53 protein-coding genes, 1 tRNA gene, 1 pseudogene and 1 riboswitch (1 of these 56 only partly in view) are annotated in these 56,043 nt (G+C 73.8%); of the genes and pseudogenes, 25 read left to right on the top strand and 30 right to left on the bottom strand.

Features of this window, described 5'->3' with window-relative positions; genetic code table 11:
• A protein-coding gene (locus tag Sfr03f_RS27845; RefSeq protein WP_108956968.1) for an alpha/beta fold hydrolase crosses the window boundary here: on the top strand, positions 1–929 show its 3' portion. It extends 25 nt beyond the left edge of the window; only the last 929 of its 954 coding nucleotides appear in the window; its start codon lies off the left edge, out of view; the stop codon is at positions 927–929.
• Between the two features lie 220 nt (positions 930–1,149).
• Positions 1,150–1,329 (top strand): hypothetical protein, encoded by a 180-nt coding sequence (locus Sfr03f_RS31415; protein ID WP_108956967.1) that lies wholly within the window; start codon positions 1,150–1,152, stop codon positions 1,327–1,329.
• A gap of 131 nt (positions 1,330–1,460) precedes the next feature.
• Here Sfr03f_RS31415 and Sfr03f_RS27835 read toward each other — a convergent pair whose 3' ends face one another.
• The 3 genes from Sfr03f_RS27835 to nth all read right to left on the bottom strand — a co-directional run bounded on the left by Sfr03f_RS27835 (position 1,461) and on the right by nth (position 4,423).
• Positions 1,461–2,660 (bottom strand): MarP family serine protease, encoded by a 1,200-nt coding sequence (locus Sfr03f_RS27835; RefSeq protein WP_108956966.1) that lies wholly within the window; start codon positions 2,658–2,660, stop codon positions 1,461–1,463.
• An 85-nt stretch (positions 2,661–2,745) separates the two neighbouring features.
• On the bottom strand, positions 2,746–3,462 hold the full coding sequence (locus Sfr03f_RS27830) for an NUDIX hydrolase (protein ID WP_108956965.1): 717 nt from the start codon (positions 3,460–3,462) through the stop codon (positions 2,746–2,748).
• Between the two features lie 91 nt (positions 3,463–3,553).
• Positions 3,554–4,423 carry an endonuclease III gene (gene nth / locus Sfr03f_RS27825; protein ID WP_245967801.1) on the bottom strand — a complete coding sequence of 290 codons (870 nt, stop codon included), beginning with the start codon at positions 4,421–4,423 and terminating at the stop codon, positions 3,554–3,556.
• Positions 4,424–4,751: 328 nt separating this feature from the next.
• Between nth and Sfr03f_RS27820 the strand changes: the two genes are divergently transcribed.
• Entirely contained in the window at positions 4,752–5,426 is a 675-nt protein-coding gene (locus Sfr03f_RS27820; RefSeq protein WP_108956964.1) for a Crp/Fnr family transcriptional regulator, read from the top strand.
• Between the two features lie 39 nt (positions 5,427–5,465).
• Here Sfr03f_RS27820 and Sfr03f_RS27815 read toward each other — a convergent pair whose 3' ends face one another.
• From Sfr03f_RS27815 to sp36, 4 genes are all read right to left on the bottom strand, one after another.
• On the bottom strand, positions 5,466–6,296 hold the full coding sequence (locus Sfr03f_RS27815; RefSeq protein WP_108956963.1) for an MBL fold metallo-hydrolase: 831 nt from the start codon (positions 6,294–6,296) through the stop codon (positions 5,466–5,468).
• Positions 6,293–7,171 (bottom strand): NUDIX hydrolase, encoded by an 879-nt coding sequence (locus tag Sfr03f_RS27810; RefSeq protein ID WP_108956962.1) that lies wholly within the window; start codon positions 7,169–7,171, stop codon positions 6,293–6,295. The genes Sfr03f_RS27815 and Sfr03f_RS27810 overlap by 4 nt, the downstream gene beginning before the upstream one ends.
• 342 nt (positions 7,172–7,513) lie before the next feature.
• Positions 7,514–7,978, bottom strand: coding sequence for a RidA family protein (locus tag Sfr03f_RS27805; protein ID WP_108956961.1), 465 nt, complete (start codon positions 7,976–7,978; stop codon positions 7,514–7,516).
• Positions 7,975–8,130 (bottom strand): Sp36 family protein, encoded by a 156-nt coding sequence (gene sp36 / locus Sfr03f_RS30430; RefSeq protein WP_159105749.1) that lies wholly within the window; start codon positions 8,128–8,130, stop codon positions 7,975–7,977. The genes Sfr03f_RS27805 and sp36 overlap by 4 nt, the downstream gene beginning before the upstream one ends.
• 113 nt (positions 8,131–8,243) lie before the next feature.
• Here sp36 and bagA point away from each other — a divergent pair, with 113 nt between their 5' ends.
• Both bagA and bagB read left to right on the top strand, forming a co-directional pair.
• Complete coding sequence (bagA, locus tag Sfr03f_RS27800) at positions 8,244–9,221, top strand: ATPase BagA (protein ID WP_108956960.1); 978 nt, start codon at positions 8,244–8,246, stop codon at positions 9,219–9,221.
• Positions 9,218–10,678 carry an ATPase BagB gene (gene bagB, locus Sfr03f_RS27795; RefSeq protein WP_108956959.1) on the top strand — a complete coding sequence of 487 codons (1,461 nt, stop codon included), beginning with the start codon at positions 9,218–9,220 and terminating at the stop codon, positions 10,676–10,678. Before bagA ends, bagB begins: the two co-directional genes overlap by 4 nt.
• A 238-nt stretch (positions 10,679–10,916) precedes the next feature.
• On the opposite strand, the gene Sfr03f_RS27790 is transcribed toward bagB, so the two are convergent.
• A complete protein-coding gene (locus tag Sfr03f_RS27790) occupies positions 10,917–11,258 on the bottom strand; it encodes a WhiB family transcriptional regulator (protein ID WP_174721671.1) in 342 nt (113 codons plus the stop codon).
• Positions 11,259–11,675: 417 nt separating this feature from the next.
• Between Sfr03f_RS27790 and Sfr03f_RS27780 the strand changes: the two genes are divergently transcribed.
• Positions 11,676–14,000, top strand: coding sequence for a transglycosylase domain-containing protein (locus tag Sfr03f_RS27780; RefSeq protein WP_108956957.1), 2,325 nt, complete (start codon positions 11,676–11,678; stop codon positions 13,998–14,000).
• Positions 14,001–14,181: 181 nt separating this feature from the next.
• Here the strand turns inward: Sfr03f_RS27780 and Sfr03f_RS27775 are convergent, their stop codons facing one another.
• Positions 14,182–14,646 (bottom strand): GatB/YqeY domain-containing protein, encoded by a 465-nt coding sequence (locus Sfr03f_RS27775; RefSeq protein ID WP_108956956.1) that lies wholly within the window; start codon positions 14,644–14,646, stop codon positions 14,182–14,184.
• A gap of 78 nt (positions 14,647–14,724) precedes the next feature.
• Here Sfr03f_RS27775 and Sfr03f_RS27770 point away from each other — a divergent pair, with 78 nt between their 5' ends.
• From Sfr03f_RS27770 to Sfr03f_RS27720, 10 genes and pseudogenes are all read left to right on the top strand, one after another.
• Positions 14,725–15,660 (top strand): metallophosphoesterase, encoded by a 936-nt coding sequence (locus Sfr03f_RS27770; protein ID WP_108957042.1) that lies wholly within the window; start codon positions 14,725–14,727, stop codon positions 15,658–15,660.
• A 206-nt stretch (positions 15,661–15,866) separates the two neighbouring features.
• Positions 15,867–16,640 (top strand): Pr6Pr family membrane protein, encoded by a 774-nt coding sequence (locus tag Sfr03f_RS27760; protein WP_108956955.1) that lies wholly within the window; start codon positions 15,867–15,869, stop codon positions 16,638–16,640.
• 35 nt (positions 16,641–16,675) lie between these two features.
• A tRNA-Pro gene (locus tag Sfr03f_RS27755) sits at positions 16,676–16,749 on the top strand.
• A 328-nt stretch (positions 16,750–17,077) separates the two neighbouring features.
• A complete protein-coding gene (locus Sfr03f_RS27750) occupies positions 17,078–18,415 on the top strand; it encodes a TrkH family potassium uptake protein (RefSeq protein ID WP_369693484.1) in 1,338 nt (445 codons plus the stop codon).
• Positions 18,408–19,106, top strand: coding sequence for a potassium channel family protein (locus Sfr03f_RS27745; RefSeq protein ID WP_245967799.1), 699 nt, complete (start codon positions 18,408–18,410; stop codon positions 19,104–19,106). Before Sfr03f_RS27750 ends, Sfr03f_RS27745 begins: the two co-directional genes overlap by 8 nt.
• A gap of 209 nt (positions 19,107–19,315) precedes the next feature.
• Positions 19,316–19,864 carry a GNAT family N-acetyltransferase gene (locus tag Sfr03f_RS27740; protein ID WP_108956953.1) on the top strand — a complete coding sequence of 183 codons (549 nt, stop codon included), beginning with the start codon at positions 19,316–19,318 and terminating at the stop codon, positions 19,862–19,864.
• A gap of 104 nt (positions 19,865–19,968) precedes the next feature.
• Positions 19,969–20,154: riboswitch (cobalamin riboswitch) on the top strand.
• Between the two features lie 30 nt (positions 20,155–20,184).
• Positions 20,185–20,874, top strand: a pseudogene (locus tag Sfr03f_RS27735) (energy-coupling factor ABC transporter permease); the annotation flags it as partial.
• Between the two features lie 143 nt (positions 20,875–21,017).
• The gene (locus Sfr03f_RS27730) at positions 21,018–21,467 is read left to right on the top strand and encodes an energy-coupling factor ABC transporter substrate-binding protein (protein ID WP_108956951.1); all 450 of its coding nucleotides are present in this window, start codon (positions 21,018–21,020) and stop codon (positions 21,465–21,467) included.
• A 5-nt stretch (positions 21,468–21,472) separates the two neighbouring features.
• The gene (gene cbiQ, locus Sfr03f_RS27725) at positions 21,473–22,225 is read left to right on the top strand and encodes a cobalt ECF transporter T component CbiQ (protein ID WP_108956950.1); all 753 of its coding nucleotides are present in this window, start codon (positions 21,473–21,475) and stop codon (positions 22,223–22,225) included.
• A gap of 80 nt (positions 22,226–22,305) precedes the next feature.
• A complete protein-coding gene (locus Sfr03f_RS27720) occupies positions 22,306–23,136 on the top strand; it encodes an energy-coupling factor ABC transporter ATP-binding protein (protein WP_170145173.1) in 831 nt (276 codons plus the stop codon).
• Between the two features lie 40 nt (positions 23,137–23,176).
• Here Sfr03f_RS27720 and Sfr03f_RS27715 read toward each other — a convergent pair whose 3' ends face one another.
• Together Sfr03f_RS27715 and Sfr03f_RS27710 are read right to left on the bottom strand one after the other, a co-directional pair.
• Positions 23,177–23,575 carry an ATP-binding protein gene (locus tag Sfr03f_RS27715; protein WP_245967798.1) on the bottom strand — a complete coding sequence of 133 codons (399 nt, stop codon included), beginning with the start codon at positions 23,573–23,575 and terminating at the stop codon, positions 23,177–23,179.
• 186 nt (positions 23,576–23,761) lie between these two features.
• Complete coding sequence (locus Sfr03f_RS27710) at positions 23,762–25,600, bottom strand: S9 family peptidase (protein WP_108956947.1); 1,839 nt, start codon at positions 25,598–25,600, stop codon at positions 23,762–23,764.
• A gap of 192 nt (positions 25,601–25,792) precedes the next feature.
• On the opposite strand from Sfr03f_RS27710, the gene Sfr03f_RS27705 reads away from it, so the two are divergent.
• Positions 25,793–26,704 (top strand): SURF1 family protein, encoded by a 912-nt coding sequence (locus tag Sfr03f_RS27705; RefSeq protein ID WP_108956946.1) that lies wholly within the window; start codon positions 25,793–25,795, stop codon positions 26,702–26,704.
• Positions 26,705–26,761: 57 nt separating this feature from the next.
• Here the strand turns inward: Sfr03f_RS27705 and Sfr03f_RS27700 are convergent, their stop codons facing one another.
• The 6 genes from Sfr03f_RS27700 to Sfr03f_RS27675 form a co-directional block, all read right to left on the bottom strand.
• Entirely contained in the window at positions 26,762–27,817 is a 1,056-nt protein-coding gene (locus Sfr03f_RS27700; protein WP_108956945.1) for a hypothetical protein, read from the bottom strand.
• A 188-nt stretch (positions 27,818–28,005) separates the two neighbouring features.
• On the bottom strand, positions 28,006–28,704 hold the full coding sequence (locus Sfr03f_RS27695) for a SigE family RNA polymerase sigma factor (protein ID WP_108956944.1): 699 nt from the start codon (positions 28,702–28,704) through the stop codon (positions 28,006–28,008).
• A 323-nt stretch (positions 28,705–29,027) separates the two neighbouring features.
• Positions 29,028–30,305, bottom strand: coding sequence for an aspartate kinase (locus Sfr03f_RS27690; RefSeq protein ID WP_108956943.1), 1,278 nt, complete (start codon positions 30,303–30,305; stop codon positions 29,028–29,030).
• Between the two features lie 327 nt (positions 30,306–30,632).
• Positions 30,633–31,292 carry a DUF5063 domain-containing protein gene (locus tag Sfr03f_RS27685; protein WP_108956942.1) on the bottom strand — a complete coding sequence of 220 codons (660 nt, stop codon included), beginning with the start codon at positions 31,290–31,292 and terminating at the stop codon, positions 30,633–30,635.
• A complete protein-coding gene (gene recR / locus Sfr03f_RS27680; RefSeq protein ID WP_108956941.1) occupies positions 31,285–31,884 on the bottom strand; it encodes a recombination mediator RecR in 600 nt (199 codons plus the stop codon). Before recR ends, Sfr03f_RS27685 begins: the two co-directional genes overlap by 8 nt.
• Positions 31,885–31,954: 70 nt before the next feature.
• A complete protein-coding gene (locus tag Sfr03f_RS27675; protein WP_108956940.1) occupies positions 31,955–32,299 on the bottom strand; it encodes a YbaB/EbfC family nucleoid-associated protein in 345 nt (114 codons plus the stop codon).
• 473 nt (positions 32,300–32,772) lie between these two features.
• On the opposite strand from Sfr03f_RS27675, the gene Sfr03f_RS27670 reads away from it, so the two are divergent.
• Complete coding sequence (locus tag Sfr03f_RS27670) at positions 32,773–33,648, top strand: SLATT domain-containing protein (protein ID WP_245967796.1); 876 nt, start codon at positions 32,773–32,775, stop codon at positions 33,646–33,648.
• Positions 33,649–33,739: 91 nt separating this feature from the next.
• On the opposite strand, the gene Sfr03f_RS27665 is transcribed toward Sfr03f_RS27670, so the two are convergent.
• Together Sfr03f_RS27665 and Sfr03f_RS27660 are read right to left on the bottom strand one after the other, a co-directional pair.
• Positions 33,740–34,390, bottom strand: coding sequence for a putative DNA-mimic protein (locus Sfr03f_RS27665; protein ID WP_108956938.1), 651 nt, complete (start codon positions 34,388–34,390; stop codon positions 33,740–33,742).
• A gap of 129 nt (positions 34,391–34,519) precedes the next feature.
• Positions 34,520–35,269: a GntR family transcriptional regulator gene (locus tag Sfr03f_RS27660; RefSeq protein ID WP_108956937.1), complete on the bottom strand. Its 750-nt coding sequence runs from the start codon at positions 35,267–35,269 to the stop codon at positions 34,520–34,522.
• A gap of 288 nt (positions 35,270–35,557) precedes the next feature.
• Here Sfr03f_RS27660 and Sfr03f_RS27655 point away from each other — a divergent pair, with 288 nt between their 5' ends.
• Positions 35,558–37,573 carry a serine/threonine-protein kinase gene (locus Sfr03f_RS27655; protein WP_108956936.1) on the top strand — a complete coding sequence of 672 codons (2,016 nt, stop codon included), beginning with the start codon at positions 35,558–35,560 and terminating at the stop codon, positions 37,571–37,573.
• A gap of 110 nt (positions 37,574–37,683) precedes the next feature.
• On the opposite strand, the gene kynU is transcribed toward Sfr03f_RS27655, so the two are convergent.
• Positions 37,684–38,886: a kynureninase gene (kynU, locus tag Sfr03f_RS27650; protein WP_108956935.1), complete on the bottom strand. Its 1,203-nt coding sequence runs from the start codon at positions 38,884–38,886 to the stop codon at positions 37,684–37,686.
• Positions 38,879–39,718 (bottom strand): tryptophan 2,3-dioxygenase family protein, encoded by an 840-nt coding sequence (locus Sfr03f_RS27645; protein ID WP_108956934.1) that lies wholly within the window; start codon positions 39,716–39,718, stop codon positions 38,879–38,881. The genes kynU and Sfr03f_RS27645 overlap by 8 nt, the downstream gene beginning before the upstream one ends.
• A gap of 192 nt (positions 39,719–39,910) precedes the next feature.
• Here Sfr03f_RS27645 and Sfr03f_RS27640 point away from each other — a divergent pair, with 192 nt between their 5' ends.
• Together Sfr03f_RS27640 and Sfr03f_RS27635 are read left to right on the top strand one after the other, a co-directional pair.
• Entirely contained in the window at positions 39,911–40,912 is a 1,002-nt protein-coding gene (locus Sfr03f_RS27640) for an alpha/beta hydrolase family protein (protein ID WP_108956933.1), read from the top strand.
• A gap of 4 nt (positions 40,913–40,916) precedes the next feature.
• The gene (locus Sfr03f_RS27635) at positions 40,917–42,140 is read left to right on the top strand and encodes a cytochrome P450 (protein ID WP_108956932.1); all 1,224 of its coding nucleotides are present in this window, start codon (positions 40,917–40,919) and stop codon (positions 42,138–42,140) included.
• Between the two features lie 72 nt (positions 42,141–42,212).
• On the opposite strand, the gene Sfr03f_RS27630 is transcribed toward Sfr03f_RS27635, so the two are convergent.
• From Sfr03f_RS27630 to Sfr03f_RS27615, 4 genes are all read right to left on the bottom strand, one after another.
• Positions 42,213–42,596, bottom strand: coding sequence for an STAS domain-containing protein (locus Sfr03f_RS27630; protein ID WP_245967795.1), 384 nt, complete (start codon positions 42,594–42,596; stop codon positions 42,213–42,215).
• 5 nt (positions 42,597–42,601) lie between these two features.
• Positions 42,602–44,038 (bottom strand): PP2C family protein-serine/threonine phosphatase, encoded by a 1,437-nt coding sequence (locus tag Sfr03f_RS27625; RefSeq protein ID WP_108956931.1) that lies wholly within the window; start codon positions 44,036–44,038, stop codon positions 42,602–42,604.
• A 144-nt stretch (positions 44,039–44,182) separates the two neighbouring features.
• The gene (locus tag Sfr03f_RS27620) at positions 44,183–45,853 is read right to left on the bottom strand and encodes an ABC transporter permease (protein ID WP_108956930.1); all 1,671 of its coding nucleotides are present in this window, start codon (positions 45,851–45,853) and stop codon (positions 44,183–44,185) included.
• Complete coding sequence (locus tag Sfr03f_RS27615; RefSeq protein ID WP_108956929.1) at positions 45,850–46,896, bottom strand: ABC transporter ATP-binding protein; 1,047 nt, start codon at positions 46,894–46,896, stop codon at positions 45,850–45,852. The genes Sfr03f_RS27620 and Sfr03f_RS27615 overlap by 4 nt, the downstream gene beginning before the upstream one ends.
• Positions 46,897–46,983: 87 nt before the next feature.
• Here Sfr03f_RS27615 and Sfr03f_RS27610 point away from each other — a divergent pair, with 87 nt between their 5' ends.
• Positions 46,984–47,487: a GbsR/MarR family transcriptional regulator gene (locus Sfr03f_RS27610; RefSeq protein ID WP_108956928.1), complete on the top strand. Its 504-nt coding sequence runs from the start codon at positions 46,984–46,986 to the stop codon at positions 47,485–47,487.
• Between the two features lie 15 nt (positions 47,488–47,502).
• Here the strand turns inward: Sfr03f_RS27610 and Sfr03f_RS27605 are convergent, their stop codons facing one another.
• The gene (locus tag Sfr03f_RS27605; RefSeq protein WP_159105748.1) at positions 47,503–49,320 is read right to left on the bottom strand and encodes a hypothetical protein; all 1,818 of its coding nucleotides are present in this window, start codon (positions 49,318–49,320) and stop codon (positions 47,503–47,505) included.
• A gap of 56 nt (positions 49,321–49,376) precedes the next feature.
• Entirely contained in the window at positions 49,377–50,216 is an 840-nt protein-coding gene (locus Sfr03f_RS27600) for a diacylglycerol kinase family protein (protein ID WP_108956926.1), read from the bottom strand.
• A 201-nt stretch (positions 50,217–50,417) separates the two neighbouring features.
• On the opposite strand from Sfr03f_RS27600, the gene Sfr03f_RS27595 reads away from it, so the two are divergent.
• A complete protein-coding gene (locus Sfr03f_RS27595; RefSeq protein ID WP_108956925.1) occupies positions 50,418–51,701 on the top strand; it encodes an adenylosuccinate synthase in 1,284 nt (427 codons plus the stop codon).
• An 89-nt stretch (positions 51,702–51,790) separates the two neighbouring features.
• Here Sfr03f_RS27595 and Sfr03f_RS27590 read toward each other — a convergent pair whose 3' ends face one another.
• The gene (locus Sfr03f_RS27590; protein ID WP_108956924.1) at positions 51,791–53,419 is read right to left on the bottom strand and encodes a sensor histidine kinase; all 1,629 of its coding nucleotides are present in this window, start codon (positions 53,417–53,419) and stop codon (positions 51,791–51,793) included.
• The gene (locus Sfr03f_RS27585; RefSeq protein ID WP_108956923.1) at positions 53,416–54,099 is read right to left on the bottom strand and encodes a response regulator transcription factor; all 684 of its coding nucleotides are present in this window, start codon (positions 54,097–54,099) and stop codon (positions 53,416–53,418) included. The genes Sfr03f_RS27590 and Sfr03f_RS27585 overlap by 4 nt, the downstream gene beginning before the upstream one ends.
• A gap of 123 nt (positions 54,100–54,222) precedes the next feature.
• Between Sfr03f_RS27585 and Sfr03f_RS27580 the strand changes: the two genes are divergently transcribed.
• Positions 54,223–54,930 carry a PepSY domain-containing protein gene (locus Sfr03f_RS27580; RefSeq protein WP_108956922.1) on the top strand — a complete coding sequence of 236 codons (708 nt, stop codon included), beginning with the start codon at positions 54,223–54,225 and terminating at the stop codon, positions 54,928–54,930.
• Positions 54,931–55,141: 211 nt separating this feature from the next.
• The gene (locus Sfr03f_RS27575) at positions 55,142–55,561 is read left to right on the top strand and encodes a DUF3151 domain-containing protein (RefSeq protein ID WP_108956921.1); all 420 of its coding nucleotides are present in this window, start codon (positions 55,142–55,144) and stop codon (positions 55,559–55,561) included.
• Positions 55,562–55,653: 92 nt separating this feature from the next.
• Here the strand turns inward: Sfr03f_RS27575 and Sfr03f_RS27570 are convergent, their stop codons facing one another.
• Positions 55,654–55,917 (bottom strand): TM2 domain-containing protein, encoded by a 264-nt coding sequence (locus tag Sfr03f_RS27570; protein WP_108956920.1) that lies wholly within the window; start codon positions 55,915–55,917, stop codon positions 55,654–55,656.
• Between the last annotated feature and the right edge of the window lie 126 nt (positions 55,918–56,043).

Raw genomic sequence — 56,043 nt, 5'->3', positions numbered from 1 at the left:
CGCAGCCCGCCTCGGCGGTGCGGATCGACCTGCCCGACGGCAGGAAGGTGATCCACCGCGACGTCGCCGCCAACGGCGCCCGCTTCCACATCGCCGAGCTGGGCGACGGCCCGCTGGTCCTGCTGCTGCACGGCTTCCCGCAGTTCTGGTGGACCTGGCGCCACCAGATGGGCGCCCTCGCCGACGCGGGCTTCCGCGCCGTGGCGATGGACCTGCGGGGCGTCGGCGGCAGTGACCGCACCCCCCGCGGCTACGACCCGGCCAACCTGGCGCTGGACATCACCGGCGTGGTCAGGTCGCTGGGCGAGCCCGACGCCGCCCTGGTCGGCCACGACCTGGGCGGCTACCTGGCGTGGACGGCGGCGGCGATGCGGCCCAAGCTGGTGCGCCGACTGGCGGTCTCCTCGATGGCCCACCCGCGCCGGTGGCGCTCGTCGATGCTCTCCGACCCCCGGCAGTCCTCGGCCGGCTCGCACATCTGGGGGTTCCAGCGGCCCTGGATCCCCGAGCGGCAGCTGACCGCCGACGGCGGGGAACTGGTCGGCCGTCTGATCCGCGAGTGGTCGGGGCCGGGCGGCGGGCCCGACGAGCAGGCGGTCGAGGTCTACCGGCGGGCGATGTGCATCCCGTCCACGGCCCACTGCTCGGTCGAGCCGTACCGGTGGATGGTGCGGTCCCTGCTGCGGCCCGACGGCCTCCAGTTCAACCGGCGCATGAAGCGTCCGGTGCGGGTGCCGACGCTGCACCTGCACGGCTCGCTGGACCCGGTGATGCGCACCCGGACGGCCGCGGGCTCCGGTGAGTACGTCGAGGCCCCCTACCGGTGGCGGCTCTTCGACGGACTGGGCCACTTCCCGCACGAGGAGGACCCGGTGGCGTTCTCCACCGAGCTGGTGAACTGGCTGAAGGACCCCGAGCCGGACCGCTGAGCGACCGCCGGCCGTCGGCGGCCTGCCGTCGGGGCGCACGGGCGCACACCGGCGCGCCAGGGGCGCACGCGCGCCCCCTGCTCCGGAGACGTCCGAGCAGGTGACCGACCGATATCCGGACGCGGCTCCCTGTCCTACGAACAGCCCATGCCTGCCGCATAGGCCGATTGAGGACCTCCGGCGTGGTTATCGACCTTGGGCCAGGGGCACACGTCGGGGTATGGGCTGGACGTACGACTTCAGTGACGCAGCACGTGACCGCCGCTCGCCCGACGGGCCGGGCGGCCGCCGCCGTGGGGCACCGCAGCCACCGGCGACCGATCTCGGCGTGGGCATCGGCGGCATACTGCGCCGGCGTGCCCGGTGGGTCTCCGTGCGCCTGCGCCAGCAGCGCGCCTGACCCGCCTCGGCACCGACTCCCCCGCACCGTTTCCCTTCGCACCGCCCACCGGCGCCGCCCGGCGCGCGGGGCGTCCCACACGGGAGCCCCCGCGCGCCGCGGACCGCCTCACCGGGGCGTCGCGGAGCACGTCACAGGGCGCACTGCTCGCTGTCCACCTGCCGGTCGGCGCGACGGCCCTGCTCGATGTCGTCCTGGATCTCCTCGACGGTGAGCGCGTAGCCGGTGTCCGGGTCGTCGAGCGACTTGGCGAACACGACTCCGGCGACCTCGCCGCGCGACGTCAGCAGCGGTCCGCCGGAATTGCCCTGCCGGACCGTCGCGTAGAGCGAGTAGACCTGGCGCTGGACGGTGGAGCGGCGGTAGATGTCGGGTCCGTTGGCGGGGATCTGCCCGCGCACGCGGGCCGCGCGGACGTCGTAGCCGCCGTTCTCCGGGAACCCGGCGACGATGGCGTCGTCGCCGCTCCGCGCCGGCTGGGAGGCGAAGCGCAGCGGCTTGGCCGTCAGCGCCGGGACGTCCAGGACGGCGATGTCGCGCCGCCAGTCGTAGAGCACCACCGTGGCGTCGTAGCGGCGGCCCTCGCCGCCGATCTGCACGGTCGGCTCGTCGACCCCGCCGACGACGTGCGCGTTGGTCATCACCCGCTGCCCGGCGAAGACGAAGCCGGTGCCCTCCAGCACCTTGCTGCAGCCGGGCGCGGTGCCCATGACCTTGACGATGGAGCGCTTGGCCCGCACCGCCACCTCGCTCTCGACGAGCGCGGCGTCGGGCGGGGCGACCTCGCGGATCGGCTCGTTGGCGAAGGGGCTGAAGACCTGCGGGAAGCCGTTCTGGGCGAGCACGGAGGAGAAGTCGGCGAACCAGGTGTCGGCCTGCTCGGGCAGCGTCTGCGAGACACCCTGGAGCACCTGGGAGGTGCGGACCTGCTTGCCGACGGTCGGCAGCGTCGTCCCGGCCAGCGCCGAGCCGATCAGCCAGGCCACCAGCAGCATGGCCACCACGTTGACCAGCGCGCCGCCGGTCGCGTCGAGCGCGCGGGCAGGAGACCAGGTGATGCGGCGGCGCAGCTTGCCGCCCCAGTGCGTGGTCAGGGCCTGCCCGACGGAGGCGCAGACGATCACGACGATCACCGCGACCACCGCCGCGACCGTGCTGACCTGCGACTTGTCGGTGAGCGCGTCCCAGACGACCGGGAGCAGGTAGACGGCGATCAGGCCGCCGCCCAGGAAGCCGATCACCGACAGGATGCCGACCACGAAGCCCTGGCGGTATCCGACGACCGCGAACCAGCCGGCGGCGATCAGCAAAAGAATGTCCAGCACGTTCACCGCTTCACGCCTCGCCTCGTCCTCTCCCGGCCGCCGCACCTCGTCCGCCGGGGCCCACCGTCGTCCATTCCCGTCGGGATCCCGGTCACGACCTGCGGTCGAGGGACACCTCGCGGTCGCGGTCCCAGGGCAGTTCCCAGCCCGCGAAATGCAGCAGACGATCGATGATCCCGGCGGTGAACCCCCAGACGAGGGCGGACCGCACCAGGAAGGCGGGACCACGGTAACCGCTCGGGTGCACCGCCATCGCCCGGTTTCCGGCGTCGGCGAGTTCGTCGACCGGGACGGTGAAGACGCGGGCCGTCTCGGCCGGGTCGACCACCCGCACCGCGCTGGGCTCCCGCCACCAGCCCAGCACCGGCGTGACGACGAAGCCGCTGACCGGGATGTAGAGCTTGGGGAGGGCGCCGAAGAGCTGCACACCGGCCGGGTCGAGGCCGGTCTCCTCCTCGGCCTCGCGCAGGGCGGCGCGCAGCGGACCGTCGGTGTGCGGATCGCCGTCCTCGGGGTCCAGGGACCCGCCGGGGAACGACGGCTGGCCGGCGTGCGAGCGCAGCGAGCCGGCCCGCTCGGTCAGCAGGATCTCGGGGCCGTCCTTCCCCTCCCCGAACAGGACGAGCACGGCGGACTGCCGCCCCCGGCCGTCCGCGGGCGGCAGGAAGCGGCTCAGCTGGCGCGGTTCGACCGTCTCCACGGCGTCGACCACCGGGTCGAGCCAGGAAGGCAGCCCCCGGGCGGACAGGCCGATGCCGCCGCCGGACACGGTCGTCGCACCGCGGTCCGCGTCGCCCGCACGTGTCATCGCCACCCCGGTTCCGTGTCGCACGCCTCGCCGTTCAACGTCTCGTGGTCCGCCCATGGTTCCCCACGCCGGGCGACGCCCGGTGGTTCCCTCATTCCTTGCCCAGCGGCGGGGCGGGGATGCCGCCGTGGTCCAGATAGGACTGCGGGGGCTTGAGCCGCTGGCCGGGGAAGCCGCCCTTCTCGTACTTCAGCAGCTTCTTCGCCTTCTCCGGGTCCGTCTCGCCCTCCCCGTAGGCGGGGCAGAGGTCGGCGATCGGGCAGGCGCCGCAGGCGGGCTTGCGGGCGTGGCAGATGCGGCGGCCGTGGAAGATCACGTAGTGGGACAGCATGGTCCAGTCCCGCTTGGGGAAGAGCGTGCTCATCTCGGCCTCGATCTTCTCCGGCTCGGAGGCCTCCGTCCACCTCCAGCGGCGCACCAGACGCATGAAGTGCGTGTCGACGGTGATGCCGGGCCGGCCGAACGCGTTGCCCAGCACCACAAAAGCGGTCTTGCGGCCCACGCCGGGCAGCTTGACGAGTTCCTCGAGCTTCCCGGGCACCTCGCCGCCGAACTGCTCCACCAGCGCCTTGGACAGGCCCATCACCGAGCGGGTCTTGGCGCGGAAGAACCCGGTGGGCCGCAGGATCTCCTCGACCTCCTCCGGGTTCGCCGTCGCGAGGTCCTCAGGGGTGGGGTACTTGGCGAACAGCGCCGGGGTGGTCTGGTTGACCCTCAGGTCGGTGGTCTGGGCGGAGAGCACGGTGGCCACGAGCAGCTGGTAGGGGTTCTCGAAGTCCAGCTCGGGGTGGGCGTAGGGGTACACCTCCGCCAGCTCCCGGTAGATCCGCCGCGCCCGGCGCACCAGGGCGACGCGTGACTCCGGCTTGGCGGCGCGCCGCGCCGCGGGCTTCCTTCCGGCGCCCTTCGCCCCCGTCTTGCCGGCGGTACCGGCCGGCTCGCGGGTCTCGTCGTCCGCCACGTTCGTCGCTCCATTCGTGGTCTGTTCGCCGACGGCGGAATCACCCTGTCCGATCACCCGGTCGGACCGCCTGGGCCGTGTAGTCGTCGGCGTTTCGGACACCCGGCCAGCCTAAGGCTCCGCATGGACATCCGCCGCGTACCCCGGGGATCACGGCTCAATTGGGCCCCTGGCGCGATGTCTGGCACACCAGTGCGGCATCCTTGTGACAGATCACACTGTTTGGACCGTCCGGCAAAATGGGGAACCAGGACCCCTGGACGACCGGTGGTACGGACGGTAACCGGGGGGACAGGATTCCCTGAGCAGGTCGAATAGGAGAGATCTCGTGGACGACGTTCTGCGGCGCGCCCCGCTCTTCGCGGCGCTCGATGACGAGCAGGCCGCGGAGCTCCGCGCGTCGATGAGTGAGGTGACCCTCGCACGCGGCGACGCGCTGTTCCACGAGGGCGACCCGGGTGACCGCCTGTACGTGGTCACCGAGGGCAAGGTGAAGCTCCACCGGACGTCTCCGGACGGCCGCGAGAACATGCTGGCGGTTCTCGGCCCCGGTGAGCTGATCGGTGAGCTGTCGCTCTTCGACCCGGGCCCGCGCACGGCGACCGCCACCGCGCTGACCGAGGTGAAGCTGCTGGGGCTCGGCCACAGCGACCTCCAGCCCTGGCTGAACGCCCGCCCGGAGGTGGCCGCCGCCCTGCTGCGCGCCGTCGCCCGTCGCCTGCGCAAGACCAACGACCAGATGTCCGACCTGGTGTTCTCGGACGTGCCGGGCCGCGTCGCGCGCGCCCTGCTCGACCTGTCGCGCCGCTTCGGCGTGCAGTCCGAGGAAGGCATCCACGTCGTCCACGACCTCACGCAGGAGGAGCTGGCCCAGCTGGTGGGCGCCTCCCGCGAGACGGTGAACAAGGCGCTGGCCGACTTCGCCGGGCGCGGCTGGCTGCGCCTGGAGGCCCGTGCGGTGATCCTGCTGGACGTCGAGCGGCTGGCGAAGCGCAGCCGCTGAGCCGAGCGGGCGAAGCAGCCCCGAGGGAGTACGGGCCGGTCAGACCAGCCCGTGCTCCCTCAGGTATTCCAGCTGGGCGCGGACCGACAGCTCGGCCGCCGGCCACAGGCTGCGGTCCACGTCCGCGTAGACCTGCGCGACGACGTCCTCGGCGGTCCGGCAGCCGCTCTCCACGGCCGTCTCCACCTGGGCCAGCCGGTGGGCCCGGTGCGCCAGGTAGTACTCGACCGCGCCCTGGGCGTCGTCCAGGACCGGGCCGTGGCCCGGGAGCACGGTGTGCACGCCGTCGTCGACGGTGAGGGAGCGCAGCCGCCGGAGCGAGTCCAGGTAGTCGCCGAGCCGCCCGTCGGGGTGGGCCACCATCGTGGTGCCGCGGCCCAGGACGGTGTCGCCCGTGAGCACCGCCCGGTCGGCGGGCAGGTGGAACGAGAGCGAGTCCGAGGTGTGGCCGGGAGTGGGCACCACGCGCAGCTCCAGCCCTTCCAGCTCCACCACGTCGCCCGCCGCGAGACCCTCGTCGCCGAGGCGCAGCGAGGGGTCCAGGGCGCGGACCTTGGTGCCGGTCAGTTCGGCGAAACGTTTCGCTCCCTCGGCGTGGTCCGCGTGGCCGTGCGTGAGCAAGGTCAGCGCGACCCGGCGTCCGGAGCGCTCCACGGTGTCGATGACGTGCGCCAGGTGGCCCTCGTCCAGCGGACCCGGGTCGACGACCACCGCCAGCCGGGAGTCCGGCTCGGCGAGCACCCAGGTGTTGGTGCCGTCGAGGGTCATCGGGGACGGGTTGGGCGCGAGCACGTTGACGGCGCGGGCGGTGGCGCGCCCGGAGGCGACGACGCCTCGGGGCTGTCCGGGCAGGGCGGCGGCGTCCGTCATGCGGCCGGTCCCTCCGCGGCGTCGGCGGTCACCCGCTTGGTGAACTCCTCGTGGCCCGGCCAGACCAGCTCGACCACGCCGTCCACCAGCCGTGCCTCGGCGAGCACGGGGGTCATGTCCCGCCCGGGGGCGGCGGCGAGCGCGTCGGCGGCCGCGGGGTAGGTCTCCAGGGTGCGGAGGGTGGAGATGGTGGGCGGCATCATCAGCAGCTCGCCCTTGTCGTACCCGGCGGCGGCGTCCGCGGGGCGGGTCCAGACCGTGCGGTCGGCCTCGGTGGAGACGTTGCGGGCGCGCTGGCCCTCGGGGAGCACGGCGACGAAGAAGAAGGTGTCGTAGCGGCGGGTCTCGAACTCCGGGGTGATCCAGCGGGCCCACGCCCCCAGGAGGTCCGAGCGCAGCACGAGGCCGCGGCGGTCGAGGAACTCGGCGAACGAGAGCTGGTGGCCGGCCAGGGCGGCGCGGTCCCGCTCCCAGTCCTCGCCGGTGGTGTCACCGACGACGGTGTCCTCCGTGGGGCCCGCCAGCAGGACGCCGGCCTCCTCGAAGGTCTCCCGCACGGCGGCGCAGACGATGGCCTGGGCGGCGGGCTCGTCCACGCCGAGGCGGTCGGCCCACGCGGCGAGGGAGGGACCGGCCCAGCGGACCTGGCGGTCGTCGTCACGGGGGTCCACGCCACCGCCGGGGTAGGCGTACGCGCCGCCGGCGAAGGCCATGGAGGCGCGGCGGCGGAGCATGTGCACCACGGGCCCCTGGTCGGTGTCGCGCAGCAGCATCACCGTCGCGGCACGGCGGGGGGTCACGGGGGTGAGGGTGCCGGCCGCGAGGGCGCGTATGCGCTCGGGCCACTCCGGGGGGTACCACTGACCATTCGCCATGCGGGGAGGCTATCCGCCGCGGGACGAATCTTCGAGGGGGACCTGCCGCGCGGGGGGCCAGGTCAGGGCGACGCCGCCAGGGGGCCACGTAGCCAGGGGAGACGGGGCCACGGGAGACGGGGCCACCGGGTCAGGGGCGACGGGGCCGCGGGCCCAGGGGCCGACAAGGCTGCGGGGCCACGGCCGGAGAAGGGCGGGCCCAGGAGGAGAGCGTCCGCCCCGGAGGAGTGGGCCGGCCCGCTCGGCCCGACGGGCGCGGCCCCGGCGGCGGGACGGCACGGGGGGCGTGCCGGTCCCGCCGGGCGGGTGCCCCCTCGCGCGGGGGCGGTGGCGGCGGTGGCGTCAGTCGGTGAGCTCGACCTGGATCTCGACCTCGACGGGGGCGTCGAGGGGGAGGACGGCCACACCGACGGCGCTGCGGGCGTGGACGCCCTTGTCACCGAAGACCTCACCGAGCAGCTCGCTGGCGCCGTTGACGACGGCGGGCTGCCCCGTGAAGTCGGGGGCGGAGGCGACGAATCCGACGACCTTGACGACGCGCGCGACGCGGTCCAGGTCACCGGCCACGGACCTGACCGCCGCCAGCGCGTTCAGCGCGCAGACCCGGGCCAGCTCCTTGGCCTCCTCCGGCGTGACCTCGGCGCCCACCTTGCCGGTGACCCCGAGCTTGCCCTCGACCATCGGAAGCTGCCCGCTGGTGTACACGTACGCACCCGAGCGGACCGCCGGCTGGTAGGAGGCAAGCGGCGCGGCCACCTCCGGCAGCGTCACACCGAGCTCGGCGAGACGCGCCTCGACGCTGCTCACGCCTTCTCCCGCTTCAGGTAGGCCACCAGCTGCTCGGGGTTCGGCCCGGGCACCACCTGGACGAGCTCCCAGCCGTCCTCACCCCAGGTGTCGAGGATCTGCTTCGTGGCGTGCACGAGGAGCGGGACGGTCGCGTATTCCCATTTCTTCATGGGGGCGACTTTACCGCCGGCCGCACCCGGCCCGGAGTTGTCCACAGGGCCCCGCAGCCGAGTTGTCCACAGGCCCCGGCGTGAGGTGACCGCCAATGGTTAGGCTCGACGACGTGAGCAGGCTCCAGGTAGTCAGCGGCAAGGGCGGGACCGGGAAGACCACGGTCGCCGCCGCTCTCTCGCTCGCCCTCGCCACCGGCGGAAAACGCACCCTGCTGGTGGAGGTGGAGGGGCGTCAGGGCATAGCGCAGCTCTTCGGCACACAGGCGCTGCCCTACGAGGAACGGAAGATCGCGGTCGCCCCCGGCGGCGGTGAGGTGCACGCCCTCGCCATCGACCCCGAACTGGCCCTGCTGGACTACCTCCAGATGTTCTACAAGCTGGGCAGCGCGGGGCGGGCCCTGAAGAAGCTCGGCGCGATCGACTTCGCCACGACCGTCGCCCCGGGCCTGCGGGACGTCCTGCTGACCGGCAAGGCCTGCGAAGCCGTGCGCCGCAAGGACAAGGCCGGCCGCTTCGTCTACGACCACGTGGTGATGGACGCCCCGCCGACCGGCCGGGTCACCCGCTTCCTGAACGTCAACGACGAGGTGGCCGGGCTGGCCCGGGTGGGCCCGATACATCACCAGGCGCAGGCGGTGATGGGCGTCCTGAAGTCCCCGCAGACGCAGGTCCACCTGGTGACGCTGCTGGAGGAGATGCCGGTCCAGGAGACGGCGGACGGCATCGCCGAACTCCGCGCGGCCGACCTGCCGGTGGGCCGGGTGGTCGTCAACATGGTCCGCCCCGTCCTCCTCGACGGCGACGGGCTGGAGCTCGCCGGATCGGTGTCCCACGCCGAGGTGGCCCGGTCGCTCGCCGCGGCCGGACTCGGCGGGGCCCGGCGGGGCGGTGCGGCTGAGCGCCTGGTGGAGCCGCTGCTGCGGCAGGCCGAGGAGTACGCGGAGCGGTACACCCTGGAGCGCCGCCAACGGGAGGTCCTGGCGGGGGTCGGGCTGCCGCTCGCGGAGCTGCCCCTGCTGACCGACGGAGTCGACCTGGCCGGCCTGTACGGGCTGGCCGCACTGCTGCGGAACCAAGGGGTGTCATGAGGCCGGATCCCGAGCGCGAACTCGCCCTCGACCCGCTGCTCGACGATCCGGGAACCCGCATCGTCGTCTGCTGCGGGTCCGGCGGCGTCGGCAAGACGACCACCGCCGCGGCCCTGGGGCTGCGGGCCGCGGAGCGCGGCCGCAAGGTGGTCGTCCTGACCATCGATCCCGCCCGTCGCCTCGCCCAGTCGATGGGCATCGACCGGCTCGACAACACGCCCCGCCGGGTGCCCGGCATCGACGGCTCCGCGGGTGGCGAGCTGCACGCGATGATGCTCGACATGAAGCGCACCTTCGACGAGATCGTCGAGGCGCACGCGGACCCCGAGCGTGCCGCGGCCATCCTGGCCAACCCCTTCTACCAGTCGCTCTCCGCGGGCTTCGCCGGCACGCAGGAGTACATGGCGATGGAGAAGCTGGGGCAGCTGCGGGCCCGGGACGAGTGGGACCTGATCGTGGTGGACACGCCGCCCTCCCGCTCCGCCCTGGACTTCCTGGACGCCCCGGAGCGCCTCGGCTCGTTCCTCGACGGCCGGCTGATCCGGCTGCTCACCGCCCCGGCCAAGCTGGGCGGCCGGGCCGGCATGAAGGTTCTCAACGTCGGCATGTCGGTGATGACCGGCACCCTGGGCAAACTGCTCGGCGGTTCGCTGCTGAAGGACGTGCAGACCTTCGTGGCCGCCATGGACACCACGCTGGGCGGCTTCCGGGGCCGTGCCGAGGCCACCTACAAGCTGCTGCAGGCCCCCGGCACCGCCTTCCTCGTGGTGGCCGCGCCCGAGCGTGACGCGCTGCGCGAGGCGGCCTACTTCGTGGAGCGGCTGGCTGCCGAACGGATGCCGCTGGCCGGGCTGGTCCTCAACCGGGTCCACGGCAGCGACGCCGCCCACCTCTCGGCCGATCGGGCGACGGCGGCGGCGGAAACCCTGGTCGCGGAAAATTCGTCGTCCGGCCGAATTGTTGATCACACGAGCGGGAAAGCTGCGGGTAACTCGCCCGATACACAGAGCAGTTCCACGCTTCCTGCTCCTGACGGACCACCGGATCCAGGCTCCCCCGCCTCACCCCGGTCCGAGGTGCAGACCCTCATCACACAGGCCCCCGAGGCACAGGCCCCCGAGGCACAGGACGCCGAAACTCAGGACCCGACCGAGGTCGACCGGCTGACCGCCGGCCTGCTGCGTCTGCACGCCGAGCGCATGCGGATGACAGCTCGCGAGCAGCGCACCCGGGACGGTTTCACGGCCCTCCACCCGGACGTGCCGGTGACCGAGGTGCCCGCGCTGGCCGGCGACGTGCACGACCTCGCGGGGCTGCGGGACATCGGCGCACGACTGGCCGCGTCCCGTGCGGACTCCCCGGGACAGGCCGATGCGCCCGAGCGCGAAGACGAGCAGGCAAAGACGACGACACGGGAGGAAGCCTCCGCGCAGCAGGACGCGCCCGCGCAGACCTGATCCTCCAGGAGGCGGTCACCGCGGCGGCGTCCACGCAGCCCGATCCGCCACCTGGACAACCCAGCGCGCAGTAACGACGAGATCGACGACGAGAACGGCGAAGCGGCGGCCCGGGGTCACTGTCCGACCCCGGCTCCCGCCCTCCACGGCTGCCCGCACGGCGGCTCACCGCGACGCGGTGGTCAGCTCAACCGCACCCTCGCGTCACCGCACCCTCGCGTCACCGCACCGTCCGCGGTCAGCCCACCGCCGCGTAGGCCGCGTAGGCCTCGTCCGCCTCTTCGAGCGGCAGGATTCCCGCCTCCCGCTCGTACTCCATGCGCGCCGTCTCCAGCAGGCGACGCCAAGAGGTCACGGTCGGCCGGCGGCGCAGCAGCGCGCGGCGCTCCCGCTCCGTCATGCCTCCCCACACGCCGAATTCGACGCGGTTGTCCAGCGCGTCGGCCAGGCACTCCGTCCGCACCGGACATCCGGTGCACACCGCCTTGGCCCTGTTCTGCGCTGCTCCTTGAACGAACAGTTCATCCGGATCGGTAGTGCGGCAGGCCGCCTGCGCACTCCAGTCGGTAACCCAGCCCATACCGGCGCCGTCCTCTCCCGAATCGAGGCTCCCCCACGGCGGCAGCGGCATATGCACCGCCGCCAGTTGAGGACGTTACGGAAGGCGGACACAGTGCAACACCCCCGACGGGCCCAATCTTGAATGGCCCGAACGGACTATGGGTAAGCGGCAGATCACCCGCAGGAGTGGCCTGACGACAAAAGCCTCCTATGCGGCATCCCAGGACAAACCACTCGTAGCGCAAGGGGCATCGAGTGACACCGGAGGATGATTCGGGCATCCCCGGGAAGGAGTTCACGCGGTTCCGGAACGATCCGGGGCCGTAGGACGTCCCGACATACGGATCTACTGCTCGCACCGCTGTCGTGACAGCCGGGAGCAGCTTAGGCCAAGGCATTTACCCCTGTCCGGCAAACGAGAACGTAGGCTGCCCTCATGCCAAACAAGCGCTCGGGTGGAGGCCTCTCGCCAGTCCAGCAGGCCGCGAAGTTCCTCGGGATCAGCGTCCTCGCCGGCGGCGTGCTGGCCGGCATCGCCCTGCCCGCCTTCGGGACACTGGGCCTGGCGGCGAAGGGATCGGTCGAGAGTTTCGACGAGATCCCGGCGAACCTGAAGAGGCCGCCGCTCAGCCAGCGCACCACCATCCTCGACGCCGACGGCGGCAAGATCGCGACCGTCTACTTCCGCGACCGCACCGTGGTGCCGCTGAAGAAGATGTCCCCGCTCCTGCAGAAGGCGATCGTCGCCATCGAGGACGCCCGCTTCTACGAGCACGGGGCGGTCGACCTGAAGGGCGTGCTGCGCGCGCTCAACAGCAACGCGCGCAGTGGCGAGGTCACCCAGGGCGCGTCCACGCTGACCCAGCAGTACGTGAAGAACGTCTTCGTGGAGGAGGCGGGCGACGACCCGGACAAGGTCGCGCAGGCCACCCAGCAGACCCTGGGCCGCAAGATCCAGGAGCTGAAGTACGCGATCCAGGTGGAGGAGGAGCTCGGGAAGAAGAAGATCCTCGAGAACTACCTCAACATCACGTACTTCGGTCAGTCCGCCTACGGGGTCGAGGCCGCCTCGCAGCGCTACTTCTCGAAGTCCGCCGAGGACCTGGAGCTCCAGGAGGCCGCCATGCTGGCCGGCCTGGTCCAGTCGCCGACCCGCTACGACCCGATCAACAACCCGAAGACGGCCGAGGAGCGGCGCAACGTCGTCATCGACCGGATGGCCCAGGTCGGGGAGATCTCCCGGGCGCAGGCCGACGCGGCGAAGAAGAAGCCGCTGGGGCTGAAGATCCGCGAGCCCCGCAACGGCTGCATCACCTCCGCCAAGGGGGCCGGCTTCTTCTGCGACTACGTGCGCCGCGTCTTCCTCGACGACCCCGCCTTCGGCAAGGACCGTGAGACCCGCGCCAAGCTGTGGGCGCAGGGCGGCATGACGATCCGCACCACGCTGGACCCGCAGGCGCAGGAGTCCGTGCAGGCGTCGCTGAAGAGCCACGTGTACAAGGACGACAAGGTGGCCGCCGCGGCCACCATGGTCGAGCCCGGCACCGGGAAGATCCTGGCCATGGGGCAGTCGCGGCCGTACGGTTCGGACGCCAAGCGACACCAGACGGTGATCAACTACTCGGTCGACCAGGCCATGGGCGACAGCGGGGGCTTCCCGACCGGATCCACCTTCAAGCCGTTCCTCGCCGCCGCGGCGATAGAGGGCGGCCTGCCGCTGAACAAGGTCTACTCGTCGCCGAACAAGATGGCGTACCCGAAGGTGCAGGGCTGCAAGAGCAGCTACAACCAGGGCGAGATGACGCAGAACGAGGTCGAGTCGGAAGTCGGCCCGTACTCGCTGCAGGAGGCGATGAAGCTCTCCATCAACACCTACTTCGTGCAGATGGTCGGTGACCTCGGCCTCTGCCCGACGCTGGAAATGGTGGAGAAGATGGGCGTGCGCACCGGCGCGGGCAAGAAGCTGCCCGACGCGCAGCCGTCCGTCATCCTGGGCACCCAGTCGATCTCCCCTCTGACCATGGCCTCCGCGTACGCCACCTTCGCCTCGCGGGGCATGTACTGCACGCCGATCGCCATCGAGTCGGTCACGCAGAAGGTCGGCGAGAAGAAGAAGACCCTCGAGGTGCCGAAGTCGACCTGCGAACGGGCCATGGAGGAGCGGACCGCGGACGCGGTCAACACGCTGCTCTCCGGGGTCACCGACTCCGGAACCGGCGCCCGCGCGGGTCTGTCCGACCGCGACAACGCCGGCAAGACCGGCACCACGGACGCCCGGAAGAACGCCTGGTTCGTGGGGTACACCCCGAACCTCTCCTCGGCGGTGTGGCTGGGCGACCCGATGCAGCAGGAGGAGATGACCACCATCACCATCGGTGGCACCTACTTCGACAAGGTCTCCGGTGGCGCGGGCCCCGGCCCGATATGGCGGCAGGCGATGACGGGCGCGCTGCAGGGCAAGGACGCGCCGTCCTTCAACAAGGTGCACATCCCCGCCGACAAGCCGAAGGACAAGGACAAGGGCGACGACAAGCCCCGTGACGGTCTCTTCGGCGGCATGTTCGGCGGCGGCAACGCCACCGGCGGCAACGGTGGGACCGACGGCGGGATGACGACGAACGGCGGGACGACGACGGACGGCGGGCTCACCCTCGGCGGCCTGACCGGCGGCGACCTCACCGGAGGCGCCACGGGCACCGACCCGACCACCACCGGCGGCTTCGTCCGGGGCAACGACAACGGCGGTGGCAACGGGCCCTGAGGCCTGCTCCCCGCCACTCCCCCGGCAAGGCACGGCCCCCGGGCCCGCCCTTCACGAGCGGCGTGACGGCACTCGGCCCCTCACCGCACGACGCGGTGAGGGGCCGAGTGCCGTAATGGCGCGGGGCGTGCCCGTACGCGGGCCGGGGAGCCCGGGTACGGGCACTCGCAGGCGCGGGAGGTCAGCCCAGGAGGCGGGACTTCACCGCGGCGGCCACCCGGCCGCCCTCGGCACGCCCGGCGACCTTCGGGTTCACGATCTTCATGACCTGGCCCATGGCCTTGGGGCCCTCGGCGCCGGCCGCCCGGGCCTCCTCGACCGCCTGGGACACGAGCTCGTTCAGCTCGTCGTCGCTCAGCTGCTGGGGCAGGTACTCGGCGAGGACCTCGCCCTCGGCCTTCTCCCGCTCGGCGCTCTCGGCGCGGCCGCCCTGCGCGAACGCCTCCGCGGCCTCGCGGCGCTTCTTCGCCTCACGGGTGATCACCTTGAGGATCTCGTCGTCGGAGAGCTCGCGCTTCTCCGTACCCGACACCTCCTCCTTGGTGATCGCGGTCAGGGTGAGGCGGAGCGTCGAGGAGCGCAGCTCGTCGCGCCCCTTGATCGCCGCGTTGAGGTCTTCCTGCAGCTTCGACTTGAGCGTGGTCATGGCTTGATTGTCGCAGGTGTGTCGCAGCGAACGCCCCTTGATTTACGGTCCTGCGGGCACCCTGAGACGATGGACGGCATGCGCGCGCTCTACAAGGTCCCCCTCGGCATCACCGCGGCGGCTGCCGCGGGTCTCGTCTACTCCGCCGGGTTCGAGGCCCGTGCGTTCCGGCTGCGACGGGTGACCGTTCCGGTCCTGCCCGCCGGGATGCGCCCGCTGCGCGTCCTGCAGATCTCCGACATCCACATGGTCAGCGGGCAGCGCAAGAAGCAGCGCTGGCTGCGGTCGCTGGCCGGGCTGCGGCCCGACTTCGTCATCAACACCGGCGACAACCTCTCCGACACCGAGGGCGTGCCGGAGGTGCTGGACGCGCTGGAGCCGCTGATGGAGTTCCCGGGGGCGTACGTCTTCGGCTCCAACGACTACTACGGCCCCAAGCTGCGCAACCCCGCCAAGTACCTGGTCGAGAAGGTCCAGGGCAAGCACGGCCTCAACGGTAACGAGCCCGCCACCGGCGCGATCCACAACCCCTGGGAGGGGCTGCGGGACGCGTTCGACGAGGCGGGCTGGCTGAACCTCACCAACACCCGCGGCACGCTGAAGGTCGACGGCGTCTCGGTCGAGCTGACCGGGCTGGACGACCCGCACATCAAGCGGGACCGGTACGACGAGGTCGCGGGCGGCCCGTCCGGCGCGGCGGACTTCGCGATGGGCGTCGTGCACGCGCCCTACCTGCGCTCGCTGGACGCGTTCACCGAGGACGGCTATCCGCTGGTCCTCGCCGGCCACACGCACGGCGGGCAGCTCTGCATCCCGTTCTACGGGGCCCTGGTCACCAACTGCGACCTCGACACCGACCGGGTGAAGGGCCTGTCCACCCACACCGCCGGCGGCAACACGTCCTTCCTCCACGTCTCGGCGGGCTGCGGGGCCAACCGGTACACCCCGTTCCGGTTCGCCTGCCCGCCGGAGGCGACGCTGCTGACGCTGGTCGCGGAGGACTGGGCGCGCTGACCCGCAGCACCGCAGCGCGCCGACCCGCAGACCGGCGACCCGCGACCGGCGACCGCCGACCGCCAACCGCCAACCGCCAACCGCCAACCGCCAACCGGCGACGCAGTACCGCACGACCGGGACGCCGCACCACTTCCGTGGTGCGGCGTCCCTCGTTCGGCCGCACGGAATCGCCCGATATGCCCAGTTACGCCTAGCGTGAGGGCATGACCGCTCCCATACCGAGGGACATACCGGGCCTCCCCGCCGTTCCGGGCTGGGCCAAGCTGATGCCGTCGTACGTCCCGCCCACAGCCGTCATACCTCCGGCCCGCCGACCCCTGACCGCCCTGTTCCGCCTGGGCACCGCCCTGGCCGCGGCGGGCGGCGCGACCGTCTGCGTGGTGCTGGGCCGCCCGCTGCAGGCGCTCAACCACTTCACCGTGCAGGCCAACATCCTGCTGGCCCTGGTGCTCGCCGTCTCCGCCCAGCGCGCCTGGAGCGCCGGCCGCCCCGTGCGCCCCGCCCTCACCGGCGCCGCGCTGCTCTACGTCCTGCTGGCCGCCCTGGTGCACGCCTTCGCCGTCCCGGGACGCCCCGTCTTCTCCGACCCCGGCCCCGGCGGCCGCTGGGGCCTCGCGGCGGCCCTGGTGCTCACCGTGGTCACGCCGCTCGCCGCCCTGCTGGACTGGCTGCTGCTGACCGCCCCCCGCACCCTGCGGCTCCGCCACGCCACCGCCTGGCTGCTCTACCCCCTCGTCTACCTGGGCCTCGCCCTCGGCGGGAGCGCCCTGCTGCCGGCCGACGCGCCCGGCCGCGCCCCCTTCCCCTTCCTCGACGCCGCGCGCAACGGCACCCTCGGCCTGGTCGGCAACGCCCTGCTGTTCGGCCTCGCCTGCTACGGCCTGGGCGTCCTGCTGGTCGCGGTCGACCACCTGTGCCCCGGCTTCGTCCGCTGCCGCCCGAAAACCGGATTTCGCCTCAGGCCGCCGGTGGGCTAAAGTAAACGTCGTCGCCGCGGGAACGCGGAGATGATCGGGGTGTAGCGCAGCTTGGCAGCGCGCTTCGTTCGGGACGAAGAGGTCGTGGGTTCAAATCCCGCCACCCCGACAGCCAAACAGAAGGTCGGGCTCTACTCGGTTGAGTAGAGCCCGACCTTTTGCGTTGACGCGGACCCGGCCGCCGGCCATCGACGTCGCTGCGGACGGCTCCCCCCCGGTCGGGGGAAAGGGCGCGGCAGACGGCAGGTTCCGGCGCGAGGGGGCCGGGGAGGTGTGCCTACCGTCGGCGGGTGAGACGAGTCGCGGTGCCGGCCCCGGCGGGCGGACCGGAGGAGCCGGGCCGGCCGGGTGAGGAGAAAGCCCGCCCGGGCCGCCCGGGTGGAGGGCCGGCAGGGCCACGGTGGTGGCGCGGGCCGGGGCGGCGGCGTGGGCCGCGGCTGAGGCCACGGCCGCGGCTGAGGCACCCCGCGCAGGTGGTCGTCGCCGGCTTCGCCGCCGCCGTCGCGGTCGGCACGGGACTGCTGATGCTGCCCGCCGCGACGGCCGGACCCGGCGGCGCCGGGCTGCTGGAGGCGCTGTTCACCGCCACGTCCACCGTGTGCGTGACCGGTCTCGTCGTGGTGGACACCGCCTCGTACTGGAGCGGCTTCGGGCACGTGGTGATCCTCGGGCTCGTCCAGGTCGGCGGCTTCGGGATCATGACGTCCGCCTCCGTGCTGGTCCTGCTGGTCTCCCACCGGATGGGGCTGCGGGCGCGGATGACCGCGGCGACCGAGACCAGGTCGCCGGGGCTCGGGGACATCCGCGCGGTGGTGACCGGCGTGGTGAAGGCCGCCCTGGCCGTCGAGGCGGTGACCGCGCTGGTGCTGACGCTGCGGTTCGCGGCCGGCTACCACGAGCCGTGGCCGCGGGCGGTGTGGCTGGGGGTGTTCCACGGCGTCTCGGCGTTCAACAACGCCGGTTTCGCCCTGTACTCCGACAGCCTGATGTCGTTCGTCACCGACCCGTGGATCTGCGTGCCGATCGCGTTGGCGATCATCGCCGGAGGGCTCGGCTTCCCCGTGCTGTTCGAGGTGCGACGCCGGTTCCGTGCGCCCCGCGCCTGGTCGGTGCACACCAGGATCGCGCTCTGCGGCACCGGCCTCTTCCTGGTCGGCGGCTGCGCCTTCGTCACCGCGGTGGAGTGGTCCAACCCCGCGACGCTGGGCCCGCTGGACGCCTCCGGGAAACTGCTGGCCGGGTTCTTCCAGGGGGCCACGCCCCGCACCGCGGGGTTCAGCAGCGTCGACCTGGCCGCGCTGCACCCGGTGAGCCTGCTCGGCATGGACGTGCTGATGTTCGTCGGCGGCTCCAGCGCGGGCACGGCCGGCGGCATCAAGGTCACCACGTTCGCGGTGCTGTTCTTCGCGTTGTACACGGAGATCCGCGGAGAGAGCTCGGTGAACGTCTTCGGCCGGCGCCTGTCCGCGCCGCTGCTGCGCCAGGCGCTGACCGTGGCGCTGCTGTCGGTGGCCGCCGTCGTCCTCTCCACCGTGGTCTTCATGCTCTTCTCCGAGCACGGTCTCGACCGGTCGCAGTTCGAGGTCGTCTCGGCCTTCTCCACCACCGGGATGTCCACCGGCATCACCGCGCGCCTGCCCGTCGGTCTGCAACTCCTGCTGGTGGCGCTGATGTTCGTCGGCCGGCTCGGACCGGTCACCGTCGCGTCCGCGCTCGCCCTGCGCCACCGCGTCCGCCTGTACGACCTTCCCGAGGAGCGTCCCGTCATTGGCTAGGAAGCTCGTGCCCAGCAGGCGGCGGAGGCGGCGCGCCGGTCACCGGGACGCCGTGGTGGTCATCGGCCTCGGACGGTTCGGCCGCGCCGTCGCCGAGGCACTGGTCGAGACGGACACCGAGGTCCTGGGCATCGACGCCGGCCCGGACGTGGTGCAGGCGCTGTCCGGGTCCCTGACCCACACCGTGCGGGCGGACTCCACCAAGGAGGACGCCCTGCGGCAACTGGGCGTGCAGGACTTCGACCGGGCCGTCGTCGCCATCGGCTCCAACCTGGAGGCCAGCATCCTCACGGCCTCGCTGCTGGTCTCCTTCGGCATCAAGCACGTCTGGGCCAAGGCGACCAGCGAGGAGCACGGCCGCATCCTCTCCCAGCTCGGCGTCCACCACGTCGTCCTGCCCGAACGCGACATGGGGCAACGGGTCGCCCACCTGGTGCGCGGCCGCATGCTCGACTACATCGAGTGGGAGGAGGGCTTCGCCATGATCAGGACCAACCCGCCGGCCGGCATCGTCGGCATCCCGCTGGGCGAGAGCGACATCCGCTCCCGCTACGGGCTGACCGTCGTCGCCGTCAGACGCCCCGGCGAGGGCTTCACCTACGCGACTCCCGCGACGGTCGTGGGGCCGGCGGACACGATCATCGTCGCCGGCGGCACGCGGGAGACGGAGCGGTTCAGCGAGCTGCGGTGAGGGACCCGGACGGCCGGGTGGCCGCCCGGGCACGGCCGGCTGTCAGAGGCGGCGGGGCGGCGGCGGGGTTCGTGATCCGAAAATCGGACTGACATCCGGTCGGGATGGAGGATTGGATGCACCCCGTGGGCTTCCCCGCCCGCGGCACTCGCGCACCCGGCACCGGTGCGCACCAGCGTCTTCCCGACCAGGCCAGGAGGTCACCCCGCATGAGCCACGACGCGTCGCCCTTTCCCGCACGGATGGAGCTGACCGGGGAGGGACTGGTCCTCCGCGACTGGACGGAGGACGACCTGGCCGCGATGCCGGCCCTGTTCGACCACCCGGACATCGCCTACTGGACGCCGATCGTCTCGCCCTTCGACGAGGCGGCCGCGCGCGCACGCCTGGTGCGCACCCGCGAGCTGCGGGCCGAGGGAACGACCATCCTGCTGGCCATCACGGTGGACGGCGGGGAGCCGCTCGGCGAAGTGATGCTGCGCCGCGCGCCGGAGGGCGTGGAGATCGGCTACGCGGTGGGTCCGGCGCACCGCGGGCAGGGGCTGGCGGCGCGGGCGGTGCGCATGATGGCGGCGTACGCCTTCGAGGAGCTGGGGGCGGAGCAGGTGATCCTCGAGCTGGAGGCGGAGAACGCGGCGAGCGTCGGCGTGGCCACCAGGGCCGGATTCCGGTTGCTGGACGTGCCGCTGATCGAGGGTGAGGAGAAGGGGCGGCCCTACGTCCTGCAGACCTGGGGGCTCGACCGCGGGCAGGCCTGAGCCCGCCCCTCGGCCCGTCCGGCGCCCGCGGGGCGGGACGCGTCGGGCGGTCGCGGCCACCGGTGGCCGGATCGGGCTCGCTTGTCAGTGGGTGTGATGCCGGATTACTGTCACAAGGTCTTGGTGAACGGGAAATCCGGTGTGATGCCGGTGCGGCCCTCGCCACTGTGATCGGGAAGTCCGGCTCCGGCCCTCGCGGGCAGCCACTGGGTCCTCACGGACCCGGGAAGGCGGAGCACGGGCGTGTGGTACCCGTCAGCCAGGAGACCGGCCAAGGCGCGTCGTCCATCCACGAGGTGCTGGAGAGGGTCTGCTGAGCCATGCACATAGCCGAGGGGTTTCTTCCTCCGGCGCACGCGATCGCCTGGGTTGCCGCGTCTGCGCCGTTCGTCGTCCACGGAGTTCGTCAACTCACCCGTGAGGTGAGGGAACATCCCGAGAGCACGCTGCTCCTGGGAGCTTCGGGCGCGTTCATGTTCGTCCTGTCGGCACTCAAGTTGCCGTCGGTCACCGGTAGTTGTTCGCACCCCACCGGGAGCGGGCTGGGGGCGGTGCTGTTCCGGCCCCCTGTGGTGGCGGTGCTCGGCACCGTCACGCTGTTGTTCCAGGCGCTGTTGCTCGCCCACGGCGGGCTCACCACGCTCGGCGCCAACGTCTTCTCGATGGCCGTGGTCGGCCCCTGGGCGGGGTACGGCGTGTACCGGCTGGCCCTGCGGTGCGGGGCGCGGCTCGCGGTGGCGGTGTTCTGCGCGGCGTTCGTCGCCGACCTCAGCACCTACTGCGTGACCAGCGTGCAGCTGGCGCTGGCCTTCCCCGACCCGGTGGGCGGATTCCTGGGCGCGCTGGGCAAGTTCGGGTCCATCTTCGCGGTCACGCAGATCCCGCTGGCGGTGAGCGAGGGGCTGCTCACGGTGCTGGTGGTGCGGCTGCTCGCACAGTCGAGTGCGGGTGAGCTGGCCCGGCTGGGCGTGCGGACCGGCGGGCTCCGCAAGGCCGGGACGGAGGCGGAGACGGAGAACGGGACGGACACCGGGGCGGAAGCCGGGACGGGAACCGGTCCGGACACCGGGGCGGAAGCCGGGACGGGAACCGGTCCGGAGACCGGGGCGGAAGCCGGTACGGAAACCGCTACGGGCACCGGGGCGGTGGCGCGATGAGCCGGAACCTGCGGATCAACCTGCTGCTGGTGCTGACCGTGGTCGCGGTGGCGGTCCTTCCGGTGCTCCTCGGCATGGGCGACCACAAGCCCGAGCCGTTCACCGGGGCGGACGCCGAGGCGGAGGTGGCGATCCAGGAGATCAACCCGGACTACCGCCCCTGGTTCTCGCCGGTGTACGAACCGCCGTCCGGGGAGATCGAGTCGGGGCTGTTCGCGCTGCAGGCGGCGGTCGGGGCGGGAGTCGTCGCCTACTGCCTGGGCCTGTGGCGCGGGCGGCGGCAGGGCGAGGCCCGGGCGGCGGCAGCCGCGCGCGCCCCGTCGGACCCCGCCGGGGACGGAACTCCGGCCACCCCCGTGGTCGTGGACGCGGACGCTCAGGCCCCGGCGGGGTCCGGGCTCGCCGCGCGCGGTGTTCCGGACGACGCCGACTCCGGGCGGGTCTGACGCCTGTGCTGTCGATCGACGCGGCGGCGCACAGCAGTCGCTGGCGCCGCCGTCATCCTGTGGACAAGGCGGTGCTCGGGTTCGGGCTCACGCTGCTCGCCGTCGCGCTGCCGCCGTGGCCCGGCGCCCTGCTGGTGCTGGTGACCGCGCTGGTGGTGCTGCTGGGGCCCGCGCGGGTGCCGGCCGGGCGGCTGTGGCGGGCCTACCGCGCACCGCTCGGGTTCTGCGTCACCGGCGCGGCGACCCTGCTGGTGCGGGTCGGCGGGCCGGACGGCGCGCTGCTGGGTCCGGCGCCCGACGGGGCGCTGCGGGCCGGTGAACTGCTGCTGCGGAGCTCGGCGGCCTCGCTGGGCGTGCTGGTGTTCGCGTTCACCACGCCGATGTCGGACCTCCTGCCCCGCCTGGTGCGGGCGGGGGTTCCGGCGGCGGTGGTGGACGTGGCGGTGGTGACGTACCGGATGGCGTTCCTGCTGCTCGACTCGGTGCGGCAGGTCAGGCAGGCGCAGGCGGCGCGGCTCGGGCACCGGACCAGGTCCGCGGCCTGGCGGTCGCTGGGCGGTCTGGGGGCGACCGCGTTCGTGCGGGCCTTCGACCGGGCGGGCCGCCTGCACACCGGGCTCGCCGGACGGGGGTACGACGGGACGCTGCGGGTCCTCGTCCCGCCCACCCGGGTGTCCCGGGGCTTCGTCGGCGCGAGTGTCGCGCTGCTGACCGCGATCGTCGTGCTCGACGCCGCGCTGGAAGGACGTCTGTCGTGAACGGGAGCAGCGCAACACCCGGGGGCGGCGCGGCCCCGGCCGACGGCCGCGCCACGCCGGGCGGCGGGGCTCCGACGCCGCTGGTCGCCCTGCGGGACGTCTCCTTCGGGTACGAGGACGGCCCCCGCGTGCTCGACGGCCTCGGCTTCGAGGTCCACGAGGGCCGCGCACTGGCCCTGCTCGGGCGCAACGGCAGCGGGAAGACGACGCTGATGCGGCTGCTCACCGGGGGGCTGCGACCGCGGTCGGGGCGGGTGGAGCTGGAGGGCCGGCCGGTGTCCTACGACCGTGCCGGGCTCACCCGGCTGCGGTCCGCCGTGCAGCTGGTCGTGCAGGATCCGGACGACCAGCTGTTCGCGGCGTCGGTCGCGCAGGACGTGTCGTTCGGGCCGCTGAACCTGGGGCTGCCGGAGGAGGAGGTCAGGGCGCGGGTCGACGAGGCGCTCGCCGCGCTGGACATCACCGGGCTGGGCGAGCGTCCCACCCACCTGCTGTCCTACGGGCAGCGCAAGCGGGCGGCCGTCGCGGGGGCGGTGGCCATGCGGCCGCGGGTGCTCGTGCTCGACGAGCCGACGGCGGGCCTGGACCCCGACGGGCAGGAACGGCTCCTGGCGACGCTGGAGGCGCTGCGGCGCGGGGGCACCACGGTGATGATGGCCACCCACGACGTGGACCTGGCGTTGCGGTGGGCGGACGACGTCGCGCTGCTGACCCCGACGGGCGTGCGGGCGGGGCCCGCCGGGGAGTTGCTGGCGCGGGCCGAGGCGCTGCGGGAGGCGGGCCTGCGGATGCCGTGGGGGGTCGCGGTGGGGGCGGTCCTGCGGGGACGCGACGGCGGGGCGGGCGCGGGCTTCGTCCCGCGCACCGCGGAGGAGCTGGCCCGGTGGGCGGCGGAGGAAGGCCGGGCGTAGTCCCGTCCCCCGGGGGGCCGCGAGGCCCCGCCGCCCCGGCTCAGTGGGTCTTGAGCTCCGCCCAGACGATCTTGCCGAGCGGCTGGCGCGGCCGCGAGCCCCAGCGGACGGCCAGGGCGTCCACCAGGTGGAGGCCCCGCCCCGCCTCGTCCTCCGGCGCGGCCGGCGGGGCGACGGCGGGCGGCGGGGTCTCGGAGGCGTCGATCACCTCGACGCGGGCGAGGCCGCCGGGTTCGTCGACGGTGAGCCGGAGCGCGAAGTCCCGCCCCGGCACGCGACCGTGGCGCACCGCGTTGGCGGCCAGCTCACCGACCAGCAGGGCGACCGCGCAGGACAGGTCGGACGTCGGCGGGAACCCCCACTCGGCGAGCCGGCGCACGGCGCAGTGCCGGGCCTGCCGGGCCCCGCGCGGCGAGGACCTGAACTGGGAGGCGAACACGAGGGGTTCGGCGCACCCGGGCCCCCCGGCCGGCGGCGCGTGCCGCTCGGACACGCGCCGCCGGGGGTTCTGGTGGGAACTGGTCGAATCTGTGAGCACGGCCTATCCGTATCCCGCACGCGGGGCGTTGACGCATCGGAGAGTGAACGAAAGGTGACTTTACGTATACCGACGCGTCCTCGGCCACTACGGACGGTTCGCGGACCCGCCCGGCAGGTGCCGTGCCGCGAAGTCCAGTTCGAGCCGGACCTGCTTGATGCGCTCGTCGACCACCAGCGAGCCGTGCCCCGCGTCGTAGCGGTAGACCTCGTGGACCGCCCCGCGGCCCTCCAGGCGCTTGACGTAGTTCTCGACCTGCCGGATCGGGCAGCGCGGGTCGTTCACCCCGGCCGAGATGTAGACCGGCGCGGTGACCCGGTCGACGTAGGTGATCGGGGACGACGCCTCGAAGCGCTCCGGGACCTCCTCCGGGGTGCCGCCCAGGAGCGTGCGGTCCATGGCCTTCAGCGCCTCCATCTCGTCGTGGTACGCCGTCACGTAGTCGGCGACCGGGACGGCGGCGATGCCGACCGCCCACGCCTCCGGCTGGGTGCCCAGGCCGAGCAGGGTGAGGTAACCGCCCCAGGAGCCGCCGGTCAGGACCAGGCGGCCGGGGTCGGCGAGGCCCGAGGAGACGGCCCACTCGCGGACCGCGGCGATGTCCTCCAGCTCGATCAGGCCCACGCGGTGCTTGAGGGCGTCCGTCCACTCCCGGCCGTAGCCGGTGGAGCCGCGGTAGTTGACCCGGACCACCGCGTACCCGTGGTCGACCCAGGCGGCGGGACCGGCGGCGAAGGCGTCGCTGTCGTGCCAGGTGGGGCCGCCGTGGATCTCGAATACGGTGGGCAGCGGGCCCGTCGTGCCGGCCGGCTTCTGCACCAGGGCGTGGATGCGGCCTCCGGGGCCCTCCACCCAGACGTCCTCCACCGGCACCGACTCCGGGGCCTTCATGCCGGGCGGGTCGAGCACCACGCGGCCGGAGGTGGAGCGCACCACCGGGGGCCGGGCCGCGGAGGACCACAGGTACTCCACGCTGCCGTCGGGGCGCGCGGTGGCGCCGGAGACCGAGCCGGGCGGCGTGTCGATCTCCTCCAGGGCGCGGCTCGCCAGGTCGTAGCGGAACAGCTCGCTGCGGGCCTCGAAACTGTGCGCGATCAGCAGCGCGGAGCCGTCCGGGTACCACTCGGCGCTCACGTCGCCGGGCAGTTCCAGGGCCAGGTCGGTCTCCTCGCCGGTCGCGACGTCCCAGACCATGGGCTCCCACCGGCCTCGGCGCTGGTGGCCGACGAGCAGCCGGGTGTCGCCGTCGACCGGGGCGAAGCCGAGGACCTCCAGGCCCAGTTCGACGGTGCCGGCCTTGGTGTCGTCGAGCTCGGCGACGGTGCTGCCGTCGGGGCGCAGCACGCGCAGGGCGGAGTGCATGGCGTCGCCGTGCTCGGTGTGCTCGACGGCGATCAGCGAGCCGTCATGGGAGAGGTCGCCGACACCGGCCGACTCCGGGTGCCGGTAGATCTCGACCGGGTCCTCGCCGTCCCGGGCCAGGTGGATGGTGGTGCCCTCGTCGTCGGCGGAGCGGCCGACCACGGCGGTGCGGCCGTCCCTGCCCAGGGCGAGACCGGCCGGGTAGGAGGGCTCCAGGCCGGGGACGGCCTCCTCGTCGGGGCCGCCGTGGAACGGCTGGCGGCGCCAGACGCCGAACTCGTCGCCGTCGGTGTCGTCGAACCACCAGATCCAGGCGCCGTCGGGGGTCAGCGTGCCGTCCGTGGTGCCGTTGGGGCGGTCGGTGACCTGGCGCTGGGCGTCGGTGGCGCGGTCCCAGGCGTACAGCTCGTAGGTGCCCGTCGCGTTGGAGACGAACAGGGAGCGGTCGGGGGCGTCCTCCGCCCAGTCGGGCAGGGACACGCGCGGGGCCCTGAACCTCTTCTCCCAGTCGGGCATGGTCGTGGGCGTCTCCGGGGCGTCGGCGCGGCCGGTGGTGTCAGTCATGGCCCCATAGTGCCTGCTCGGCACACCCGGGTGCGGAGCGGTGCGGGCAGTGGTGCGGGCGGCCGCGCGGGCAGGGGTTCGGGCAGCCGCGCGGGCGGCGGTCCGGACGGCCGTGCCCGGAGGGCTCCCGGCGGCCGTGCGGGCGGGCGGCCCGGCCCCGGGGACGGGGCGGGGTCCCGGTACCGTGGGGGCGTGTACCGGTTCCTGCTGACGCCCCGCTGGTGGGGGATCAACGTCTTCGTGCTGCTCGCCGTGCCGTTCTGCGTGTTCATGGGGACATGGCAGCTGGACCGGTTCGAGACCCGGGTGGACGGCCACCGCGACGCGACGGCCCAGGCCGCCGAGGACCGCAAGGCCGACCCGAGCACCGCGCGGCCGCTGGCCGAGCTGCTCCCCGTCGACAAGGAGACGGTCGGCGACCAGGCCGTCGTCACCGGCCGGTACGGCGAGCAGCTGCTGGTGCCGGACCGTGAGGTGGACGAGCGGCGCGGCTCCTACGTGCTGACCATGCTGCGCACCGGCGACGGCAGGGCCCTGCCCGTGGTGCGCGGCTGGCTGCCCGGTACGCCCGACCCGGCCGACGCGCCCGCTCCGCCCGAGGGGGAGGTCACGGTGACGGGGGCGCTGCAGGTCTCCGAGGTGCCCGGCCAGAACGGCGTGCCCGCGGCCGGCGGTCTGCCCGCGGGGCGGACCGGCGCGATCAGCGCCGCCTCGCTGGTGAACCTGGTGCCGTACGACGTGTACGACGCCTGGATCGTGCTCAACAAGGGCGACGCGGGCATGAAGGCGGTGCCGCCCGCGGCCGCGCCCGGCAGCGGGCTGGACCTGAAGGCCTTCCAGAACCTCGGCTACACCGGCGAGTGGTTCGTCTTCGCCGGCTTCGTGGTCTTCATGTGGTACCGGCTGCTGCGGCGTGAGGCGGAGTTCGTCCGGGACGCCGAGCTCGGCATCCTGCCCGAGGACGCCGGGGAGGCGCACGTCCCCCACGACGCCCACGACGCCCACGACGCCCGCCCCGCCGCGAGCCCCGAGGACGCCGCCGCAGCCGCCGGGCAGGCCCCGGACACGCAGGAGCGGCGGGAGTCCGCTCCCGCCGCCTCCTGATCCGCTCACTGCGGCCCGGACGATCCGGCCCGGACGATCCGCCCGGGCCGCGGGGCCTCAGCTGCCCGCGAGGATCCCCGTCCGGTACACGGTGCCCGCGCACGCGCCCGGGACCGTCACCGAGGCGGCCGCGCCGGCGGCGTCCGCGCCCTGCGGGCGGTAGCTGACCACGACGCTGCCGTCCGTGTTCACCTGGCTCTTGCCCAGCTGCGTCGTCACGCCGTCCTCGGTGCCGCCCTCGTTGCCCGTCGAGCCGACCCGGCCGTCGGTGCTGCCGCCCACGGTGGGGGGCGCGCTGGTGCCGCCGTCCTGGCCGCCCGTGGCGTCGCCGCCACCGCCGTCCGTCCCGCCGGACGTGGTCGGGGACTCGATCGGGTCGTCCGTGGGGCAGGCGCCGGAGGCGACCCAGGAGACGCGGATCTGGTAGGAGGCCCCGGGGCCGAGCAGCAGCCGCTCGTACTCCGGCTGGTCGCCGGCCTGCCGGACGACGCTGATCCGCGCCGGGTCGGCCGCGCCCAGGGCGCTCACCGAGACGGTGCCCGGGTCGCTCACCGAGCAGCCCGCGATCGAGGAGTTGTACACGCGGAAGACGCCCGAGACGCTGCCGTCGGCGCCGACCGGGCCGAGCTCGCCGACCGGGGCCGACAACTGGGCGGCCGTGCAGGTGGGTGCGGACGCCGGGGCGCTCGCGTCGGCGCCCGCGTCCTTGCCGCCCTTGCTGTCGCCGCCCCGGGACTCGAGGTCCTCGGTGACCCCCGGCAGGCCGGGGAGCGCGGTGCCGGCCGAGACGCCCATGTGCAGGTCGTCGCCCTGGCCGCCCTGGACCTCGGTGCGGCCCGAGACGTGTCCGGCGCGCACGTCCTCGGCGGAGCCCGCCGTGGAGACGTGCACCGCCGCGGGGACGGCCGTGCCGGCGAAGAGGGCGGCCGCCGCCATGCCCACCAGGGCCTGGCGCTTGCGGGCCCGCCGGGCGGGCACCGCGTGCCGCAGGTACTCCAGGGTGTCGTCACTGGGCTCGAGGACGTCGACGGCCTGGTGGAGCAGGCGTCGCAGCTCCGCCTCGTCCGGACCGAGCCCGGACCCGAGGCTCTGTTCGTCGGGGCGTTCGTTCACAGGTTCGTTCCCACCGTGCGGTTCGTGCGGGCTGGGTTGCGGGCCGGGCTTGCTCGGGCTCTGCGCCGCCGGACCGTTGTCCGACGGGAGCCAAGGATGCCAGGAGTGACGGGTGCGGCGTACCCGTGACGGCCGGGATCGGCCGAAAGCGGTGCGCCGCGCCAGGTCGTCGGGATCCTCGGGACCGGTCATGCGGTCGCTCCCATCGCGACGCGCAGGGCGGCGATGCCGCGGGAGCCGTAGGCCTTCACCGAGCCCACGGATATGCCCAGTGTCTCGGCGACCTGCGCCTCGGTCATGTCGGAGAAGTAGCGCAGCACCAGCACCTCTCGCTGGCGGCGCTGCAGCCCCTTCATGGCCTTGATCAGGGAGTCGCGCTCGAGCTGGTCGTAGGCGCCCTCCTCGGCGCTGGCCATGTCGGGCATCGGCTTCGACAGCAGCTTCAGGCCGAGGATGCGGCGGCGGAGCGCGGAGCGGGACAGGTTGACGACGGTCTGACGCAGGTAGGCGAGCGTCTTCTCCGGGTCGCGGACCCGGCGGCGGGCCGAGTGGACCCGGATGAACGCCTCCTGCACCACGTCCTCGCAGGACGCGGTGTCGTCGAGCAGCAGCGCGGCGAGGCGCAGCAGCGACCGGTAGTGCTCCCGGTAGGTCGCGGTGAGGTGGTCGACCGTGGTTCCGGCCTCGGGCACCGCCTCGGAGGAGCCGGTGGCCTGGGACGGCATGAGGCCGTCACCCTGCCGGGGAGCGGGTACACGTGCGCGGCGCGCCGACGGCATGGGCGCGATCACCGGCATGCCGCCCGGCGTACCGCCGGGTCTGGGGGACCGGCGAGGGCGCAGGCCGGCGTTGCGCGCCGCCACGGGGAACTCGAGAACCTCTGCCACGCCCGTTGGACGTCCCGACCCCCCCGAGGGTTGTACGCCCTCGTCGAACCCGTCCCGAAATTCTTCATGCCCCGCTCTTCCCCAATACGTCGACCGTCCCCGGACCGTCCCCCCGGCCGCCCTGACAGCGAAAGGGAAATCTTCGGACGCGGCGGCGGCCGAGGCAAGAGGTGTCGGCCGGTCCGCACACGCGTCCGCCCCGATCATATAAAGCACATGGCCGCCGGCCAGGGGTTTCTTCGCCCGGAGAAAGCGGACGAGGCCCCCCTTTCCTCACCCAAGGACGAGGAAAACGGGGCCCCGGTTCCAGCGAGGACGCAGCGTCAGCGTCCGGTGCCGCCGTAGACGACGGCCTCGTCGCTGTCCGAGTCGAGACCGAAGGCGGAGTGCACGGCGCGCACGGCCTCGGCGACCACGTCGGCGCGGGTGACCACCGAGATCCGGATCTCCGAGGTGGAGATCAGCTCGATGTTGACGCCGGCCCGGCTGAGCGCGTCGAAGAAGTCGGCGGTGACGCCCGGGTTGGTCTTCATGCCGGCGCCGACGAGGGAGATCTTGGCGATCTGGTCGTCGTAGCGCAGGGAGTCGAAGGCGATGGCGGTGCGCGCCTTCTCCAGCGCCTCGATGGCCTTGGGGCCGTCGGACTTCGGCAGCGTGAAGGAGATGTCCGTCAGGCCCGTGGAGGCCGCCGAGACGTTCTGCACGATCATGTCGATGTTGATCTCCGCATCGGAGATCGCGCGGAAGATCGCCGCGGCCTCGCCCGGCTTGTCGGGCACGCCGACGACCGTGACCTTGGCCTCGGAGGTGTCATGGGCGACACCGGAGATGAGCGCCTGCTCCACCTGCTGCTCCCCTTGCTCAATGGGCTCGTTGCTGACCCAGGTGCCGGGCAGCCCGCTGAAGGACGACCGCACGTGGATCGGGATGTTGTAGCGGCGGGCGTACTCCACGCACCGGTGGAGCAGCACCTTGGACCCGGACGAGGCCAGCTCCAGCATGTCGCCGAAGGAGATCCAGTCGATCTTCCGGGCCTTCTTGACCACGCGCGGGTCGGCGGTGAACACGCCGTCGACGTCGGTGTAGATCTCGCAGACGTCCGCGTTCAGCGCGGCGGCGAGGGCGACGGCCGTGGTGTCCGAGCCGCCGCGGCCGAGGGTGGTGATGTCCTTGGTGTCCAGGCTGACGCCCTGGAAACCGGCGACGATCGCGACGTTGCCCTCGTCCACGGAGGCCTGGATGCGACCCGGCGTGACATCGATGATGCGTGCCTTGTTGTGGACCGAGTCGGTGATGACACCCGCCTGGCTGCCGGTGAAGCTCTGGGCCTCCTGGCCCAGGCTTTTGATCGCCATGGCCAGCAGCGCCATGGAGATCCGCTCTCCGGAGGTCAGCAGCATGTCGAGCTCGCGGCCGGCAGGGATCGGCGAAACCTGCTCGGCGAGATCGATCAGCTCGTCCGTCGTGTCGCCCATCGCGGAGACCACGACAACCACCTGGTTGCCGCTCTTCTTCGTCTCCACGATCCGCTTGGCGACGCGCTTGATGCCCTCGGCATCGGCTACGGAGGAGCCTCCGTACTTCTGCACGACAAGGCCCACGTGCGCTCCTCGCTCGCTTCCGTCTCTAGCCGCGCGCACAGGTGTGCGGCGGTCGATTCAGTCTAACGAGCGGCTGAAAATCCCATCCGGTCAACCGGATGATGAGATGTCCCGTTCGTGTGCCGCCGCCCGCAGGTGACCGGGGCGGCTCCCGCACCGCCCCGGCCGGGGCGCGCCTCCCCCGGACGGGTGACGGTAAACCCCTGAGCAGGCCGTATGGCTCACCTCACGTGCCGCGCGGCTCCGTTCACACCGCCGCGCGGCCCACCTCGTGCGCCGTGCGATTCACCTCGTGCGCCGTGCGATTCACCTCGTGCGCCGCGCGGCTCACTTCACGCGGCGCAGGCCCAGCGGGCCGGCGATCTCCTGGAACATGACCTCGCCCGCGGCCTCCGCCAGCGCCTCCTCCTCGAGGTGCTCGTCGGTGTCCAGTCCGTCCAGCGCCTCCAGGGGCTGGTTGAGCCGGACGTGCGCGACCACGGACTGCAGGGCCCGCAGGGCCCCCGAGGCCATCGCGCCCCAGTTGGAGAGGTACGAGAACTGCCACCACCACAGCGCCTCGGTCACCCGGCCGGCGCGGTAGTGCGCCATGCCGTGGCGGAGGTCGGTGATGACTCCGGCGAGGTCGTCGGAGATCCGGGCCGGGACCGGCGCGCGGCGCGGCTGGTACGGGTCGAACACCTCGGAGTAGACGTCGACCGGGTCCAGCATCTCCGCCAGCCGCTCGCGCAGCTCGTCGACGTCGGGCTCGGGGCCCAGGTCGGGCTCGTAGCGCTCGTCCGGCACGATGTCCTCGTGCGCGCCGAGGCGGCCGCCGGCCAGCAGCAGCTGGGAGACCTCCAGCAGGAGGAAGGGGACCGCCGAGTCGGGCTCGTCGCCCCGCGCGACCTCGGTGACCGCGACCAGGAAGCTCTCGACCTGGTCGGCGATCTGGACCGCGAAGTCGCTCGGATCCATCGCGCTGGAATGCAGCGTTGCGTCAGACATCTAGGAGTCGTCTCCCCTCGAAGGCGCGGCCGAGGGTGACCTCGTCCGCGTACTCCAGGTCGCCGCCCACCGGGAGGCCGCTGGCCAGGCGGGTGACCCTGAGGCCCATGGGCTTGATCATGCGGGCGAGGTACGTCGCCGTGGCCTCGCCCTCCAGGTTGGGGTCGGTGGCGAGGATCAGCTCCGTGACGCTGCCGTCGGCGAGCCGCGCGAGCAGCTCCCGGATCCGCAGGTCGTCGGGGCCGACCCCCTCGATGGGGCTGATGGCTCCGCCCAGCACGTGGTAGCGGCCGCGGAACTCACGGGTCCGCTCGATCGCCACCACGTCCTTGGGCTCCTCCACCACGCAGATGACGGCGAGGTCGCGCCGGGGGTCGCGGCAGACCGCGCACTGCTCCTCCTGCGCGACGTTCCCGCAGGTGACGCAGAAGCGGACCTTGGCCTTGACCTCCATGAGGGCCTGGGCGAGCCGGCGGACGTCCGTCGGCTCGGCCTGCAGGATGTGGAAGGCGATGCGCTGCGCGCTCTTGGGACCGACGCCGGGGAGTCTTCCCAGCTCGTCGATCAGGTCCTGGACCACGCCCTCGTACAACGCCCTGCCTGCCTTCCTCGGGGCTCCCGGCGGAGCCGCCCTCTGCGTACGGTAGTCGCCGCCCCCCGGGTCAGAAAGGCAGACCCGGGATACCGCTGCCGCCGCCCAGCCCCTCGGCCAGCGGACCCAGCTTGCGGGACTGCAGCTCCTGGGCGTTGTCGTTGGCGGCCTTCACCGCGGCGACCACCAGGTCGGCGAGGGTCTCGGTGTCCTCCGGGTCCACCGCCTTGGGGTCGATCACCAGGGCGCGCAGCTCGCCGGAGCCGGTGACGGTGGCCCGCACCAGGCCGCCGCCCGCCTGACCCTCGACCTCCGTGTTCGCCAGTTCCTCCTGGGCGCGGGCCAGGTCCTGCTGCATCTTCTGGGCCTGCTGCAGCAACTGCTGCATGTTCGGCTGGCCACCACCGGGAAACACGATTCAGCTCCCTGAGCTCGCTGGGCCGGCGCGGTCCGCGCCGGGCACGACGGTTGCGACACGGCGACACGACGAAAAGCCGACGCGTCGATACGTCACGGACACGTCTGTCCTGAGAAGGCGGAAAGATTCACCCCTCTTGCACGAGCCTACGCGGTCGACGCGATGGCCGCTCCGTCACACTTTCGGGTGAGCGTGTCGAGGGTCCTGCGCCTGTTGAAAGGCCACTTACGGGCGGATCCGTGGTTCAAACCGCTGCCTGTGCCACTCGTTGGGGGGTAGGAAGGGTGCCGACACGCGGAGCACGCCACGTGATCACCGCGTCACGCAGAGTGCCGACGGGGTGCCGGATCCGGTCACGCGGCCGGAGGCCGGCCGTGGCCCGGACCGCGGGGGCGGCGACGGCGGGCGCGGGCAGGCGCCCGCCGGGCGAGTCGGCAGTGATCGTTTACAGGTGTTTGGGGAGTAGCCGGGTGAGTCAGCCGGAGATGCCGGAGAGCGGGTCCGAGGAACCGCCGCCGTCGCCGTCGCGTGAGGGCGGACGGTCCGACGCGCCGTCGGGCGCGGGCGGACGGCCGGCCGGCGCCCGGACCGGCGGGGCGCGCACCGGCGGCCGGACGGGCGTCGGGCGCGCCGGTCCGGGCAGGCCCGGTGCGCCGGGGGCGCCGGGCCTGCCGGGGGACCTGCTGGGGCGGCCCTTCCCGCAGGGCGACTGGGAGGTACCGGCCCGGCGGCTGGACGAGCTGTACCGGTGGGTCGAGCGGTGCGCGCTGGAGACCTCCGCCTGGTACCTCGCCGACCGGATCTGGAAGCGGCGCGCGGCCCGGGCGCTGCGCGGCGGCGCGGCCACGGGGGCGGTGCTCGCGGCGGGGCTCCCGCTGCTGGACCTCGCCGAGGTGATGGACGGCGCGGCCCCCTGGGGGTACCTGTCGCTGCTGCTGTCCCTCGCCTGCGTGAGCGCGGACCGCTTCTTCGGGGTGACCTCGGGCTGGATGCGGGACATGGCCACGGCGCAGGCGGTGCAGCGGCGGCTGCAGGCCCTGCAGTTCGACTGGGCCTCGGAGAACGTGCGCGAGGTGCTGGGCCCCACGGAGGGCACGGCCGGCGACGCGGCGGAGCGGTGCCTGGGGGTGCTGCGGAGGTTCTCCGAGGACGTCACGGAACTGGTGCGGGCCGAGACGGCGGACTGGATGGGCGAGTTCCGGCGGGGCGACGTCCCCGCGGCGGCCCGGGGCGCCGCCGACGGGGGCCGCAGCGAGGTGGCCGTCCCGGTGGGCGGCGCGGGCCGCTTCTCCCTGGCCGCGCCCCGGCCCAACATGCCGCGTCAGCGCCCCCCGGAGCCGCGGTGACCCACCCCACGGCGGTGGCGCGACGGCGTCGGTGCGGTGGCCCCACGGCGCCGGGAGGGCGGGCCGCCGGCAGCCGGCGGCCAACCGGGCGTCAGCTGAAGACGATCATCGAGCCCTGGCCCAGGCTGCGGATCGCCGCCGCGTGCAGCCCCAGCCACACGTGGCGTTCCCGGGCGAACGGGCTCGGGTCGTACGGCGCGGGGTCGGCCGGCTGCTCCAGCTCGGTGGGGGCGGACGGCGGCGCCGGGGCGGCGGGCGGGTTGGCGGGGTCGATCCCCAGGGCCGGCGCGACGAACTCCAGGTCGCGCAGCAGCCCGTGCGAGGACCCGAGCGGTCCGCCGCCCTCCAGCAGTTCGTCGTTGACCAGCGGGTACGGGAAGTCCACCGGCAGGTACGCGCCGGCGTGGTCGTAGTGCCAGACCAGGTGGGACTGCTGCGCCGTGGTCTCGAACATCTCCAGCAACTGTTCGTAGTCGCCGCCGAGTTCGTCGACCGGCGTGACCGGCAGCCCGCAGGCCTGGAGCAGGTAGACCCGGCGCAGGAAGTGCAGCGCCTCGTAGTCGAAGCCGGCGACCGGGGCGACGTCGCCCGTGACCCCCGGCGTGTACTGGTGGATCGGCACCGGCTGCGCACCGATGGCCATCAACGCCCGGTCGTAGACGGCGAGTTCCTCGGCGAAGGGGTTGTCCGGGGTGTGGCACAACACGTCGACGAGCGGGACCAGCCACAGGTCACAGGCCAAAGGACGACTCCTCGGGTCAAGGGTGGAAGGGGAAGCGTAGTGGGTGCGGGACCGGTGGGGCCCGTGCAGGAGTGGTCCCCCGTGAGCGGGGGCTCAACCCGTGAGCGGGGGCCCAACCCGCCTCCGCCGCTATCCGCCCTGTCCGCGGCCCGGGTTCCGCGAGCCGTCGGCGGAGTACGAGGCGGTGAGGCGCTCCACCAGGTCCAGCGAGAAGGTGTTGCTCTCCGCGACGAGCCGCTGCGACTCCGCGGCGTCCCCGCGCACCAGCGCGTCCACCAGGGCGGTGTGGCCGGCCCACATGTGGGCCCTCAGGTCGGCGAGCCGCCGCAGGTGCTGCACCGTGCACACCCAGGCCTGCACGCGCAACCGGTGCAGGAAGTCCGTCAGGTACGGGTTGCCGAAGAGACCGCTCAACTCCCGCCAGTACCGCAGGTCGTAGCCGATCAGCACGGACAACTCGCCCGAGTGTGCGGCCCGCTGGCACTCCTCGCCGCGCCGCCGCACCGCCACGAGCGAGGCGGTCTCCGCCGTGTCGGGGAAGCCCGGGCCGTCGGAGCCGGACCGCGCCGCCAGCCGCAGGAACATGCCGTCGGAGATCAGCGCGCGGGCCTGGACGATGTACCGGAAGTCCTCGACGCTGAAGGCCCGCACCCGGAACCCGCGGTGCTGCACCGCCTCCAGCAGTTCCTGCGCGGACAGGTCGACCAGCGCCTCGCGGACCGGCGTGGCGGAGACGCCGTACTGCTCGGCGATCTCCTTCACCGTGAACTCCTGGCCCGGATGCAGCCGCCCCGCCAGCACCTCGTCGCGCAGTGCCTCGGCGATCTGCTGGCGCAGCGTGCTGCGGGTCACGGGGCCGGGGACGCCGGTCGTTCCCATCGGCGCTCTCCCTCCCTGGTACGCCTCATGTCCACTACCTCGCGGTCACCTTAACCAGCGTGGCGGAAAACAGCCTCGTGACGGTCACGGGGCGGACGCGGGGCGGACGCGGGCGGGGCCGCCCGGACGCGGGGACGGCCCGCCCGCCGGCCCTCGCCGAGGCACGGTCCTGTTGCCGAGGCGTGGCCCCCTCGTGGCACTCACCGGGAAATCCGCCGATACCCTTCGGAGGTTGAGCTGTGGGGACCGCGGGGGGCGCGGTGACCGGTCCAGGGGGAGGACGGCGCGATGGAGATGCTGGGTGCGGGGGACCCCGAGCGGATCGGGGCCTACCGGCTGCTGGCCCGGCTGGGCGTGGGCGGCATGGGGCAGGTGTTCCTGGCCAGGTCGGACCGGGGCCGCACGGTGGCCGTGAAGCTGGTGCGCGCCGAGCTCGCCGCGCGTGAGGAGTTCCGGGCCCGGTTCCGCCACGAGGTGCGCGCGGCGCGCCGGGTCGGCGGGGACTGGACGGCGCCGGTGCTCGACGCCGACACCGAGGCCGCCGTGCCGTGGGTGGCCACGGGGTACGTGGCCGGGCCGTCGCTGGAGCGGGTGGTCGGCCGCGACCACGGGGCGCTGCCGGAGCGCACGGTGCGCATCCTGGCGGCCGGACTCGCGCGGGCCCTCGGCGACATCCACGCGGCGGGACTGGTCCACCGGGACCTCAAGCCGTCCAACGTGCTGATCACCATCGACGGGCCCCGGGTGATCGACTTCGGCATCGCCCGGGCGCTGGAGACCTCCGACGACAGCGGGCTGACCCGGGCCGGCGCGGTCGTCGGCTCGCCCGGTTTCATGGCCCCGGAGCAGGTGCGGGGCGAGCGGATCACGGCGGCGGTGGACGTCTTCAGCCTGGGCTCGGTGCTGGCCTACGCGGTGACCGGGCGGCTCCCGTTCGGCGACGCGGAGAGCGGACCGCACGCCCTGATGTACCGCATCGCCCAGGACGAGCCCGACCTCACGGGCGTGCCGGAGGGGCTCACCGGGCTGATCGGCGAGTGCCTGCGCAAGGACCCGGCGGCCCGCCCCTCCCTGGAGGACGTGCTCTCGAGGGTGGGCGGCGAGCAGGCCACCCTCGGCGCGGGCCGCACCCGTGACCCGTGGCTGCCGGCGGCGCTGGTGGCCCAGCTGGGGCGGCACGCGGCGGAGCTGCTGGACGTCGAGGACCCCGGGCCGCGGCCGGAGGAGGCTCCCACCGTGGTCACGGACCCCGGCACGCCCCCGCCGCCCGCCGCTCCCGCGGCCCACTCCGCGCCTCCCGTCACCGTTCCCCCCGCCGCCGCCCCGGCCTTCCCGCCCGGTTTCGGCGCGCCCCACCCGTTCACCGCGGACCACGGCCAGGGCCCCGCCCAAGGACACGGGCCCGGGCCCGGGCCCGGTCATGGCGGCGCGGGCCACGGCGGCGCGGGCCACGGCGGCGCGGGCCACGGGCACGGTCACGGCGACGCGGGCCACGGCGGCGGGGGTTACGGCGGCACAGGCCACGGCAGCACAGGGCACGGCGGCGGGGGTTACGGCGGCACAGGCCACGGCAGCACAGGGCACGGCGACGGGGGTTACGGCGGCGGGGGTTACGGCCGGCCCCACGTCCCCGGGCACACCGCCGGGCACTTCGGGCAGCCGGCCTGGGGCGCGACGGCGGTGACGCCCGCCGGGCCCCCGGACGACGGGGGCCGCACCCGCACCGCGGTGCTGGTCGCGGCGGCGACGCTGGTCGTCGCGCTGATCGCCGGCGGGGTGGTCCACGGCGTGATGCGCGGCAAGGACACCCATGACCGGGCGGACAAGGACACCCGCACCAGCTCCTCCGATACGGCGGGCACGGAGACCGGCGGTAAGTCCGGGCCGCCCCCGACCACCTCGGCCGACGACGGCAACGACGACGATGACGACACCGGTGACGCGGGAGCGGGCGCGGTGCCCGAGCGGTTCCTCGGGGAGTGGAGCGCCGTCATCGAGAACGCCGCGGGGTCGAACCCCCGTCACGTCACGCTGACCCGCGGCGAGGTCGGCGACCCGGTGCTGACCCTGGTGGCCGAGGGGCCGCTGGAGGGCACGTCCTCCTCCTACCGGTGCGTCTTCGAGGCCGTGCTGACCGACGCCCCCGACGGCGACGGGGTCCTCGGCCTCGGCCCGTCCCGGGTCGTCGACGGCGAGCCGCTCAGCTCCTGCTCGGCCGGCGCCCCCTCCACCCTCACCGTCGAGGGCGGTTCCCTCACCCGCACCATGGCCGACGGCGAAAGCCTCACCTACACCCGGGACTGACCCCGCGGCAGGCCGTCACCCCGTGTCCCACGACACGGGACCGGCCCGCCGCCGTCGTCCCGTGGGGCGGACGACGGCGGGCCGGTGCGCGAGCCGTCCGCCGAGGGGCGTCAGCCGCGGAGGATCTCCGCGAGGACCCGGGCCGCGCGCTCGGCGTCGGAGAAGGTGACGTAGAGCGGGGTGAACCCGAAGCGGAGGATGTCGGGCCGGCGGTGGTCGCCGACCACGCCGCGCGCGATCAGCTCACGCATGACCTCGCCGGCCCCCTCGCACCGCAGGGACACCTGGCTCCCCCGCTCCCCGTGGGCGAGCGGCGTCACGCACTCCACGGACCCCTCGGGCACGTACGCGGCGACGCACTCGAGGAAGAAGTCCGTCAGCTCCAGCGACTTGCGCCGCACCGCGGCGACGTCCACGCCCTCCCAGACGTCCAGCGCCGCGTCGAGCGCGAGCAGCGACAGCATCTCCGGCGTGCCGACCCGGCCGCGCACCGCGCCCTCGCCCGGGGCGTAGTCGGGACGCATGCCGAACGGGTCGGTGTGCGAGTTCCACCCCGGCAGGGGCGTGTCGAACCGTTCCTGGAGGTCGCGGCGGACGTACAGGAAGGCCGGCGCGCCGGGGCCGCCGTTGAGGTACTTGTACGTGCAGCCGACCGCCAGGTCGACGCCGTGCTCGTCCAGGTCCACCGGCAGGGCGCCCGCGCTGTGGCAGAGGTCCCAGACGGCCACCGCGCCCGCCGCGTGGACGGCAGCGGTCAGCCCGGGCAGGTCGTGCAGCCGCCCGGCCCGGTAGTCGACGTGGTTGAGCAGCACCGCGGCGGTCCGCGGGCCGAGGGCCGCCGGGACGTCCTCGGGACGCACCGGCCGCAGCGAGCAGTCCGTCATCCGCGCCGCGGAACCGGCCAGGTACCCGTCGGTGGGGAAGGTGGTGGCGTCGACCAGGATCTCGTCCCGTTCGACGGGGCCGTCGCCCTCACGGGCGATCCGGACCGCCGCGACGAGCGCCTTGAAGACGTTGACCGAGGTGGAGTCGCCCACCACGACCTGCCCGGGCGCAGCGCCCACCAGGGGCGCGATCCGGTCGCCGATCCGCTCGGGCGCGTCCCACCAGCCGCTCTCCTCCCAGGAGCGGATGCGCAGCTCGCCCCACTGCCGCCGCACGACGTCCTGCATCCGCTCGGCGACGCCCACCGGGAGCGCGCCGAGGGAGTTGCCGTCCAGGTAGGTCACGTCGTCCAGCACGAAGCGCGACCGCGTCGCGGCCAGCGGGTCGGCGGCGTCCAGTTCCGTTGCTCTCGACAGGAGTTCAGACATGGCTGCGCGCCGTCCAGAGCTCGGGGAACACGGTGTTGCGGGCCCGCTTCTCCAGCCAGGCCACCCCGGCGGAGCCGCCGGTGCCGGTCTTGGCGCCCATCGCGCGGCGGGTGGCGACCAGGTGGTCGTTGCGCCAGCGCCAGACCAGCTCGGCCACGTCGGTCAGCGCCTCGCCGAGGCGGACCAGCGGGTCGTTCTGGTCGCGGGTGTAGACATCCGCCCACACCTGCTCGACCTCGGGCGACGGCTCGTACTTCTCGCTGACGTCGCGCCGCAGCACCTCCTCGGGCACGGCGTGGCCGCCGCGCGCCAGGAAGCGCAGCACCTCGTCGTAGAGCGAGGGCTCGTGGAGCGCCTTCTCCAGTTCCGCGTGGGCGCGCGGGGTGCCGCGGTGCGGGACCAGCATCGAGCGGGACTTGTCGCCGAGGAGGAACTCCAGACGGCGGTACATGGCCGACTGGAAGCCGGATCCCTCGCCGAGGGCACCGCGGTAGGAGTTGAACTGCGCCGGGGTGAGCTGGCCGAGCGGGATCCAGGAGGCGTTGAGCGCCTCCAGCTCCCGCACGGAGCGCTTGAGCGCGTCGGTCGCGGCCGGGACGTCGTCGCGGCGCAGGGCCTGCGAGGCCGTCTCCCACTCGTGGACGATCACCGTGAACCACAGCTCCATGACCTGGGTGGTCACCAGGAACACCATCTCGCCCGGGTCGTCCGAGCGCAGTTGCTGGAGGTGGGTCAGGACATCCGCCCGGACGTAGTCCTCGTAGGGCGTCGAGCCGTCGAACTCGAGATGCGGGGTCTCCGGCTCGTGGGTCTGCTGAGCCTGTCGGGACATCGCTGTCTCCTGCTGTACTCCGGGTAGCGGTCCGCCCCTGCCGATACCGGCACGGGGGCCCCGGTCCCCGTGGGCATCCTCCGCAATGTTCCCGCACTCGGGCAATACCCGCCCGGCGAGACGCGTCCGACATCATCCTGTCGACGACACACGGCGAGGGGCCGCGAGGGGCCCGGAGAGAGGTGGGAGCGCATGAGCGACGAGGAGAGAACGGCCGCGGACGCCGGGACCGGAAACGCCGCGAGGGCTGGGAGCGCCGCGGGGACCGGGAGCACCTCGGAGACCGGGGCGGCGGCCGAGGCCCGCGCCGCCGCCGAGGCCCGCGCCGCCGCCGAGGCCCGCGCCGCCGCCGAGGCTCGGGCGGCCGCCGAGGAGCGGTCGGCCCTCTCGCACGAGCCCGTCGCACCGGAGGCGACCCGGTCCTACGGCGACCACCCGGACCAGGTGGTCGACTTCTACGCCCCGCCCGCCGGGGAGCGGCCGGCGCCGCTGGTCGTGGTGGTGCACGGCGGGGCCTGGCGGGCGCCCTACGACCGCCGGCACATCACCCCCTTCGCCGCCTTCCTGGCCCGCCGGGGGTTCGCCGTGGCCGTGCCCGAGTACCGCAGGGGCGGGGCGGCGGAGGGCGAGGCGGGGCGCTGGCCCGAGACCCTGGACGACGTGGCCGCCGCCTTCGACGCGCTGCCCGGCCTGGCGGCGGACGCGCTCGGCGGGCGGGCCGACCTCTCCCGCACGGTCTGGACCGGGCACTCCGCCGGCGGGCATCTGGTGCTGTGGGCGGCCGCCCGGCACGTGCTGCCCGAGGGGAGTCGCTGGCGCACCGCGCGGCCGGCCGCGGTCCGTGGGGTGGTGGCGCTGGCGCCCATCGCCGACTTCACGGTCGCGGGCAGGCTGGGGGTCTGCGGCGACGCCGCGTCGCAGTTCCTCGGCGGCCCCGGCCTCTTCGGGGAACGCCGCCCGCACGCGGACCCGGTGCTGCTGCTGCCCAACGGCATCGCCACCACCGTGGTGCAGGGGCGCGACGACGTCGACGTCCCGCCCGCCGTCGCGGAGTCCTACGCCGACGCGGCCGCCCGGGCGGGCGAGGTGGTGGGCCTGACCCTGCTGGAGGGCGTCGGCCACTTCCCGCTGATCGATCCGGCGGCCGATGCCTCGGCCGTGGTGGCCGAGGAGATCGCCCAGCTGGCATGGTGATCCGATGACCGCACCCGCTGCCCTGCCCTTCTCCCCCGCCGACCCCGCCTTCGTCGCCGACCCGTACCCCGGTTACGCCGAGCTGCGCGGGCGCGGACGGGTCCTGTGGTGCGAGGAGACCGGCCAGTGGCTGGTCCCGCACCACGCCGACGTCTCGGCGCTGCTGCGCGACCGGCGGCTGGGCCGCACCTACCGGCACCGGTTCTCCCACGAGGAGTTCGGCCGCACCCCTCCGCCGCCGGAACACGAGCCGTTCCACACGCTCAACGACCACGGGATGCTCGACCTGGAGCCGCCGGACCACACCCGGATCCGGCGGCTGGTCTCCCAGGCGTTCACCCCGCGCACCGTGGAGCGGCTGCGCCCCTACGTGACGGCGCTCGCCGGGGAGCTGGCCGGGCGGCTGGTGGACGCGGGCGGCGGCGACCTGCTGGCGGAGGTCGCCGAGCCGCTGCCGGTGGCGGTGATCGCCGAGATGCTGGGCGTGCCGGAGGCCGACCGGGCGCCGCTGCGGCCCTGGTCGGCGGCGATCTGCGGGATGTACGAGCTGAACCCGTCCGAGGAGACGGCGGCGGAGGCGGTCCGCGCCTCGGTGGAGTTCAGCGACTACCTGCGGGAGCTGATCGCCGAGCGCCGCCGGCGGCCCGGCGGCGACGACCTGGTCTCCGCCCTGATCGCCGCCCACGACGAGGGCGACCGGCTCACCGAGCAGGAGATGATCTCGACCTGCGTGCTGCTGCTCAACGCGGGCCACGAGGCCACCGTCAACGGCACCGGAAACGCCTGGGCGGCGCTCTTCGACCACCCGGAGCAGCTGGCGGCGCTGCGCGCGGACCACGCGCTGGTGCCGTCCGCCGTGGAGGAGCTGCTGCGGTTCGACACGCCGCTGCAGCTGTTCGAGCGGTGGGTGCTGGAGGACATCGAGATCGACGGGACGGTGATCCCGCGGGGTGCGGAGCTGGCGCTGCTGTTCGGTTCGGCCAACCGCGACCCGGCGGTCTTCGACCGTCCGGACCGGCTGGAGCTCGACCGGCGGGTGAACCCGCACATCTCCTTCAGCGCGGGCGTCCACTACTGCATCGGGGCGCCGCTGGCCCGGATGGAGCTGGCCGCCTCGATGACCGCGCTGCTGGAGCGCGCACCGGGGCTGCGGCTCGCCGCGGAGCCGGTGCGGCGGCCCAACCTGGTGATGCGGGGGCTCACGGAACTGCGCGTCGCGACCCGCTGAGCCGGCTCCCGGGGCCGGTGGTGCGCGGGGCTCGGGCCGGGCCCCGGGCTCCGGGCTCCGCTGCGGCCGGGGTCAGCCGACGATCTGTTCCCCGCCCGGCCGGGGTCCGACCGCGGCGATCGCGGCGTCGGCGGTCGGGTAGATGGCCAGCACCGTGTCCAGGCCGGTCAGCTTGAGCATCCGGTCCAGCCGGGCCGGAACGGAGGCGAGCGCCATGGCGCCCCCGGCGCCCTGGGCGGCGTGCCAGATGTTGATCAGCGCGTTGAGGCCGGCCGAGTCGCAGAACCCGACCCCGGACAGGTCCAGGACGAGACGGTTGCGGCCCTGCTCGATCAGGTCGAGCGCACGGGAGCGGAGTATCGGCGCGGTGTGGAAGTCGATCTCACCGCCGACCGCGGCCACGGCCAGCGGACCGTGGGTCTCCTCCACGGTCAGGAGCAGCTCTTGCTCGGACACGTCGTTCAGTGCTCCTCGTCCGTAGCGTCCGTGGGCAAAGTCGTGGTGTGCGCGGTCGACGTCACGCCCGGCGTCTGCCGCTCGGCCTCCTCGGCGGTGGGCACCGAGAGCGCCAGGAGCGCAACGTCATCCTCCGCCCCTTCGGGAAGGGAGTCCAGCAGATCCACGATGTCCTCCACCAGTCCGGCGGCGCCGCCGAGGCCCCGGCGGCGCGCCAGGAAGGCCGCCAGTCCCTCGTCACCGATCATCTGTCTGTCCTCGCCCGCCCGGGCCTCGATCAGCCCGTCGGTGTACAGGAGCAGCACCTCCCCCGGGGCCAGCACGACCGTACGGGATCGGAAGCGGGCCTCGGGAAGCGCCCCTATCAGCATGCCCCCTTCGAGCCCCACCGCGCTCACCCGGGGACCGCCGTCGGGGGAGGAACCCAGGTGGTAGGCGGGCGGATGGCCGCCGGTGGCGATCTCCACCTCGAAGCCGCCCTCCTCACGGGGAGTGAGGACGCCGAAGATCGCGGTGCAGAACTTGCTGGTCAGGGTGTCGCCGAGGAGCGCCTGGTTGAGCGTGTCCAGCACGGCCACCGGGTCCGGCGCGTGGTGGGCGGCGGCGCGCAGCGTGTGCCGGGCCAGCGCGGTGACGGTGGCCGCGTCGGGGCCCTTGCCGCACACGTCGCCGAGCAGGAACGCCCAGCGGTCGCCGTCCAGCGGGAAGACGTCGTAGAAGTCGCCGCCCAGGTCGTGGACGGAGGCCGCGTGGTAGTGGCAGGCCAGCTCCAGACCGGGCACGGCGGGCAGCGCGGGCGGCAGCAGGGTGCGCTGCAGGGTGCTGGTCAGGGACTCCAGCACCCGGCGGTCCCGCTCGGCGCGCAGCCGGGCGGCCCGCTCGTCCTCCACCTGGCGGACGACCGCCTGGCGGCGTTCCTGCTCGCGGCGCAGGGCGCGCAGCGCGGTCAGGCGCAGCTCCATCTCGTCCAGCACGATCGCCGCCAGGTCCTCCAGGGCGGTGACGTCCTCGGGGCTGAGGGTGCGGGGGCGGGTGTCGAGGATGTTGACGGTGCCCAGCTTGTGGCCGTCGGCGGTCACGATCGGCGCGGCGGCGTAGAAGCGGATCCCGAGCCCGCCGGTCACCATGGGGTTGCCCATGGCCAGCGGGTCCTGCCGGGTGTCGGGGATGACCAGCGGGCCGTCCCGCAGGAGGGCCAGGCCGCACAGGCCGTCGGCACGGCTGATCTCGGTGACGTCGCCCAGTCCGTGCCGGGCCTTGAACCAGATCCGGTCGCTGTCGACGAAGGTCACCGCCGCGATGGGCACCTGGAACGTCCGGGCGGCCAGGCGGGCGACGCGGTCGAAGAAACCGTCCGGAGGTGTGTCGAGGATCTCGTAGCGGCGCACCGCCGCGATGCGTGCGGACTCCGTGTCCGGTCCCACGGCATTCTCTCGCAGCATGGGCCTGCTCGGTTCCTCGTTCTGGTCGTGGTTCGCCCGGTGCCGGGAAAACGGCGGCACCGGAACCCCCAAGGCTAGACGAGCCTGGCGGTTCCGGTGCCGTGAAGATCGTCCCGGCCTCGTCACCGGGTCTTCTCCGGGCCTCTACTCGGTCTCCAGATCCCTGTGGCGGAAACCAGCGATCCCCGTCACACACAGCGCGGCGGCCACCAGGGTGAGCACCAGCACCGGGGTCCACTCCATCGGGGCGGCGGGCAGCTGCGGCACGTGGCCGAGCGGCGAGAGGTCGCCGGCCCATTCGGGGAACCGCAGGATCTCCCCGAGGTAGCCGACGGCGAAGGCGTACAGCGGGACCACCCAGGCCAGCGCCGTCGCCCGGGGCAGCAGGCCGAGGAGCACGAGGGCGATGCCCGCCGCGGTCCACAGGGCGGGGACGTGGACCAGGGCGGCGGCGATCAGGTCGCCGGTCATCGCGTGGTCGCCGGTGGCCGCGGCGGCCGCGAGCCCGAAGCCGAGCCCCGCCAGCAGCTGGGTCAGCACGGCCCCCAGCAGGGCGACGGCCAGGTGGCCGCCCAGCCAGGACGCCCGGGAGATCCCCGTGGTCAGCAGGGCCTCGGCCCGGCCGCCGGTCTCCTCGGCGCGGGCGCGCAGGACGGCCATCACCACGAAGACCATGGAGACCACCGAGATCACCACCATCACCATCGACGCGAAGGACTCCGCGAGGGTGGCCCCGCCGATCTCGGCCAGCGCCTGCTGGATCTGCTCGACGCTGCCGAGCATGTCCTCGATGTCGCCGATGATCGACCCGTACATCGCCCCCATCACGAAGAGGCCCGCGCAGAAGCCCGCCAGCAGCCCGCGCTGCAGGCGCAGCGCCAGGCCGAAGGGGCTGGTCAGGGCTCGGGAGGCGGTGGCGCGGCCCAGCCGGGCGGGCCGCAGCCCGGCGCCGACGTCGCGCCGGGAGGAGAGCAGGAACCCGGTTGCCGCGCAGGCGGCGGCGACGGCCAGGCAGAGCAGCAGCGGCCACCAGCGGTCGTCGGCGAACGGGTAGGAGCGCTGGGCCCAGCCGATCGGGGAGGCCCAGGAGAGCGCGTCGCTGCTCCCGCTGTCGCCGGCCGCCCGCAGGATGTACGCCGCGCCGATCACCGCCAGCGCGAGGCCGGAGGCGCCGCGGGTGGAGGAGCTGGTCTGGGCGGTGACCGCGGCGACGCCGGCGAGGACGACGCCGGTCGCGGCGTGGGCCGCCCCGTACACCAGCGCGCCCGACAGCCCGATCGACTCGATGCCGAGACCGGCCAGGCTCACGGCGAGCAGCAGCGCGAGCGCCAGGTTCGCGAGGAGCGCCAGGGACAGCGCGGCGGCGAGCTGGGCGTGGCGGCCGACGACGGTGGAGCGGACCAGTTCGGCGCGGCCGGTCTCCTCCTCGCCGCGGGTGTGCCGGGTGACGATCAGGACGCTCATCAGGCCGACCAGCACGCCCATGAAGCCGATCATCTTGTGGCTGAGCATCGCGCCGTAGGTGTAGTGGTCCAGGAAGTGCTGCGGGCCGGTCATGGCGAGCGCGGCGGGCGTCGCCATGGTCCTCGCGGCGCTCGCGCGGGCCTCGGGCGAGTCGTAGAGCGCGGCGGTGCTGTTGGCGGTGGACACGGTGGTGACCACCAGGGCCGCCAGCCAGACCGGCAGTCGCAGGCGGTCCCGGCGCAGCGCGAAACGGAGCAGGGCGCCGGTACCGGTGAACGGGGCGCGCGGGGCGGGGGCGGGAACCGGGGCCGCGGCGCTCGCTCCGGCGGACGGGGCGGCGGTGGTCGTCATCGCGCCTCGCCGCCCTTCGCGTCCGCGGCGTCCGCGGCGTCCGCGGCGTCTGCGGCGTCTGCGGCGTCTGCGGTGGCGGTGCTCCCGGGGCCGTCGGCGTCGTCGGCGTCGTCGGCGCCGGAGCTTCCGTTCCGGTGGCCGTTGGCGGCGAGTTCGTCGCCGTAGTGGCGGAGCATCAGCTCCTCCAGGGTGGGCGGGTGACTGACCAGGGCGCGGATCCCGAACCCGCCGAGGACGCGTACCGCGGCGTCGATGCGCCCGCCGTCCACCGCGAACCGCACGCGCGTCCCGTCGGTGTGCAGGTGGTGCACGCCCTCCAGTGCGTCCAGCCCGGTGACCGGCCGTTCCGTCTCCGCCTCGACGGTGGTGCGGGTGAGGTGGCGCATCTCGGCGAGGGTGCCGGACTGCACGGTCCGGCCGCGCCGGATGATCGACACCCGGTCGGCCAGCTTCTCCACCTGGGCCAGGATGTGGCTGGAGAGCAGCACCGTCCGCCCGGCCTCCTTGGCCTCGCGGACCACGTCCTGGAAGACGACCTCCATCAGCGGGTCCAGGCCCGAGGTGGGCTCGTCGAGCAGCAGCAGCTCGGCGTCGGAGGCCAGCGCGGCGACGATGGCGACCTTCTGCCGGTTGCCCTTGGAGTAGGCCCGGCCCTTCTTCCGCGGGTCCAGGTCGAACCGCTCGACCAGCTCGTCCCGGCGCCGCCGGTCGATGCCGCCGCGCAACCGCGAGAGCAGGTCGATGGCCTCACCGCCGCTGAGGTTGGGCCACAGTTCCACGTCGCCGGGCACGTAGGCCAGACGCCGGTGCACCTCGACGGCCCGGTCCCACGGGTCGAGGCCGAGCACCCGGGTGCTGCCGCCGTCGGCGCGCAGCAGACCGAGCAGGACCCGGAGGGTGGTGGACTTGCCGGCGCCGTTGGGGCCGAGGAAGCCGTGCACCTCTCCGGTGCGGACGGACAGGTCGAGTCCGTCGAGGGCGCGGGTGGCGCCGAAGGTCTTCTGGAGTCCGGATACCTCGATCGCGAGGGATTCCTGCGTCATGCTCGTGAAATTACGCTTCTTTCAGAAACTTGTGAAGTTAAGGAAGCGTATAAACTCGGAGCCCACACCGAGAGAACGAGGTCAGGCATGACGGAGGCCGGGGCGTCCCCGAAGGAACGGGACCCGCAGGCGGTGTCACGGTTCGTGGAACTCTTCGCGGGACAGCTCGCCGACGCCGGAATGGCCCGGATGCCCGCGCGGGTGTTCGCCGCGCTGCTCGCCTCCGACGACGGCGTCCTGACCTCGGCCGAGCTGGGCGATCAGCTGCGGATCAGCCCCGCCGCGGTCTCCGGCGCGGTGCGCTACCTCTCCCAGACCCACCTGATCTCCCGCGAGCGCGAGCCCGGTTCACGGCGCGAGCGCTACCGGGTCCACAACAACCAGTGGTACGAGGCCATCGCCAACCGCGAGGCCATGCTGCGCCACTGGCAGTCCGCCCTGCGCGAGGGCGTCACCGCCGTCAGCCCCGGCTCCCCGGCCGAGGAACGCCTGCGGGAGACGCTGGAGTTCTTCGAGTTCATCGAGGTCGAACTGACCGAGATGATGCGGCGGTGGCGGGAGAAGCGGGGGCCCGCCGGCGGCCTCCGCTGACGCCGCCGGCGCGGCTCACGCCCTCGCGACCTCGACGTCCGCGAGCAGCCCTCGGCGGTCCCGGCCGTCCGGGCCGATCTCCTCGTACCGGCCGACGGGCCAGAGCACGAGGCCGCCGATCACCGGCACCACCGGCGCCTCCTGCCCGCCGCCGGCCGGCGGGCCGTGCAGCTCCACGGTGCCGGCGGGCGCGGGCAGCCCCGCCCAGGGGTGACGCTTCGTCCCGGGCGCCTGCACCTCCAGCAGCCCCTCCGGCAGGGCCTCGTCACCGCCCTCCTCGGGGAAGACGACGAGCAGCAGCCGCTGCGCCTCCCCGTTCACCCGCGGCGTGGTGGGCAGCAGGACGTACCGGCGGCGCCGGGGTCCGGGCGTGGCGGCGGCGTCCCGGAGGGCGCGGATCGCGGGGAGGCGGCGGTACAGGTCCCGGCCCGACCAGGCCACGGCGAGGGCGCCGAGGACCATGAGGGCCGGGGCCCACGACGGCGTGTGGTGCAGGAACACGGCCAGGCAGACCACCGCCAGCAAGGCGCCCAGCTGCCCGAACAGCCAGGCGTACAGCTCACCCTCGCCCACGATCAGCCTGAGGCCGCGCACCCGCCACCAGGGGGCCGTCCGCCAGTCCCGCTCCCAGATCGCCGGCTCCGGCCTCGGCGCGAAGCGCTCGGCCCGGGCGACGGCGCCCGCGTGGTTGAGAGCGGGTACGCGTGCAGGGGCCGACGGGCGGCCGGCCTGCGCACGGCCGACCGAGGTGGGTGCCGCGCCCGCTCCCTCCGTACCTTCTCCCTCCGTGGCCGTCTTCCCGGTGGCCGTCTCCGCGGTGGCCGTCTCCGCGGTGGCCGGCGCGGAGGGTTCGTTCCCGGCCATCTCCATGGCCCGGCGCCAGCGGCGCAGGTGGAGCAGGCGCCCGGCCACCGCACCCACGACGGCCAGCGGCACCAGGCCGAGACCGGTGTTGCCGACGACGTCGAACAGGTCGTCCCCCGACGGCGGTTCCTGGTACTTCTCGTTGTAGAGGACCGCCCGGCCCGGCCACCGGGAGACCACCCGGCCGGTCTCGAAGTTCCGCAGGTCCGCGTCCCCGCCCTCGTCGCAGTGGTACGACTCCTCGCGCTCCTCGCCCGTGAACGGGTCGTCGAAGCGGACGACGCAGTTCCCGCCGGGGCCCCGGTCGAGAACCGTGAGCCCCACTTCGGCGTCGCCGCTGTTCTCACTGCCGACGGCCGCGTAGAGGAAGCACGCCGCTCCCAGCAGCAGCACCCACCGGAACACCTTGGGGCGCCGGACCGCGGGCCGTGCGTCCGTCAGCAGGCGGCCCGCCGACGCCCGGACCTCGGGCACCGCGGCCACCCCCCGCAGGCGCCTGCCCCGGGCGGGGGACGCCAGGCGGAACCGGTCGCCCCCGGGCGGCGAGACCACCACGCCGAAGCGGGGGTCACCGGCCGTCCACACCACGGAGGAGTGCTCGCGCAGGTCGACCTGCTGCTGGAACGGCAGCTCGACAGCGAGCGGCCACACCTCGCCCCGCTCCCCGGCCTCGACCACCACGACCGGCCGGAGCCGCCCTCCCCCGACGTGGACGACGCGCCGCTCGCGCCACGGGTGACGCTCCAGCAGCGTCCGGATCCGGGTGGCGCGGAAGAGGAGCATTCCGCCCACCATGGCGCAGCCGATCGCCCACCAGAGCGGGGTCCAGGTGATGCCCGTCAGACCCGTCACCACGCCGAACACACCGCCGCACGCGCCGCCGAGCACCATGGTCCAAGCCCGCTTGCGGTACTCGGACAACGCCATTCGGGCCGCCGGCACCCCCAGTGCCGTGCCCTCGTAAGCCATCCCGCCCCCCACGTCCGCCCCCTTGTTCGACGCGCGGACGCTACCGCCCCCGGCCGTCACCCGGGAAGGACCAGGCCCCAGGCCCCCGCCCGGACCGTCCAGGTGCGGGTGCGGACGGGGCCCGCGACGGTGGCGTCGGCGCGGTAGCGGAAGTCGGCGCCGGAGACGGTGACGGTACGGGCGGCGGCCTGCAGGGGCGCGGCCTCGGCGCCCACCGAGACGGGGCGGACCTCGACGTCGGCGCGGCCGGTGCGGCCCGGGGTGACGGTGACCGCGCGGACCGGCTGGTCCAGGTCGACCAGGGTCGCGCCGTCGGTCTCCACCCGCAGGCGGGACGGCCCCGGCCCCGCGGCCCCGGCCGCCTCCGCCGCGGCCCGCGACTGCCGGGCCAGCGCACTCACCAGGGACCGGTACCGGCGCCGGGCCGGCCGCAGGCCCCTGTGCGGGGCCGCGTCCACCGCCGGGATCCGCAGCTCCCCCAGCACCAACCCGCCCGCGTCGTCCGCCAGCAGGTCCAGGCGCCGCACCGAGCCGTCCAGCACCGCCCGGGCCGCCGCGACCGTGCCCTGCGGCACGCCGAGCGACAGGGCGACCGTGAGGGCCCCCGGACGGCCCACCACCGGCACCACCGCCAGGGCGCAGCCGTCCAGCTCGCCGTGGCGCTCCAGCACGGTCACCGCCCGCAGCAGCGCGTGGTCGTCCCCGACCACCACCGGCCGCCTGGATCCCCGGCGTTCCAGGGCCCGCGCGAACTCCTCGCGCCCCTCCGGCAGGCACCACTTCACCCGCGCGCCGGCACACAGGACGTCCTTGGCGATCCGCACGGACTCGCCGTCCGTACGGCGGGCGGACGGGTCGACGACCACCAGAAGCTGCTCCGAAGCCACCTCGGTCATGCCTCGCTTCCTCGGGTCCTCGGGTAGCATCTTTGTGCAAGAGCCCCTTGCGCCGCGTTCCTCGTGCCAGGGGCTTCGTCTATTCCGGGGCAACCGGTCCGACGGGAACCGCGGCCGACAGGGCCGCCGGGCGCACGAGGCACATGGTCGTGCCGCGCGCCCCGACCCAGGACATGCCCCACCCGGAAGGGGTGTACGCCTGTGCCCGCACTTGTGCTGCTCGGTGCTCAGTGGGGTGACGAGGGCAAGGGAAAGGCCACCGACCTGCTCGGCGGCTCCGTCGACTACGTGGTGCGTTACCAGGGCGGCAACAACGCCGGCCACACGGTCGTGGTGGGCGACCAGAAGTACGCGCTGCATCTGCTGCCGTCCGGCATCCTCTCCCCCAACTGCGTTCCGGTCATCGGCAACGGCGTCGTCGTCGACCCCTCGGTGCTGCTCTCCGAGCTGAGCGGGCTGAACGAGCGGGGCGTCGACACGTCGAAGCTGCTGATCAGCGGCAACGCACACATCATCACCTCGTACAACGTGACGTCGGACAAGGTGAGCGAGCGGTTCCTGGGCAAGCGCAAGATCGGCACCACCGGTCGCGGCATCGGCCCCACGTACGCCGACAAGATCAACCGCACCGGCATCCGCGTCCAGGACCTGTACGACGAGTCGATCCTCCAGCAGAAGGTGGAGGCCGCGCTCGAGGTCAAGAACCAGATGCTGACCAAGCTCTACAACCGCCGCGCCATCGCCACCGACCAGGTGGTCGAGGAGCTGCTGGGCTACGCGGAGCAGCTGCGTCCGTACGTCGCCGACACGGTGCTGGTGCTCAACAAGGCGCTCGACGAGGACAAGGTCGTCCTCTTCGAGGGCGGTCAGGGCACGCTGCTGGACATCGACCACGGCACCTACCCGTTCGTCACCTCCAGCAACCCGACCGCCGGCGGCGCCTGCACGGGCGCGGGCGTGGGCCCGACGCGGATAAGCCGTGTCATCGGCATCCTGAAGGCCTACACCACGCGTGTCGGCTCGGGTCCGTTCCCGACGGAGCTGTTCGACGAGGACGGCGAGGCGCTGCGGCGCATCGGCGGCGAGCGCGGCGTCACCACCGGCCGTGACCGGCGCTGCGGCTGGTTCGACGCGGTCATCGCCCGGTACGCCACGCGGGTGAACGGCCTGACGGACTTCTTCCTCACCAAGCTGGACGTCCTCACCGGCTGGGAGCAGATCCCGGTCTGTGTCGCCTACGAGATCGACGGCCGGCGGGTCGAGGAACTGCCGTACTCCCAGAGCGACTTCCACCACGCGAAGCCGGTCTACGAGTACCTGCCCGGCTGGAGCGAGGACATCAGCAAGGCGAAGTCCTTCTCCGACCTGCCGAAGAACGCGCAGGCGTACGTGAAGGCGCTGGAGGAGATGTCCGGCGCCCCGATCTCCGCGATCGGCGTCGGCCCCGGCCGCGACGAGACGATCGAGATCAACTCCTTCCTGTAGGACCCGCGGTACCTCCAGGACCCCTGGGAGTGGGGTGAACGCCCCGGTGGCCGATGCCGCCGGGGCGTTCGCCTTTCCAGCGGGCCCGTTCAGTCCCCGGCGGGGCCGGCCAGCGGCAGGCGGACGGTGAAGAGGGCCCCGCCGTCCGGACCCCGACCGAGCGAGATGGTCCCCCCGTGCAGGGTCACCAGCTCCCGGACGATCGCCAGTCCCAGACCCGCGCCCCCGTCGTCCCGGGCGCGGGCGTCGTCCAGCCGCACGAACCGCTCGAAGACCCGCTCCCGCTCGCCCTCCGGGACACCCGGTCCGTCGTCCTCGACCGACAGCACCGCCCAGCCCCGGCCCCCGCCCGCGCCCCGTCCTCCTGCGCCCACCGTGTCCGCGGGCTCCGTGCGTACCCGTGCGACGACCCGTTCGCGGGCGTGGCGCTGCGCGTTGTCCAGCAGGTTGGCCAGCACCCGCCCCAGCTGTCCGGGACTGCCGGCCACGACCGCCTCCTCCAGCTCCCCGGCGCGCCCCGGCTCCGGGCGGCGGGCCGTCTCCTCACGCACCAGCTCCGCGAGGTCGACCCGCGCGGCGCGGGGCCCCTCCCCCGCGTCGAGGCGGGCGAGCAGCAGCAGGTCGGCGGCCAGGTGCTGGAGCCGCACCACGTCCTCCAGCAGCTCACCGGTCTCGAGCAGCTCCGGGTGCGCTTCGGCGACCTCCACCTGGGTGCGCAGCGAGGCGATCGGGCTGCGCAGTTCGTGCGAGGCGTCCGCGACGAAGCGGCGCTGGCGCTCGACCGACTCCTGCAGGGCCTCCAGCGTGCCGTTGGTGGTGACCGCGAGCCGGGCCACCTCGTCGCGCGAGGACGGCACCGGCACCCTGCGGGACAGGTCACGGCTGCCGGTGATCTCCGCCAGCTCCGCACGGATGCCCTCCACCGGGCGCAGCGCGTGACGGGTGACCAGCCAGGTCACCGCACCGACGACGATCAGCAGCGCGGGCAGGCCGGCCAGCATGGCCCGGACGGTGCCGGTCACCGCCAGTTCCTGCACCGCCAGCGACGACCCGGCGTAGACGGTCACCGGCGTCCCGTCGGCGGCTTCGGCGCGCAGGGCGGCGACGGTGAAGTCGGCGCGGCCCTCGGCCTCGCCCGGGTCGGAGGTCGCCTCCCCCTCGTCGTCGACCGGCAGGGAGACGCGGTCGAACACGGCGTCGTCGGCGACCTCGCCCGCGGCGCGGGCGTCGTCGTCCGCGCCCCCGGAAGCGCCGGCCGCGCCGCGGTCGTCGTCCCGCCCGTCGTCGTCCCGCCCGTCGTCGTCCCGCCCGTCGTCGCGGTCGTCGTCATCGCGCCCGCCGCCCGCACCACCGTGGCGGTCGTCCTCCCGGGCCCCGACGGAGTCGTCGGACTGCGCGGGGCCGGGGCGGGCGGCGTCGCTCATCGGCGGGGCGCCGGCGAGGGCGTCGCTGGAGGCGAGGACGGTGCCGTCGCCGGTGACGACCTGCACCGGGTCGTCGGTGTCGAGTCCGGCCGCGTCCTTCGGGATACGGTCCACCGCGACCTGGACGGCGACCTCGCGGGCCCGCGACTCCGCGACCAGCCGCGTGTTGTCGGTCAGACCGCCGCGGAGGGCGTCGACCACCGCCAGGCCCGCCAGGACCAGCGCGACCGCGACCACCCCCGTGGCGCCCAGCGCGGTACGGGCGCGCACCGAGGAGAACCATCCCCGCGTCACGGCCTTCCTCCGTCCCGCTCCAGCCGGTAGCCGGCGCCGCGCACCGTGGTGATCGAACGGACCCCGAAGGGGGCGTCGATCTTGCGGCGCAGCGTGCTGACGTACACCTCGACGATGTTGGGGTCGCCGTCGTAGGCGAAGTCCCACACGTGTTCCAGGATCTCGGTCTTGGAGACCACCTCCCCGGCCCGCAGCGCCAGCTGCTCCAGGACGGCGAACTCCCGTGCGGTGAGCGCGATCTCCTGCCCGCCGCGCCGCACGCGCTGCGCTCCCGGGTCGACGCTGAGGTCGCCCAGGCTCAGGACGGGGGCGCCGCCGCGGGTGCGGCGGCGCAGCAGGGCGCGGATCCGTGCGAGGAGCACCACGTAGGAGAACGGCTTGGTGAGGTAGTCGTCGGCCCCGGTGTCCAGCCCTTCGGCCTCGTCGTACTCGCCGTCCTTGGCGGTGAGCATCAGGATCGGCGTCTCGTCGCCGGACGCGCGCAGCGCCGAGCAGACCCGGTAGCCGTTCATGCCGGGCAGCATGATGTCCAGGACGATCAGGTCGTAGGGGTGCTCCCGCGCCCGGTGCAGGCCGTCCACGCCGTCGTGCGCGACGTCCACCGCGAACCCCTCGGCCGTCAGCCCCCTCGCCAGGGCCGCGGCCAGGCGTCGTTCGTCCTCCACGATCAGCAGGCGCATGCCGACAAGGGTCGCAGAGCCTCCCTGAAGGACCTTTCAGCTTCCTTCAGCACCGCTTCAGCGTCGCCCGTCGACAGTGGTGCCCGTCGAGAAACGCCGGACCGACTCCTCAGGAGGAACCCCATGAGCTCCGCCGACCGCACCCCGTCCCGCCGCCGCGCCGCCCTCGCCGCCCTGGTGGCCGCCGCCCTCGTCGGCGGAGGCGCCGTCGCCGCCGTCGCCGCCTCCGGGGACGACCGCGACCGGGCCGCCACCGCCTCCTCCGCCCGCCCGGACGGCGGGGACCGCGACGACCGCGACGAGGGCGACGAGCGCGACGACCGTGACGAGGGCCGTGCCGACGGCGAGCGGGCCGACGCGGTGACCCCGAAGACCGACGTGCGCGCCGCCGTCACCGCGGCGCTGGCGAAGGCGAAGGGCGTCGTGGCCTCGGCCGAGTTCGACCAGGACGGTGACCGGCCGGTCTGGGAGGTCGAGGTCGTCGGCGAGGACGGCACCCGCACCGAGGTGCTGGTCGACCCGGACGACGGCACGGTGCTCGACAGCACCCGCGACAAGGACGACGACGCCGACGACGAGGCCGACGACCGCAAGGAGGCCGCCGCCCTGCGCAAGGCGGGCACCGACGCCGACGCGGCCGCCGGGGCCGCCGTGAAGAAGGTGTCCGGCACCGTCGTCTCGGTGGACTTCGAGCACGACGGCGACGACGACCGCAGCGGTGCGCCGGCCTGGGAGGTCGAGGTGATCGGCGCGGACGGCGGCGAGCGCGAGGTCCTCGTCGACGCGGGCAGCGGGAAGGCGGCCGTCGGCGCGGACGACGACCGCGACTGACGGAAGGACCGGCGCGAGGACGGACCGGCACGCTGACCGGCGCGAGGACCGGCACGCTGACCGGCGCGAGGACCGGCACGCTGACCGGCGACCCCCCGGGGCGGGCAGGCGGCGGGGCCGGCCCCGCTCCCGCCGCCGCTCCCCCCGCGCCGCACCGCCGTCGGCCCGGCCTCCGGCACCGGCGGCGTCCGCCTTCCGGCAGACTGAGGGCATGACGGAACACAAGAACCTGCTCGGCGGCCCCGAGCCGACGTACCTCCCGGAGAACGAGGACGCGTACCGGATGCTCGCCGATTCCGCGAGCCCCGCGGAGGTCGCCGCCGCGCACCCCACGTTCTCGCTCGCCTGGGCGATGCTCGCGGACGACGCCTTCGAGGCGGGCCGCGCCGTGGAGTCCTACGCCTACGCCCGCACCGGCTACCACCGCGGCCTGGACCACCTGCGCCGCGCCGGCTGGAAGGGCCACGGCCCGGTGCCGTGGAGCCACCGCGCCAACCGCGGGTTCCTGCGCTGCCTGGCCGCCCTGGCCCGCGCCGCGGAGGCCATCAAGGAGACCGACGAGGCCGAGCGCTGCCGCCAGTTCCTCCAGGACAGCGACCCGCAGGCGTACGACGAGCTGAAGTCGCGCTGAACCGTCCCGCAGATCGGCCGGGCACGCCCGGACGGCACGAGGCCGCGGCCACCGTCACGGTGGCCGCGGCCTCGTCGCGGGCGATGCGGTGATCAGCCGCGCAGCGGACGACCCTGCTTGTCGGTGCGGTCGTTGCTGGTGAAGAAGAGGATGGCGTCGACGAGCGCCCAGATGCCGAGGCCGCCGCAGGTCAGCAGCTGGGCCACGCCCACGCCGACCGAGCCGACGTAGAAGCGGCCGATGCCGAAGCCGCCGAGGAACAGCTGGAGAAGACCGGCGACGATCTTCGACTTGTCGGAGTACGGGCGGCCGAGGTGGTCGACGCCGTAAGGGGCCTCGGGCGTGGGGTGGGTCATGGCGGTCACTCCTGAGCGGTGGTGGAACAGACCGGCGCACGGGGCACCGGCGGATGAACAGGAGGAACCCGCTGCGCGGCACGCACGGATGTCCGGGCACGCGCGATGATCTTCCCCCCCCCCCCC

Origin of the sequence: Streptomyces fragilis (assembly GCF_003112515.1) — a bacterium.
Lineage (GTDB): Bacteria > Actinomycetota > Actinomycetes > Streptomycetales > Streptomycetaceae > Streptomyces > Streptomyces fragilis.
This window is presented reverse-complemented; position numbering and strand designations above follow the sequence as displayed.

Coding starts and splice junctions, on each gene's coding strand:
- Sfr03f_RS27620 (WP_108956930.1), bottom strand. CDS start 45,853: ATGACGACCACCGCCGCCCCGTCCGCCGGAGCGAGCGCCGCGGCCCCG.
- Sfr03f_RS27570 (WP_108956920.1), bottom strand. CDS start 55,917: ATGACCCACCCCACGCCCGAGGCCCCTTACGGCGTCGACCACCTCGGC.
- Sfr03f_RS27710 (WP_108956947.1), bottom strand. CDS start 25,600: ATGACTGACACCACCGGCCGCGCCGACGCCCCGGAGACGCCCACGACC.
- Sfr03f_RS27640 (WP_108956933.1), top strand. CDS start 39,911: ATGAGCGACGAGGAGAGAACGGCCGCGGACGCCGGGACCGGAAACGCC.
- Sfr03f_RS27605 (WP_159105748.1), bottom strand. CDS start 49,320: ATGGCTTACGAGGGCACGGCACTGGGGGTGCCGGCGGCCCGAATGGCG.
- Sfr03f_RS27660 (WP_108956937.1), bottom strand. CDS start 35,269: ATGGGAACGACCGGCGTCCCCGGCCCCGTGACCCGCAGCACGCTGCGC.
- Sfr03f_RS27585 (WP_108956923.1), bottom strand. CDS start 54,099: ATGCGCCTGCTGATCGTGGAGGACGAACGACGCCTGGCCGCGGCCCTG.
- Sfr03f_RS27790 (WP_174721671.1), bottom strand. CDS start 11,258: ATGGGCTGGGTTACCGACTGGAGTGCGCAGGCGGCCTGCCGCACTACC.
- Sfr03f_RS27645 (WP_108956934.1), bottom strand. CDS start 39,718: ATGTCCCGACAGGCTCAGCAGACCCACGAGCCGGAGACCCCGCATCTC.
- Sfr03f_RS31415 (WP_108956967.1), top strand. CDS start 1,150: ATGGGCTGGACGTACGACTTCAGTGACGCAGCACGTGACCGCCGCTCG.
- Sfr03f_RS27685 (WP_108956942.1), bottom strand. CDS start 31,292: ATGTCTGACGCAACGCTGCATTCCAGCGCGATGGATCCGAGCGACTTC.
- Sfr03f_RS27625 (WP_108956931.1), bottom strand. CDS start 44,038: ATGCTGCGAGAGAATGCCGTGGGACCGGACACGGAGTCCGCACGCATC.
- Sfr03f_RS27780 (WP_108956957.1), top strand. CDS start 11,676: ATGCCAAACAAGCGCTCGGGTGGAGGCCTCTCGCCAGTCCAGCAGGCC.
- Sfr03f_RS27740 (WP_108956953.1), top strand. CDS start 19,316: ATGAGCCACGACGCGTCGCCCTTTCCCGCACGGATGGAGCTGACCGGG.
- Sfr03f_RS27610 (WP_108956928.1), top strand. CDS start 46,984: ATGACGGAGGCCGGGGCGTCCCCGAAGGAACGGGACCCGCAGGCGGTG.
- kynU (WP_108956935.1), bottom strand. CDS start 38,886: ATGTCTGAACTCCTGTCGAGAGCAACGGAACTGGACGCCGCCGACCCG.
- Sfr03f_RS27830 (WP_108956965.1), bottom strand. CDS start 3,462: ATGACACGTGCGGGCGACGCGGACCGCGGTGCGACGACCGTGTCCGGC.
- Sfr03f_RS27600 (WP_108956926.1), bottom strand. CDS start 50,216: ATGACCGAGGTGGCTTCGGAGCAGCTTCTGGTGGTCGTCGACCCGTCC.
- bagB (WP_108956959.1), top strand. CDS start 9,218: ATGAGGCCGGATCCCGAGCGCGAACTCGCCCTCGACCCGCTGCTCGAC.
- Sfr03f_RS27580 (WP_108956922.1), top strand. CDS start 54,223: ATGAGCTCCGCCGACCGCACCCCGTCCCGCCGCCGCGCCGCCCTCGCC.
- Sfr03f_RS27655 (WP_108956936.1), top strand. CDS start 35,558: ATGGAGATGCTGGGTGCGGGGGACCCCGAGCGGATCGGGGCCTACCGG.
- Sfr03f_RS27810 (WP_108956962.1), bottom strand. CDS start 7,171: ATGGCGAATGGTCAGTGGTACCCCCCGGAGTGGCCCGAGCGCATACGC.
- Sfr03f_RS27775 (WP_108956956.1), bottom strand. CDS start 14,646: ATGACCACGCTCAAGTCGAAGCTGCAGGAAGACCTCAACGCGGCGATC.
- sp36 (WP_159105749.1), bottom strand. CDS start 8,130: ATGAAGAAATGGGAATACGCGACCGTCCCGCTCCTCGTGCACGCCACG.
- Sfr03f_RS27615 (WP_108956929.1), bottom strand. CDS start 46,896: ATGACGCAGGAATCCCTCGCGATCGAGGTATCCGGACTCCAGAAGACC.
- Sfr03f_RS27575 (WP_108956921.1), top strand. CDS start 55,142: ATGACGGAACACAAGAACCTGCTCGGCGGCCCCGAGCCGACGTACCTC.
- Sfr03f_RS27730 (WP_108956951.1), top strand. CDS start 21,018: ATGAGCCGGAACCTGCGGATCAACCTGCTGCTGGTGCTGACCGTGGTC.
- Sfr03f_RS27635 (WP_108956932.1), top strand. CDS start 40,917: ATGACCGCACCCGCTGCCCTGCCCTTCTCCCCCGCCGACCCCGCCTTC.
- Sfr03f_RS27770 (WP_108957042.1), top strand. CDS start 14,725: ATGCGCGCGCTCTACAAGGTCCCCCTCGGCATCACCGCGGCGGCTGCC.
- Sfr03f_RS27760 (WP_108956955.1), top strand. CDS start 15,867: ATGACCGCTCCCATACCGAGGGACATACCGGGCCTCCCCGCCGTTCCG.
- Sfr03f_RS27815 (WP_108956963.1), bottom strand. CDS start 6,296: ATGACGGACGCCGCCGCCCTGCCCGGACAGCCCCGAGGCGTCGTCGCC.